Here is a 57,671-nt window from a genome sequence, read left to right as displayed (position 1 = left end):
AACAATGATGGAAGATGGAGCCAAGGTGAAAGAAGTAGAAGAAGATATATCTGCAAAAGACATCGCTGAAATACTTGCCCTTTCAATATGGGGTGAAAAACCAGCAACCGATAAGAAGGAGGAGGTCATTGAATGTTAAAACAGCGTATTCAGAAAGCTGCGGTAATTGGTTCAGGTGTCATGGGAGCGTCTATCGCTGCTCACTTAGCAGGGTGTGGAATTGATTGTTATTTATATGACATTGTCCCAAATGAACTGAATGAAAAAGAAAAAAAGGCCGGTCTTACACTTGAAGATGCAAAGGTAAGAAACCGCATTGTAATGCAAGGAATAGAGGGGCTCAAAACATTAAAACCGTCCCCATTGTTCACTAAATCTGTTTTGGATAGCATTACACCTTTGAACTTAGAAGATCATACCGATAAATTTTCAGAAGTAAATTGGATCATTGAAGTGGTCACAGAACGATTAGACATTAAACAAAAAGTAATGGAAAAAATAGAGAAGCACTGGAAACCAGGCATTATTGTAAGTTCTAATACTTCTGGAATTTCTATTAATGAAATCGCAAACAATTGCTCTGATGAATTAAAAAGCCATTTCCTTGGTACACATTTCTTCAATCCACCACGTTATATGAAATTGCTTGAAATTATTCCAAATAAATTAACGAAGCCCGAAATAATAGAGAACATGAAATGGGTTGGGGAAACGCAATTAGGTAAAGGTGTCGTTATCGCTAAAGATACGCCAAACTTTATCGCCAATAGAATTGGTACATTTGGTTCGACATCCGCACTTCACAGCATTTTAGAAAATGGATACACCGTCGAAGATGTGGATGCTGTTACTGGGCCACTAATGGGCCGCCCGAAGAGTGCAACATTCCGCACGATGGACATCGTTGGTTTGGATACATTCTTACATGTGATTAAAAATGTTCATGATAGCTTGCCTGATGAAAATGAAAAACAAAAATTTATGGAACCGCAATTGTTAGTGAATTTGGTTGAGCGAGGCTGGATTGGTCAAAAATCCGGTCAAGGTTTCTATAAAAAAGTAAAAACAGAAAAAGGAAAACAAATCCTTGCACTTCGCTTTGATACATTTGAATACGAAGAACAGAAAAAAGTAAATTCAGCTGTGATACAAGCAGCAAAACAAGAAAAAACAGTGGCTGGAAAAATTAGAACGATGGTAAACGGAAAAGACAAATATGCTGATTTGGCATGGAATGGTCTAAAAAATACGTTGCTTTATGCAGCAGAAAAGCTAGGCGAAATTGCGGATACCATCGAAGATATTGATAATGCGATGAAATGGGGTTTCAATTGGGAGTTAGGTCCATTTGAAGTTTGGGATGCAATAGGCTTGAAATCTTCTGTCTCAAGAATGGAAGAGGAAGGTTTAACCGTTCCAACTTGGGTAAAAGAGTGGATAGCTGCTGGAAATGAAACTTTTTATAAAAAAGACGCAGGCAAAACGTTCTATTTCAACAAAGGGGAGTACACACAAGCTCCTGAAAAAGAGAATGTGATTTCCCTGCAAGAAGCAAAAGCAAAACATGGCACGGTATTGTCCAATGCTGGAGCAAGCTTAGTTGACATTGGTGATGGTGTTGTATGTCTAGAGTTCCATTCACCAAACAATGCTATCGGCGGCGATATTTTAATGATGGTACAACAAAGTGTCAAAGAAATAGAAAAAAATTACAAAGGTATGGTTATCGCCAACGAAGCGAAAAACTTCTGTGTCGGTGCTAACTTAGTTGCACTTCTAATGGATGCACAAGAAGAAGAGTGGGATGACATCGATTATACGATTAATCTTTTCCAACAGTCCATGCTCACGCTCAAAAAATCCAAAAAACCAGTTGTAGCAGCACCACATCGCATGGCGCTTGGTGGCGGAGCAGAAATTTGCTTGCATTCACACCAAATAACAAGATCTTCAGAAACTTACATGGGTCTAGTGGAAGCCGGGGTTGGTCTCATACCTGCTGGTGGAGGAACAAAAGAAATGGCCGTTCGCATGGGTCAATTAGCGAATGTGAAGGATGTTGAATTACAACCTTATATCAACAAAGCATTTGAAACAATAGCGATGGCAAAAGTATCGACCAGCGGTGCAGAACTGAAAGAGCTAGGCTTCATTCGAAAGCAAGATACGTTGGTAATGAATCAAGATCAACTCATCTATCAAGCTAAGCAAAACGTATTGCACATGGATCAAGTTGGATTCATACCTGAAAAGGAAAGCCTACATCGTGTAGTAGGGGAAAATGGTAGAGCAGTGTTAGAAGCTGCTATCCATCAAATGTTAAATGGTAAGTATATTTCAGAGCATGATGCGTTAATTGCTCGTAAAACTGCTCATATCTTAAGCGGTGGAGATGCTCCTGAAAACGCTTTAGTAAGTGAGCAATATTTACTAGATCTAGAACGTGAAGCATTCCTCAGTCTGTGTGGAGAAGTGAAAACACAACAACGTATTGAGTACATGTTAAAAAATCGCAAGCCGCTAAGAAACTAATGGTGCTAAGGAGGTAGAAATATGCAAGAAGCAGTGATTGTCTCCATGGGGAGAACTCCCATGGGTAAAGCAAAAAAAGGTAGCTTTGCACAAACACGTATTGAAGATTTAGGGAAAGCAGTATTAGAAGGGGTTATGGAAAGAACTCCTGGGCTGAAGAAGGAAGATGTAGAAGATGTCATTCTTGGTTGTGCGATGCCAGAGGGAGAGCAAGGGTTAAATGTTGCTAGAAATATTGCACTTTATGCAGGCTTCCCTACCACAGTGCCAGGGATCACGATTAACCGATTTTGTTCGTCTGGATTGCAATCTATTGCCTTTGCAGCAGAAAGAATTATGGCAGGATTTGCAGATTGCATTATCGCAGGTGGTGTGGAAAGTATGTCACATGTCCCGATGACGGGATTCCATTTAGCTCCGCATCCTACGATGATCAGAGAAATGCCAGAAACGTATATCAGTATGGGTCATACTGCAGAGGAAGTTGCGAATAGATTTTATATATCAAGAGAAGACCAAGACGCTTATTCCGTTCGAAGTCATCAAAAAGCAGCAGCTGCTATAGAAGCTGGTAAATTTAATGAAGAGATTATTCCTGTTACTACGTTTAAAAAAGGTGTAGATGAAACAGGAAGACCATGGAAAAAAGAAGTGACGGTATCTACGGATGAAGGGGTACGACCTGATTCTTCCGTGGAATCACTATCAAAATTAAGACCAGCATTCACCCAAGGGGGAACGGTTACAGCAGCAAATGCTTCTCAGATGAATGATGGAGCAGCTGCAGTCGTCATGATGAGTCGTAAAAAAGCAGATGAGTTAGGTCTGAAACCACTTGCTATTTTCCGTTCGTTTGCTGTAAAAGGTGTAGACCCAGAAATTATGGGTGTAGGCCCAGTAGAAGCTATACCTAAAGCTGTTGAAATGGCAGGCATCAAGTTGGAAGATGTTGATCTTTTTGAAATTAACGAAGCGTTTGCATCTCAATGCTTGCATATTATGAGAGAACTTGAATTAGATGAAAACAAAGTGAATGTCAACGGTGGAGCAATTGCTCTAGGACATCCATTAGGCTGTACTGGCTCCAAATTAACGAGTACGTTAATCTCCGAATTACAAAAGCGTGGCGGAGGTTACGGTATTGTAAGCATGTGTATTGGCGGAGGAATGGGAGCAGCAGGCGTATTTGAAGTATTAGCATAGATAAAAAGAATGGAGAGGATCGAAATGGAAAAAACACTATTTAAAGGCGGCTCATTTATTATCGATAATTTAGAGCCACATGATATTGTAACACCTGAGGATTTTACCGACGAGCAGAAAATGTTCAAGAAAACAGCAGCAGACTTTTTAGAAGGTGAAATTTTAACTAGGGAAGAAGATATTGAAAAGTTAGATTACGAACTCACCGTTCAATTGATGCGTCAAGCGGGAGAACTAGGATTGTTAGGTGCGGATGTGCCGGAAGAATACGGTGGTCTTGCATTAGATAAAGTGAGTTCGGGCATTATTGCCGAAACGATGGCAAGAACAGCTTCCTTTTCTTTATCCGTAGGTGCTCATACAGGTATCGGTACGGGACCGATCATCTTCTTCGGTAACGATGACCAAAAAGCAAAATATTTACCGTTACTTGCTACAGGCGAAAAAATAGCTGCGTATTGTTTAACAGAACCAGGATCAGGATCTGATGCTATGGCAGCAAAAACAACAGCAACGCTTTCAGAGGATGGTCAGCACTACATTTTAAACGGTTCTAAAGTGTACATTACAAATGGTGCATTTGCTGATATTTTCATCGTTTATGCAAAAATCGATGGAGAGAAGTTCACTGGTTTTATTGTGGAAAAAGAATATGAAGGTTTTAAAATCGGTGCAGAAGAGAAGAAGATGGGGATTAAAGGTTCATCCACGGTCCCATTGTACTTTGAAGATATGAAAGTGCCAGTCGAAAATGTACTTGGTGAAATAGGCAAAGGTCATCTGATTGCATTTAATATTTTAAATTTAGGTCGTTATAAACTAGCAGCTGGATGTTTAGGTGCTTCCAAAGAAGCGATTTCCATTTCATCAGAATTTGCGAATACAAGAGAGCAGTTTAAAAGACCAATTTCTAAATTCCCATTAATACAAAGTAAGTTAGCAGAAATGAATATCAAAACGTTTGTAACTGAAAGTATGTTTTACCGCACTTCTGGTTTACTAGATGATGCACTAGAAGCGGTGGACCCTGCGGATACAGATAAAATGAAAAATGCTAAAGCGATTGGTGATTATGCTATCGAATGCTCGATCAATAAGGTGTTTAGTTCAGAAGCCTTGGATTTCATTGTAGATGAAGGCGTACAAATACACGGTGGTTCTGGGTTCATTCAAGAATACAAAATTGAAAGAATGTACCGCGATGCTCGCATTAATCGTATTTTTGAAGGAACAAACGAAATCAATCGTCTCATTATTCCAGGAACGTTAGTAAGAAAAGCATTAAAAGGTGAACTGCCTCTTATGAATAAATTACAAGCATTGCAAGGAGAGCTTGTATCATTCCGTTCACAACAAGTGTTTGATGGATTGTTAAGTAAAGAAACGTATTTACTAGACAATGTGAAGAAGCTCTTCTTAATGGTTGGTGGATTAGCCGTACAAAAATACGGTGAAAAACTAGATAAAGAGCAGGAAATACTAGCCGCAATAAGCGATCTTATGATTTCTGCTTTTGCAATGGAAAGTGTATTGCTTCGCACAAAGAAACAACTTGCAAAAGATGACAGTAAAGATTACTTATCTGTAGCGATGACACAAGTATATATACAAGAAACGTTCGAAGAAATGATGAAAGTTGGAAAGCACGCTTTAGCAGCGATGGAAGAAGGAGATAGTTTGCATACGCAAATGTCTATCGTTCGCAAAATGGCACGCTTTACACCAGACAATTTAGTAGAGTTAAAACGCAACATTGCAGCTCAGGTGATTACGAAACAGCAATACTGTGTATAGTAATTAGATGAAATTAGGGGGCGACAATGTGAAGTCTAATCTTTGGCTGGAACATTATCCAAAAGAAATTAGCAATGATTTTGATTTTCCCAAATATAATATTGCTAAGTTTCTCATTGACGCCGCCCATCAACATCCTAATAAAACAGCGCTACACTTTCTAGGTAAAAAAACTAGCTATCAAGAATTATTGCAAAAAGCGTATCAATTTGCACATGTTCTAAAAGAGTTAGGTTTAAAAAAAGGGGAGCGAGTGGCCATTATGCTCCCCAACTGTCCTCAAGTGGTAGCAGCTTATTATGGAACGCTTCTTGTTGGTGGAACGGTAGTCATGACAAGTCCATTATATAAAGAAAATGAAATGAAGCATCAATTCAATGATAGTCATACTCGGTTTGTGGTTACGCTAGATTTGCTCTCCAAAAGAGTGCAAAAAGTACGACCAGAAACAAATGTAGAAAAAGTCCTAATCACGTCTATGAAACATGCATTGCCTTTCCCAAAAAATAAGCTCTATCCCATAAAAGCGAAAAAAGACGGCTTTGACTTAACAGTAAATTACGACAGTCATACGTTTTCCTTAGAAAAATTATTGCTCAAAGCATCTTTTGCTCCTATTTATGAGGAAGTAGATATTGAGAAAGACCTTGCTTTGCTCCAATATACTGGAGGAACAACAGGTGTATCCAAAGGTGTCATGCTTTCCCATCGTAATATTTTGGCCAATGCCCAACAGACGACCAACTGGTGTTACAAATTGAAAAAAGGTGAAGAAACCTACGTTGGGGTCTTACCTTGTTTTCATGTGTTTGGCCTCACTATACTACTGAATCATGCGATACAACAGTGTAGTACCATCTTGCTTTTTCCAAAATTTGATCCATTAGAAGTGCTAAAAGCAATAAATAAACATAAAGCAACGACATTTCCAGGCGCTCCAACGATGTATAATGCTATCATTCATCATCCTAAAGTACAGCAGTATGACCTTTCATCTATTAAAGTGTGTATTAGTGGGTCCGCCGCTCTTCCTGAAAGTGTGCAAGAAAAATTTGAAGCGCTTACAGGCGGGAAACTAATAGAAGGATACGGACTATCCGAAGCTTCACCCATTACACACGCTAATTTATTTTGGGAGTATAGAAAAAGTGGTACCATTGGTATTCCTTTTCCTGCCACAAAGTCTAAGGTGGTTGATTCTGAAACAGGAGAAGAGTTGCCCGTAGGTTCGATTGGAGAATTAGTAATTAAAGGGCCACAGGTGATGCAAGGCTATTGGAATTTACAAGAAGAAACTAACGATGTACTAAAAGATGGATGGTTGTATACAGGCGATATGGCAACGATGGATGATGAAGGATTTTTTGCCATAGTGGATCGAAAAAAAGATATGATTATTTCTGGTGGGTTGAATGTTTATCCTCGTGAAGTTGAAGAAGTGCTATATAAGCATCCAAAAGTGAATGAAGCCGCAGTCATCGGTGTACCAGATGATCACTGGGGTGAAATAGTGAAAGCATACATTGTACCAGATGAGTCCGTGACCTCGAATGAACTCAAAGACTGGTGCCGTGATCAGCTTGCAAACTATAAAGTTCCTAAGCAATTTGAGATGCGAGAGGACTTGCCTAAGTCTCTTGTAGGAAAAGTGCTTCGAAGAGAATTGAGAGAAGAAGAAAAGATAGAAAAAAAAGATGAAGACAAAGTCTTCATCAAAGCATAAAAAACATATATAATAAAAAAGATACAAATTATATTCTACATGATAAGAGGTCACAGAAATGGTACAGAATAATGAACAATTCATCGAAGGCTTCAACGAACGCACTAGGAAAACATTCACAGGTAAAATTGGTCAGTACATTGAGAAAGCAGAAGACGACAAACTGTTAATGATCTTAGACATTACGCCAGATCATTACAATGGTCTAGGGATCGTGCATGGTGGTGTTATTTCTACACTAATCGACGATGCTATGGGTGCCGTAGCGATGCTAAAATCTCGTTATGTCGTTACCATTAATTTGGATGTGCGGTTTTTAGCCCCATTCAAAGAAGGTAAGATTTACGCTCGCTCCGAAGTCGTTCATCAAAGCAGAAGCATGATAACAACAGAATGTAAGCTATACGATGAGGAAGGTAATTTAGGAGCAACAGGAACAGGTACATTTAAAATCATCAACCCTAAAACAATGTAGGAAATGACTCCTTAAGGAGTCTTTCCCCTTTCATATAATTACAGTAAACATGGTATAACATGACTTTATGACCCCAGTCAATTTTTGAATTTTTAACCTCACAGATACACTCTCACCAGTGAACTACAACAAACAATTTTCAAGATGAGCAAGACTTTAAATCATATCATTTTTTTCAGAACAATCAGACAGCGATTTGAAATCTCATGCAGTAATTAAAATAACGATACAAAGAAAACGCTTACAATTATATTTTTAGCATACATTTGATAAAGAGGAGAGATGGAAATGGAAAAAGTAAAAGTACGTGGTGGAGAATTTATAGTATCCGATATTGAAGCATCTGAAATCATCACACCAGAGGATTTTACAGATGAGCAAAAAATGTTTGCTCAAACTGTAAAAGATTTTGTAAATGGTGAGATTGAACCACACTTAGAAGAATTGGAACAAATTAATTATGACCTTCTGAGAAAGCTGATTCAAAAAGCAGGGGAAGTAGGCTTGTTAGGAGCAGAAATTCCGGAAGCATACGGCGGATTAGGCTTAGATAAAGTAAGCTGTACGATCATTGGGGAAAACTTGGTCAAATCTTCTTCCTTCTCTACAGCGATGGGAGCACATAACGGTATTGGTACGCTTCCTATTGTTTATTTTGGTAACGAAGAACAAAAGAAAAAATACTTGCCTTCCTTAGTGACAGCAGAGAAAATTGCTGCTTACTGCTTAACAGAACCTGGATCAGGATCAGACTCATTAGCTGCAAAATCCACGGCAGTGTTATCCGATGATGGAGAACATTATATTTTAAATGGTTCTAAAGTATACATTACAAACGGTGGCTTTGCAGACATTTTCATCGTATACGCCAAAGTAGACGGCGAGCATTTCAGTGCTTTTATTGTAGAAAGAGACTGGGAAGGATTCTCTATTGGTGCTGAAGAGAAAAAAATGGGCATAAAAGGTTCCTCTACAGTTCCCATTTTCTTTGAAAATGTAAAAGTTCCAAAAGAAAATTTATTAGGTGAAGTAGGAAAAGGACATTTAATTGCATTTAATATTTTGAATATTGGAAGATACAAGTTAGCTGCTGGTTGTGTAGGTGGTGGTAAAGAAGTTATTTCACTGGCTACCAAGTTTGCGAATACAAGAGAGCAATTTAAACGACCAATTTCTAAATTCCCACTTATGCAAGGAAAACTAGCGGAAATGAACATTAAAACATACGTCATGGAAAGCATGCTTTATCGCACATCCGGGCTTATTGATGAATCGTTGTCTGCAGTAGATCAACATGCAGAGGACTTCCTAATGCAAAATGCAAAAGCTATTGGGGAGTATGCATTAGAATCTTCTATTAATAAAGTTTTTGCTTCTGAATCATTTGGAAACATCGTAGATGAAGGCGTACAAATTCATGGCGGAGCTGGATTCATTCAAGAATACGGTATTGAGCGCATTTACAGAGATTGCCGCATTAATCGTATTTTTGAAGGAACAAATGAGATTAATCGTCTGATTATTCCGGCAACGTTAATGAGAAAAGCATTAAAAGGTGAATTGCCTTTACTACAAAAAGCACAAGAGTTACAAGGTGAATTAATGAGTTTCCGTTCACAACAAATCTTTGAAGGAACATTAGAAAAAGAAACGTACTTAGTGGCGAACTTGAAAAAATTATTCCTCGTTGTAGGTGGATTAGCAGCACAAAAATACGGTGAAGATTTGAAAAAAGAACAAGAAGCTCTAGCTGCTTTAAGTGACTTGCTTATTGCTATCTATGCCATGGAGAGTACATTGTTGCGTACGCAAAAGAAACTAGCAAGCGATCCAAATAAATCAGACTTAGCGGTTGCCATGACACAATGCTTTATCCAAGAAAAATTTGAGTCAGCAGTCGTCATTGGTAAACATGCACTTAGTGCGATGGAAGCGGGAGATATGCTTCATACACAACTTTCTATCGTTAGAAAAATGGAGCGCTATACACCAGATAATTTGGTTGCAATGAAGAGAAAAATTGCAGAGCAAGTGATTGAAAAAGAACAGTATTGCGTGTAAGTGTGTTGACAATAAGAGGGGAGGCAAATGTATTGACTTCGAAATCTTGGTTACAACATTATCCAAAGGAAATAAAACCACAATATGAATTTCCTAAGCACAATATTGCATCTTTTATCGTGGATTCGGAAAAAAAGTTATCAGATAAAACTGCATTACACTTTTTAGGTAAAGACACGACGTATAAAAAAATATTGGAAGATTGCTACCGATTTGCTAATCTGATTAGAGATTTAGGTGTTAAAAAAGGGGAAAGGGTTGCTATTATGCTTCCCAACTGCCCACAACTGGTAGCAGCATACTATGGTACGTTAATGGCAGGTTCCGTGGTGGTCATGACCAATCCACTATATAAAGAAAAAGAGATGATTCATCAATTTAAAGATAGTGGAGCAAAAATATTAGTAACATTAGATATTTTAAGCAAAAAAGCACAGAAAGTATTGCCACATACGATGTTAGAAAAAGTGTTAGTTACATCCATGAAACATGCATTGCCATTTCCTAAAAATGTACTCTATCCGATCAAAGCGAAGAAAGATGGTTTCGATTTAAATGTGCAGTATGATGACAAGATCGTTTCATTTGAGAAGTTAATGAGTGCCTCTTCTACTAGTAAAATATTAGAAGAAGTAGATGCGGAAAATGAAATAGCATTATTGCAGTACACGGGCGGGACTACGGGAGTTTCTAAAGGCGTTATGCTCACCCATTATAATATTGTTGCGAATACGTACCAAGCACAAAAGTGGTCCATTTCGGAGGAGTATGGTGAAGAAATATACGTTGGCGTCCTACCATTTTTCCATGTATTTGGTTTAACTACGCTACTAAACAAAGCTTTTTTAGGTGGAGGGAAGCTTCTACTATTTCCGAAGTTTGATCCAGATGAAGTGTTAAAATATATTCATAAAATGAAAGCAACGATATTCCCAGGTGCACCAACGATGTATAATGCAATCGTGCATCATCCTAAAGTAAGTCAGTATGATTTATCTTCCATTAAAATATGCTTAAGTGGTTCCGCTGCCCTGCCGGTAGCTTTACAAGAAAAATTTGAAAGCATAACAAAAGGGAAATTAATCGAAGGGTACGGTCTTACAGAAACCTCTCCTATTGCGCACGGCAATTTAGTAGAAGGATATCGCAAAATTGGTAGCATTGGTATTCCTTTTCCAAATACGGATGCGAAGGTAGTAGACTCTGAAACGGGGGAGGAAGTACCTCTAGGTGAAATAGGGGAGCTGATTATTAAAGGGCCTCAAGTTATGAAGGGATACTGGAACCGAAAAGACGAAACAGACAAAGTACTGAAGGATGGCTGGCTTTATACAGGGGATATGGCAACGATGGATGAAGAAGGGTTCTTTGCTATCGTAGATCGGAAGAAAGATATGATTATTTCCGGTGGTATGAATATTTATCCTCGTGATATTGAGGAAGTATTGTATGAGCATCCTAAAGTAAATGAAGCTGCTGTCATCGGAGTGCCAGACGAATATTGGGGTGAAATGGTGAAAGCATATATCGTTCCAACTGAACCCCTTACATCTTCAGAACTGGATGAATGGTGTCGAGAAAAATTAGCTAATTTCAAAGTGCCAAAACAGTATGAAATTAAAGACGATTTACCAAAATCATTAGTAGGAAAAGTACTGCGGAGAGAGTTAAGGGAAGAAGAAGAAAAAAGTAACGAAAAAACAAAAATAAATGTGTGAACCATCATGTCACAGTAAAAAAATATTCACTTAGCCACGTTGTTGTTACTTTTGTTATTTGTTATGATCACTGTAACCACATTTCGTGAGATGCTATAATGGAAAAAGAAGAGTATATCATTGATGCTCTTCTTTTTTTCATCAAGATGTAAACGTTACATAGGTGACTTATAAAGCGCTAACAACAAATGTTCATTACAGGGAGGAGAGTCAGTATGCATCTGTTAAGTGAAAGAAAGGCAAATGACAAGTATGTTATCTTTAATGCAGATGATTTTGGAATGAGCTATGCTAATAATCAAGCAATTCAATCTTTATTTTTAAATCATCATATTTCCTCGTCAACGTTAATGGTACCGTGTCCATGGGCAAAACAAGCTGCTCAGTGGGCTGTTGAACATCCACAATATGATATAGGTGTACATTTAACATTAACTAATGAATGGGATAAATATAAATGGGGACCACTTCACAGTAACTTAACTTCTTTAACAACTCCAGACGGATATTTTCCTACAACAACAGAACAACTGGAAAACATGGCAAAAGAGGAAGAAGTAAAGCTGGAGTTAGTTGCTCAAGTGGAACGCGCTTTAGAATGGGGATTGGATATCACCCACCTAGATAACCACATGGGTTCCGTTTATGGACTACATACTGGTAAACATTTTATAGCTTCTATATTTGAAATTTGTTTGAAATTTCAACTTCCGTTTCGCTTCCCACGTCATTTTGAACATTTATTTGTCAGATCTCTCCCTCCTAAAGTTGAAGAGGAAATAAAGCAAATAACGACGATGGCGGATCAGTTAGGTATTGTCATCTTAGATTACTTGTACGGTGTTCAGTATCAACATAAACAAGAGGATACGTATGAGACAGTGAGAAATGAATTTATTCAACTCATAAAAAATGTCAAGCCAGGCATTACAGAATTTATTTTTCATCCTGCTATCATTACGGAAGAATGGAAAGAGGTAAACCCGCATTACAATAAAAGAGATTACGAAAGGCTAGTATTGGAAGATGAACAATTCAAACAAGTGTTAAGGGACGAAAATATTAAATTAATAAGCTGGAGACAACTTCGAGATACGATGAGAGCAGATAAATCATGATGAAATGGGAAAGAGAGAAGTAAGAGGGGGTATTTCCTTAAATCCCCGCTTGCTTCTCTCTTCGTTATGGATCTCATTACATGTTATATTTTCATGTGAAAAAGTTCAATGATCAGCTTTCTTCCATAGGGGTGAGCTGTTTTTTTAATGGCGTATTGTTGTTGACAGGTTCCTGCTCTTCTCTATTGGAAGTTCGTAGTGGAATTTCTTTGAGAAAGAATGTAATGACACCTGCAATAATGACAAACAGTGTACCAGCAATGAATACGTAAGCTAAGGCATCATTTAAAGATGCTTTCAACACCAACACAAGTTGATCAAATTGCGATACGAATGAGGAAGGCAATGTCGCACGAACATCAGCTAACTGTTCTGGATTCATCAACGCTTGAGGGCTGTTCAATACAGTAAACGCTGCTGGTAATTCCTCATTTGTTGTTGGCACATTACTCATGTTGCTCGATAATTGGCTGCTCATTTGATTAGCCATAATATTCCCTAAGATGGCGACACCAATAGTACCCCCAATTTGTCTAAATGTTTGCATAGCAGAAGTAGCAACACCAAGGTATTTATGACTGACCGCATTTTGGACCGTAATATTGAAAACGGGCATGTTCATCCCAATCCCAATCCCAATGACCGTCAATACGACAATGACTTGCCATAGCGGGGTCTGTAATTCAAAAGCGGAGGTGAAGTATAACCCTATTGCCATAATCAAAAATCCAATAATAGCAAAAGCTTTATATTTCCCTGTTTTTGAAATGAGAATACCGATGATGATACTCACGATAACCATTGAAATGGTCATGGTCATTTGAATAAAACCAGAAGTCGTTGCTGATTTACCTAGTACACCTTGAATGTAAAAAGGGACATAAATGATAGTGCCAAATAAACCCATCCCAAGAAAAAAACCTACTGTATTGGATACGGTAAACACGCTATTTTTGAATAAATACAATGGTAAAATAGGACTTTCAACTTTTTGTTCCACAATAATAAATGCTATTAAGGAAAACAAAGACATAGAGAATAGACCTATAATAGGAAAGGAAACCCAATCATATTGCTTTCCTGCCCAAGTAAATCCAAGTAATAACGATACAATCACCATACTGAGTAACAAGGAACCAACATAATCTACTTTTTCTTTTGCCCCTGTTCTTGTAAATGTTGGATAAAGAGAAAGAATCATAATAAAAGCAAGAATACCTAGTGGTAAGAAGACCCAGAAAACCCAGTACCAATCGAAATGATCCACGATGTAACCACCTAAAGTTGGTCCTATTAAACTAGATAAACCGAATACAGCTCCTAACATACCTTGCCAACGACCCCGTTCACGCGGTACGAATAAATCTCCTACCGTTGCAATAGCAGCTGACATAATCATTCCAGCTCCTAAGCCTTGAATACCTCGATATAAAATAAGTTCTACAATGGCAGAAGATGTTCCACATAAAAAAGAACCTACGGTAAAAATGCAAATACCAATAAGAATTAATATTTTTCTGCCGTATATATCTGACAATTTTCCAACAAGCATTGCAGCAATAGTAGATGTGAGCATATACGTTGTAAATACCCAGTCAAAATACTCGATGCCACCTATACTTTCTACGATTCTGGGTAGTGAAGTGCCAACAATTGTCATGTTCACCGTTGCAAAAAACATGGCGGACATGATAGCAATCATGATGGTAACTTTTTGTTTTTGATTTAACTGATCCATGCTTCCTCCTCATCAAAATGTTGTATTTATTATGATGTGGTTTTTTTTGTTAACCACTCATTCGTAACAGACTTGAAATGTTTCCATTCTTGAGCAATAGCAGGCTCTTGTTCCATATATGTAAGTAAAGCTTTGATGAGAAATGACCTTGGCTCTGCTTGTTGCATTTCTTCTTCTATAAGTTGAAATGAGTCTAAGTATTCTGTCTTATTTAATTTAAGAAGCTGTGATTTTAGTGACAATGTAGCCTTTGCTAATTGTTGTTCTAAAGTTAGTGTAGCTTCGTTATGATGATTAGTTCCAGAGTGAAATTGTTCCATGATGTCTTCTGAAATGAGTGGTGGTGAAGATTGTTGCTCTAACTGCTCAATGATATGATCTAGCTGTGCCACAATGAAAGCAGCAGCTTGTTCATATTTCCACGTTGATTCAGATTCGATGAGCACCATAATATACTCTTTTAGCATGCCTTGCAAAAAAATAATAGCATTCCAGCTAAATTTACTTAATGAGCTGCCATAGGCTTCACACAACATATCTTTTTGCCATAACGTAACTTCTTTTTTGATGTGCTGCATGAACGGTATAATCTCTTGCTTATCTTTCAATGACACCTCTTTTAACATTAACGAAACGAGAACTTTTCTTTCGACCATGCTCCCTATAATCATGCTGAGTTGTTCCACTAAAATTTCTTTGGGAGACAAGCTAGAGTCGGATTTGATAGCTAAAGCTTTTTCATACATGAGCTGATTAAAATATTGAAAACAGGTAACAAATAATGCTTCTTTGGAAGAGAACATATTGTATAACGAACCCTTGGATATGCCACAGGATGTAGCAATCTCGTTCATAGAAGTGTGCGTGTATCCTTTTGCAGCATAAAAACGAAGTGCTGTTTCAATGACTTGTATTTCTTTGTCATTCATGTATATCGCTCCTACAATGTAGTACTAACTAGTCAATATAAGTACTCATCGGTCATTTAGTCATATGGTAACTTTTTCATGCAAAGTTGTCAATAAAAAAAGATCAAAAACCATTGACTAATGATTTTGTTTTGTATATAATCCTAATCATTCATGAAAATGATTGATAGTTATTTCATTAAAAATTGCATACATGTGATTATCTTATCCAGAGTGGTGGAGGGACAGGCCCTATGAAACCCGGCAACCTATTCGCAGATGCGAATGTAAGGTGCCAATTCCTTCAGAGCGATGTTTGCTTTGAAAGATGAGATAGGCGGAGTTTATATACTAAACCTATTTCATTTGAAATGGGTTTTTTTATATTTCATGAATTTTATTGAAAAAAAGTACAATGTTTTGAGGTGTCAGCATGATTAATCTTACAAATGTATCTAAAGAATACATTGTTGTGAAGAAAAAAGTAAATGCGTTGTCTGAAATTAATTTATGTATAAAGAAAGGTGAAATTTTCGGTATTATCGGCTATTCAGGCGCAGGAAAAAGTACGTTGGTACGGTGTATGAATTTGTTAGAAAAACCTTCCACAGGGCAAGTGGAAATTGGAGGGGTAGATTTAACCGCATTACCTTCAGCAAAGCTACAGTCAGAAAGAAAAAAGATTGGGATGATCTTTCAGCATTTTAACCTACTTTCTTCTAAAACTATTTTTGAGAACGTTGCTTTTCCGTTACGATTAAATAAAGTTCCTAAGAAGATGATACAAAATAGAGTAGATGAATTGTTGCAACTAGTGGGATTAGAAGATCATCGTAATAAGTATCCTTCTCAATTGTCTGGTGGGCAAAAGCAGCGGGTGGGCATCGCACGAGCATTAGCAAACCAGCCAGATGTATTATTATGTGATGAAGCCACATCTGCATTAGATCCTCAGACGACACAGTCCATATTGGAGCTTTTGTTAGATATACAACGAAAGTTAAAACTTACGATCGTCATTATCACGCATGAGATGCAAGTGGTACAAGCGATATGCGATAGAGTTGCAGTTATGGACATGGGAAAAGTGGTAGAAGAGGAAAAAGTGATTGATATTATGTTGCAGCCAAAGCATGAGATCACGAAAAAGCTGATTGCCGAAACAACAGGGGATGACAAAATGAACACCATACTGCAACAGGCTGATCGCAAATTATTAAAAATCTCTTTTAGAGGCGAACAAACATACGAACCGATTCTTTTTGATGTCATCAAAGAAACGGGCGTATCGCTTAGTATTTTACAGGGATCTATATCTCGATTAAAAGAAACGCCGTATGGGCAGTTGATCGTAGAAATTTTTGGTGACCAAGCTTCATTTGAACGAACCATTCAATCACTGCAAGATCACCACGTACAATTGGAGGTGCTGTAAATGGATTGGATGCGAATGATACAGCTTTTTATTGATCCTGAAATCATACAGGCGACAAAAGACACCTTAGTCATGTTAGGCCTATCGACACTTTTTACGATTGTGATTGGTTTGCCGCTGGGCATCATTGTGTTTTTATGTTCAGAAGGGCAATTACTATCTAATAAATTGATGTACACCATTTTATCTACTGTCATTAATATTTTTCGTTCCATACCGTTCGTTATTTTAATGATTATGCTTATAGAGGTCACTAGGTTTATAGTCGGCACTTCCATTGGGGTGAGAGGTACAATTCCACCGCTTGTCATTGCGGCAGCACCTTTCTTTGCTCGATTAGTGGAAACCTCTTTACGAGAAGTAGATAAAGGTGTCATTGAAGCAGCTCAAGCGATGGGAGCTTCACCAAATCAGATTATATGGCGAGTGTTGTTGCCAGAGTCCAGACCTGGATTAATTGCTGGTATTACAATTACAGTGGTTACGTTAGTTTCGTACACCGCTATGTCAGGTATTATTGGTGGAGGCGGATTAGGCGATTTAGCCATTCGTTATGGTTATCAGCGTTTCGATACAGAAGTCATGCTAATCACGGTATTTATTATTATCGTACTTGTTCAAATCCTACAAATGTTAGGGGATCGATTAGTTTTACGATTTACTCGCAAATAGGATTTTTATATAAACAAGACATTTTCATACAAAGAAAAAGGGGAGAGAGAAAAATGAAAAAATATGTATTAACTTTACTTGCGGTGGTTTTCGCCTTTAGTTTAGCGGCTTGTGGACAAGAGGACAACGAAGAGGGCACTGCATCAAATAATGCAGGTAGTAATGAGGAAGAAGTAGTCACGTTAGTAGTTGGTGCGACACCTGTACCACATGCAGAAATTTTAGAAGTAGTAAAACCGATATTAGCAGAGCAAGGTGTTGAGTTGGATATTAAACAATTCAACGACTACGTATTGCCTAACACTCAATTAGTAGAACAACAGCTAGATGCAAACTTCTTTCAACATCGTCCATACTTAGCACAGTTCAATGAAGATCATAGTGAGACGTTAGTTGAAGTTGCAGGGGTGCATATTGAACCACTTGGTGCTTACTCTAATAACATTGAATCCATCGATGAATTAGAAGAAGGGGCAACGATTGCTATTCCGAACGATTTGACGAATCAAGGTCGTGCATTAGCATTGTTAGAGAAAAATGGTTTGATCACATTAGCTGAAGATGCTGGAGTAAGTGCAACACTGAAAGATATTGAAACGAATGAAAAAAATTATGATATAAAAGAATTAGAAGCTGCGATGTTACCAAGAACGTTGGCTGAGGTAGATTTGGCTATCATCAATACAAACTTTGTGGTTGAAATTGATTTGGCACCGATGGAAGATGCATTGTTTTTTGAAGAAGATGCAAATTCACCATACGTTAACATATTAGTAACGAGAGAAGATAACAAAGAGAATGAAGCAATCAAAAAATTAGCTGAAGCATTGAACTCTGATGAAGTGAAAAAATACTTTGAAGAGAACGGTGAAGGTAAGTTTGTACCTGTCTTTTAATAACCGTTATGACTCAACACATAGACCTGATGGTTTAAAACAAAAACGTCATGACTAAAAACATTAACGCTATCGATCAAAAAAAATATCAAAAAAACGAGTGCTGAATAAATATCAGTACTCGTTTTTCTTTTCATTTTAACTTCAATACAGAATATGGAGCTGTCTTTCACCTTATTTTTCACTTCATAATTAGGCTTTTTCGTTGTACATCGTTTCTTTTTTGTTGCGTGGTAAGATGTAGGAAGATGAAGCCATAAGCAATAAACTACCTAATCCAATACAAGATAGAATGATCATTGGTGTGCCGAAGGCAAATCCTTGTTCAAAATAAAAAGTTTCTATTAGTGCTTCCATACCGAAGCGAAGTGGGATCCAAGAATACAAGAAAGTTTGAGATAATTCTGGTAAAAATTCAGGTGGTAATTGCAAGATCGGGATAGCAGCTAAGAAGAGCAGTAAGTTTAAAGCAATGGCGCTCCATCCTAAATATTTGATCATCGTCGTGTGAAGGAGATAGTAGAAGAATACAATCATGCTCAATAAAAGACCCGTTTCCCAGGTGCTTGTTACGGCCAATCCTAGCATACCTTCTGTAAATAGAAGAATAGTAAAGCCAGTCAAAATAGAAGCTAACAGACCGCCTAACCATTCACTTACATTCACTTTAAGTCCGCTAAGATTAGATCGCTGTACTATCCCATCTTTAGATCTATAAAGAAAGTAAAACATAGTGCCAATCGATAATGCACCAAGCCATGCTAAATACGTAAGTGCAATTGGTGCGTGTCCTTTAGCACTGTTACTGCCTACAGGTGCTACCTTCTCTACATTCCATATAATTGGCTCAGCCAGTGCTTCTACATGTGCAAAAGATACAGATTCTAAGCCAAACTGCTGAAATCCTTGTAGCGTCGTGCCTCGAATGTTCATATTCACACCTTCAAATAGTTGTGAAAAAATGGTTTCGTTTACGGTAGCAGCCGTTGTATTCAACCCTTCGTTAATGTAAAAAGTAGCCTGTGCTTGTTGCGGCTGTTCTGTTTGCATCGTAAGCAATGTGGCGCTCAGTGAGTTAGGTAAAATAATGGCAGCGTAATATTCTTTGTTATCCATTGCTTCTAATGCTTCCGCTTCACTGTCTAACACCGTCCATGTGTAAGGGGACGACATTCCATTAGGTAGCATTTCTTGTGTCAAACCTTGTGTAATCATCTCTCCCATATGTACTGGCCCTAGTTGTGTTTCTACACTTTGATCCAGATTGACAATTGCAACAGGAACGTCTTTCGGTTTTGGATTGACAGTAGAACCTAACTCTCCAACGGAAAATACAAACAAAGCAGCAACTAAAAAAATAAGTCCAACCCAAAAAAATTTCTTCTTAAAAAGAATAAACAAACGTAACCCTCCTTTGTTAAGCGCTTACAAAAAAACATTGCTCTCCTGAGGCGGAAAACTAGTTTTTCTTTGGCTTATATACATAAAACTATGTCTGCAAAGCTGCATGTATGACAACTGTTATTTTGCTCTATTCATAGAAAGTGGAAGGCTGTTCGACTAATGAGATTTATTGCTAATATAAAAAAATTTCGATTATAAGATTATCTATGGCATTTGCACAGGAAAAATAATGTAATCTTTCATATAACATAACAGGAGGTGTATTGATGGGAAGAAGAGGTATTGAGATATGTAAGAGAACGATCACGTTAAAACAGGTTTCTGTAACCGATGACCCTTGTGGCGATAATTGTAATCCCATAACTGGCCGTCCATGTGGTGGTAACTGCACATTTTGTCAAATTGTTGCTATACTTGAAAATGCATGTGTAGGATTTTCTTATGTTACAAATGCAGATATAAGTGTCAGGCCTGAAGGTGGTTTGAGATATACACCAAGTAAAAATGTTCAGATGTCAATCATTAGTGTTCCGAAAAAAAATAAAATATCAATCAAAACATTTAAATTTACAAATCTTAAAAACAAAAATAAAAACAGCTTTCTTGTTCAGACTTTCGATGAAAATGGGAGAGTTGTTAATAAGAGAATCCCATTCTCCGTCTTAAGAAAGATGGAACGTAGAGCAAGAATGAAGTTAAAAAGAAAAAGATAGCATGCAGTATATAACCCTGTAACTTCCAAAAAAATGGGCTACAGGGTTATCGTTATATTGTCTATTCAAGCTTCCGATCTCATGCTTTTATTACTCTTTTCAGGAAAACTCAACCTTAGACTAACAACAGATGCAATCAAAAAGAAAATAGCTGCGGTGATAAATACAACAATTAAAGAAGTAGATTTCATGTAAATACCTGCTAACGAAGTTCCTAACAATAAAAAACCGCTATAAAGAGGTGTGATAATTCCGTTAACACGTCCAACATAAGATTGATCAATGCTGGTGATAAATAAGGTAGCAATGATGGTACTAGCGACGGCTAAGAAAAAAGATGTTAACCAACGCATACTTCCAGTTAATAATGGCCAAATAGATAATACTTCAATGATCGTTCCAATACATAGAATAAAAAAACTTGCAAAAATGAAGCGATGAAACTTTTCTTTACGTACTGGTTTTATGGCTGCATAAATCCCCCCAACTAGCATACCAAAACCTCCGATAGCCGCAAACCACTGCAAGTTTTCCTTTGGTAAAGATAATCGATCGATGATGATAAATACTTCGAGAGGAGTGGTTAGTCCTGCACCAATAGCTAAGATAGAGTACATTAACATTAGTGTTTTCAAATGTCGGTGCTGTTGAATATATTTAAATCCATCTTTCAAGTCTCCCCATATAGGTTGAGAAACCTTATGCTGTATAGGTTTAGACTTTGGTAAGAAAGTTAAAGTGATAGCAGACAAAGCAAAAATAACTAATAAAATTTGAAGTGAAAACATTAATCCAAATGTCTGATAAAATAATGTTCCAACAATAGGGCCAAGAATGAAAAATAGTGACATGTTCATTTGACTAATAGCAACCGCTGCTTGCGTATGTTCTTCAGGAACATGATCTTTAATTAACTTTAATGAAGAAGGTTGAGAAAATTGGGATACAATTGCTGATATGAACGTGGCTGCAAAAACGGCTTGCCATATATTCATCTCTAAAATAAATATAATAACTAAAATAGATAGAAAACTTAAAATATCCCCCCATATCATCGTACGTTTTGGGCGCCATCGATCTGCAAGTGCACCACCTATAATGGAAAAAATAAAAATGGGTGCGTATTCCATGACGAGTAACAATGAATTCGCAACAGGATCGGCATTTGTTTTTTCTAAAACAAAATAAAGTAGTGCCATATTTCTAATCCAGATGCCTATATTCTGTAATACATCCGATGCCATTAAAATGATAAACACTCTGTTTTTCATCAGCTGCTGCATACGTATCCTCTCCTATGTATAGATAAAATGATATCAAACTGGTAAAAGCCAAATGTATATAAAGATTTAAATCACATAAAATTTATATTATATTTAATATTTAATTTTACTTAAGTATTAAATAAAATAAAAGAAATGTTGTAAATAGATGCTTTAGATGCTTAAACATTTCTAATTCAAAATGAATAATATGATTCCTTTGTTGTATTACGCCTCATCTGTATTCTCTGTTTGTTGTATTTTCAAACCATACTCTAGTATTTTTTTATTCAAGCTTATGAGTAATTCTATATCCTTTTCAGATAGAACAGCATAATATTTATTATATATGCTTAAGTGAAAATCATCTAAATCGCGATTGAACTTCATTCCTTTATGATCTAGTGAAACGAAAATTTCTCGACGATTATTTAAATTAATTTCTCTTTTTAAGTAATGAGATTGTTCCATTTTTTTTACTAATTGACTCGCTGCACTTGCTGTTATTGAGAAGTTTTCTGCAATCTCACTAATGGTCATCTTTTTATGACGGTGTAATAAATCTAGTAATATAGATTCTCTAGAAGTCATTTCCGCGTAATCTTGTAATACATGTTCGAAATTTCTCGTAAATAAATCTCTTAGTCGGTTATCCAATTGTATCATTTGACTTAGCAAGTGATCACGATTATTCAACGTTATTTCCTTCCTTCCAAATATAACCTATAAAACAATAATAACAGACAGTTAATATTTAAGCAATGTTAAATGTTAAGTGTCTGTTTATTAAAGGGTCTCATTTATGCTTGTGCAATCATGAGACTCGGTATATAGGGATCAGAAAAGGTTCATGTACCCTTAACAAGGAACAGGAGGACCAATAACGACAGGTATTTGTTTCGAGTTGACAAGTGGTTGTATTAGTGTGTTATAGACATTAGGATCAAAGTCTAAGCTTTCGTTCCAGACGCTAGCATCTACGTTGAGGTATAAGGTGGAAGCGTTTTGTGTTTGGAACGTGTTGTTGAAGAAGAGTAACAATTGAGTATCTTTTTCCAAGCCATTTGTCCAGTGCAACCACCCCATGTTAACAAAGGCGGTCATGCCTGGTTTATCTAGCATACATTTAACGACTCGATTTGTAGTAGGGTCTAATATGGAAGTTTCTGCTTTTCCTTGCAAGAGATAAGTGAGTTGCCACGCATTAGGATGCCAATGTGGTTCACGAATACCGTCCCCCAGTTGAAATAGCGCGACAGCACCACCAACCATGGATGGTTGCTGCGTGTTTTCAATCGAAAAAATTGCTGTATTGGGATCATTTGCTTTTTGAAAAACGACGTTATCTTTTATAAAGTTACAAAAATTAGGTGTTCCTTTACCCAACTCAGGGATATCTGGAAGGGAATTTACTACGGTTTTGTTAGCCATGATACTACACCATCTTTCTTATATTTGGACTTTAATACCTTGATTTATAGAGTATAGTATGCTCCGGCATCATAAGTGATTGGGCAGTAGTCTAGATTTGGGCATTTTGTTTAAAAAATATATGGTAAAAGTAAAGTCATACATGAAAATCACATCTAAGTAATGTACGAGACGTCAGTGATGTTATATATAGATTATGATGATGACATAACATAACATAACGTAATGTGGAATTGACAATACGCTAAACACTGGCATATTATATATAAGTAAATTATTATATAATCTAATACTTATATGTTGATGTGAAAATTGGCTAATACGTGCATGTAGGAGGTGTTTTATGTTGATAGAAACGACAATGGAAATGGAGAACGCTGCGAGTATACTAAAACTCTTAGGGGATCAAACAAGATTGACAATGGTAAAAATGTTGGAATCGCATGATTATTGTGTTTGCGAGTTTGTTGCTGTGTTCCATGCAAGTCAACCAGCTATCAGCCAGCATCTGCGAAAACTAAAAGATGCAGGTATTGTGAAAGAAACGAGAAAAGGACAATGGATGATTTATGCTTTGAACCCAAATAGCCCATACTTCACATTAGTCCAACATATACTTCAGCACGTGCCAGATCAAGATTATCGCATAAAAGAATTAGAAGAACAGGGGCTACGAGTTTCTTGTGACTAAATGGAGGAATGATAAATGACATCAGTAATATTAGCGTCAGCTATCTTCATCCTCACACTCACCTTTGTTATTTGGCAGCCGAAAGGACTGTCGATTGGCTGGTCTGCATGTGGTGGCGCTATGTTAGCGCTTATTGTCGGTGTGGTGGATATGAGTGATGTATTGGATGTGACGATGATTGTTTGGAACGCGACGTTAGCGTTTATTGCAATCATTATAATTTCGCTTATTTTAGATGAAATAGGCTTTTTTGAATGGTCTGCATTGCATATGGCAAGAGCAGCCAAAGGGAACGGCTTGAAAATGTTTGTTTACGTCAGTATGCTTGGAGCAATAGTAGCGGCTTTTTTTGCTAACGATGGTGCAGCATTAATACTTACACCCATTGTTCTCGCCATGGTACGAAATTTAAACTTTAGTGAAAAAATGGTGTTTCCATTTATTATTGCTAGTGGTTTTATTGCTGATACAACTTCATTGCCTCTCGTTGTAAGTAACTTGGTCAACATTGTATCTGCTGATTTTTTTGGTATTGGATTTGTTGAGTTTGCATCTAGAATGATTATTCCTAACTTCTTCTCTTTAGGTGCAAGCATACTGGTTTTATTTTTATATTTTCGAAAACAAATTCCTAAAAACTACGACCTATCTCAATTAAAGAAACCCTCGGAAGCGATTCGGGATCAAAAGATGTTTCGATTATCATGGATCGTTCTCGGTATATTACTTATCGGATATTTTGCTAGTGAATTTGTTGGCGTTCCTGTTTCTCTTATCGCGGGTATCGTGGCTATTTTCTTTCTTTTTATGGCAAAAAGAAGTGCTGTAGTGAACACAAAAGCAGTAATAAAAGGAGCACCATGGGCTATTGTGTTTTTTTCCATCGGTATGTACGTGGTTGTGTACAGTTTGCGAAACGTAGGCTTAACGAGTGTGTTAACAGACGTGATACAGGGAGTAGCAGATCAAGGTTTGTTTGCTGCTACTTTAGGAATGGGCTTTATCGCCGCGATTTTATCTTCATTGATGAACAATATGCCAACCGTCATGATTGATGCGCTTGCGATTGCAGATACTAACACTAGTGGTGTGATAAAGGAAGCACTTGTTTATGCCAATGTCATTGGTTCTGACTTGGGCCCTAAAATTACACCGATTGGCTCCCTTGCTACTTTATTATGGCTGCACGTTTTATCTTCAAAAGGTGTAAAAATTTCTTGGGGTACTTACTTTAAAACGGGAATAATTTTAACTATTCCTACGCTCTTTATCACTTTACTTGGTCTATATATGTGGTTGCTGATTATTCATTAACAATACTTAAATGCTTAAAGGAGCAAATAACATGTCTAAAAAAACGATCTACTTTTTATGTACTGGGAATTCTTGTAGAAGTCAAATGGCGGAAGGATGGGCTAAGTATTTTTTGAATGAAGAGTGGGAAGTAAAAAGTGCGGGTTTGGAAGCACATGGTTTGAACCCCAACGCAGTGAAAGTCATGAAAGAAAACGGAGTCGATATTTCTAATCAAACATCCGACGTGATAGATCCAAACATTTTAAATCATGCGGATCTCATCGTTACCCTTTGCGGTCATGCTGCAGATCATTGCCCTGTTACACCATCGCATATTAAACGTGTGCATTGGGGGTTTGATGATCCTGCAAAAGCGGAGGGAACCGAAGAAGAAAAGTGGGCATTCTTCCAACGTGTTTGCCAAGAAATTCGTGACAGAATAAAAAGATTTGCGGAAACGGGAGAATAACAAGTAAATGACAAATAAAGCGAAAGTGGTGAAAAATGTTTGCTGCTTTCGCTTTTTTTTATAAACTGTTCTCTTATATGTTGTAATAATAAGGAAAATAATATAACAAAGACTAAATTTAGTTATCTCAGTGTGGTTTTAGCAAAAATATGATAGAGACTAAAATTATAAGTATGGATGTAAGGTAAAAAAGAAGTGGAGGGGATGCAAACATGCTAAGGAGTGAAATGAAAGACTTACGAGATGCGTTGTGCAACATTGCGGTAAATTCTCCAAACAGAATCGACCATACATTGCTCTATACAAGTAAGAAGCTGAATCGTGTTATTGAAAAGTCACAACAGAAGCAAAAAGACATGGCACAGTCAAACATTACAGCGAAACATTACGATATAGATACGGAAGATGCATATATGAATATGGCTATTTCAATGGAAGTACATCTTCATGGATCAAACATAGGTGAAAATCTAGATACATTAGCGATAAAAATAACAGGAAATGCAGAGAAATTCAAGAAAATGACGGAAGCTGTGATTTATCATGTCGATCATAAATAAACATTTGTCGATACGTACTACATAATGATTTATTTTATCATTTTATCTTTTTGTTTAATAAGCATGAGGTCTGTCATAAAATTTACAAAAAAATAAGGATAAGTTATTTACTATCCTCTTATCCTCCAATGTGTGACATTTCTATTTTTTTATTTGAGTTGTTCGTTTGTTGAGAGCGCAATGCAGAATACTCATCTTTTCGACCATTCCATATGTTCTTAATACATTTCATAAGCTCTTCGTCTGAAGCTCCATCCCGCAGTGGTGATCTTAAATCATGTCCGCTTGTTGCAAATAAACACGTGTACAAATAACCTTCTGCTGAAATTCTGGCACGTGTACAACTGTCACAGAACGTGTTGGTGACAGAAGAAATAAAACCTATTTCTGCACTACCATCGGTATAACGATACCGCTTTGCTACTTCGCCAAAATAATTTGCTTCTAAAGGTTCTAAAGGCATCTCTCCACTAATCATTTCTACAATTTGCTTACTGGATAAGACATGCTCCAACTTCCAATCATTATGATTACCGACATCCATAAATTCAATAAACCGAAGCGTATGCCCTTTTTGTTTAAAATAGGATGCCATCGGTAAAATGTCTTGTTCGTTCATTCCTTTTTTTACGACCATATTAATTTTTATTGGAAAGCCAGCAGCACTGGCATGATCTATCGCTTGCAAAACAGATTGTACATCAAAACCTACTCCATTCATCTTTTTGAAGCGCTCTGAATCCAAACTGTCTAAGCTAATGTTTAATCTATTTACGTTTGCTTCTTTTAGTTGCCCTACATATTTCGTTAGCAAGGAGGCGTTTGTTGTGAGAGCAATATCTTCAATTCCTTCGATCTGACTTATCTCTTTAATCCACATCGGCAGCTGTTTACGAAGCAGTGGTTCTCCGCCTGTAATTCGGATTTTATTGACACCTAACGCTGCAAAAATACGGGTCAGTCTACTCAATTCTTCAAAAGATAATATGTTGTCTTTTTCAAGAAAAGGGTAGTCCATCCCAAATTGTTCAATGGGCATGCAGTAAGGACATCGAAAATTACAACGATCTGTAACAGAGATACGAAGATCTTGTAAAGGTCTATTTTTTTTGTCTACTATTTGATGCTGTTGCATAAACGAGATCTCCTTTACAGTAATTTATCATCTCATAGCGTATTGTCTTGGGTAACATTGTACCATTGATCCATATAAAAGAATAGATGAATGACTTATCATGTACATCTGTGACGCGTATCACAGTTTCCTTCCCTTTTTTATTTTATGATAACAATAAAGATACGGTTTATAAGTCATATTTTTTGAGGGGGAATATGCATGTTTTGTTATCAATGTGAGCAAACACCTACTGGTGGTTGTAAGGTCGTAGGCGTTTGTGGCAAAGATGAAAATATAGCTAGTTTACAAGATACGATGATTTTTGCTTTAAAAGGGATAGCAGCCTATGCCACACATGCTAGACAACTTGGAGCTTCTGATCCCGAAGTGGATGCGATCACACACGAAGCACTGTATATGACATTGACGAACTCTAATTTTAATCTGGAAGAACACCTAGCGATGGCGATGAAAGTGGGCAGCGCAGCCGTTAAAATAATGGATGTATTGGATCAAGCTCATATTAAACATTTAGGGGTTCCAACTCCTGTCACTGTTTCCCAAAATAAAATAGAAGGCAAGTGCATCGTGGTGACAGGGCATAATTTATTTGCTTTAGAGCAGCTGCTTGAGCAAACTAAGGGGCTAGGTATTAATATTTATACACATTCAGAAATGTTACCAGCTCATGGCTATCCGCAATTGAAGAAGTATACTCATTTAAAAGGGAATATAGGGAAGGCCTGGTTCGATCAGCGAAGGTTGTTTGAAAAGTTTCCAGGGGCGATCTTAGCGACAACGAATTGTGTAATGCCGATAAAAGGAAGCTATAGTGATCGATTTTTCTCCTATGATGTAGCGGGCTTAGAAGGCGTGACTAAAATAGAGGACGACAATTTTCAGCCGCTCATTGATTGTGCGTTATCATTACCAGAAGCAAACATGCAATCAGAAGAAACATTGACGACGGGGTTTCATCATGAAACCGTGTTAGGTTTAGCGCCGGAAATTATCGATGCGGTTAAACAAGGAAAGATTAAGCGTTTTTTTGTCATTGCAGGTTGTGATGCCCCAGGTAGCGGGGGAGAGTATTACCGAGAGTTGGCTACTTCACTGCCACAAGAGACCGTGATTCTTACAACTTCTTGTGGAAAGTTTCGATTTAATGATGTAGATTATGGTACTGTTCCCGGTACGGATATTCCAAGATACATTGACCTAGGTCAATGTAATAACTCCGGTTCCACGGTAAAAATTGCGATGGCCCTAGCAGATGCGTTCGAATGTGACGTGAATGATCTCCCCGTCAGTATTGTACTCTCTTGGTTCGAACAAAAAGCAGTCGCTATTTTGCTAGGACTATTTAGTCTAGGGATTAAAGACATCCGTGTGGGACCAAAGCCTCCAGAATTCTTTACCCCAGGGGTGCTCGAAGTGCTGCAAAACCAATTTGGAGTCAAACTCATTGGCAATGCAAAAGAAGATATGAAGGATATGTTAAGTGTGGTTTAAATGTCTGACGTTAGCCGTGTTGATGCCATGATATGTGTTAATGCATATACGGGAAATAAGTAAACATGAAAAAAGGATAAGGTTTGAAGCAGAGTGTCCTGAAACATATCAGGGACACTCTGTTTTTTTGATTACACCGGTGTTTACTTTTCAGGGAATTTCCGCATGTATTTCAGGGAACTCCCTAACTGTCAATGTGTCATTTCTCTTCTATACTGAAATTAATCAGAAGAATGGAGGAATCACAATGCAGACAACAATACAAGATTGGCAACCGGAAAATCAAACTTATTGGGAAAAGAAAGGGAAGAAGGTTGCAACTCGAAATTTATGGATCTCTATCCCTGCATTATTGTTATCGTTCTGTGTATGGATGCTTTGGTCCGCGGTAGCTGTAAATTTAAACAGTGTTGGATTCAATTTTTCCACAAATCAATTATTTACGTTGGCAGCATTACCAGGCTTAACGGGCGCTACCCTTCGTATATTTTATTCCTTTATGGTTCCTGTGGTAGGTGGTAGGAATTGGACGGTTATTACGACGGCTTCTTTACTTATCCCTTCGATTGGAATTGGTATAGCAGTGCAAGATCCAAATACTTCGTTTACTGTGATGGCTTTACTTGCCGCGTTGTGTGGCTTTGGTGGAGGTAATTTTGCTTCATCGATGTCCAACATTAGCTTTTTCTATCCTACAAAAGTAAAAGGGATGGCATTAGGACTAAATGCAGGTCTAGGGAATTTAGGTGTTAGTGTGGTTCAATTTCTTGCTCCAATCGTGATAGGAGTTAGCTTATTTGGTGGAGACGGACAGTGGATGCAAGTAGATGAAGAAACGAAGCGGGTATGGATGCAAAACGCGGCCTATGTGTGGGTTATTCCTATCGTTATCACGAGCATTGCAGCATTTTTCGGCATGAACAATTTATCATCCGCAAAAGCTTCTTTTAGCGAGCAGGCGGTTATTTTTAAACGGAAGCATATGTGGCTAATGACATGGCTATATACGATGTGTTTTGGTTCATTTATCGGCTATTCGGCAGCTTTTCCACTTTTAATAAAGCATCAATTTCCAGAAGTGAATGCACTGCAGCTTGCATTTTTAGGACCGATGGTTGGCGCATTGCTTCGTCCAGTAGGAGGATGGATATCGGATAAATTCGGTGGTGCAAGAGTCACCTTTTGGGATGTCATCGTGATGATCATCGCTACATGTGGTGTCATTTACTTTATTAATGTAGATCATTTCGGTGGTTTCTTCATCATGTTTATGATTTTATTTGTTACAACAGGCATTGCGAATGGTTCTACCTTCCGTATGATACCGATTATATTCGAACCGAAAGAAGCTGCACCAGTACTCGGTTTTACTTCGGCGATTGCAGCCTACGGAGCGTTTTTCATTCCTAAAGCATTCGGTTCTTCTATTGAAGCGACAGGTAGTCCAGATGTAGCACTGTATGCTTTCGTTCTGTACTACGTGATTAGTTTAGGCATTACATGGTATTACTACGCTAGGAAAAATGCAGAAGTAAAGTGTTAGCAATGAAATGAAGTAGGCGAAGCGAGGTGATGGTAGTGGAAAAATTAAAAGCAGATATTATGTCTCATCTAGATTCATTACGAAACTTAACAGCAACTGATTTTTGTTCCCTTGCATTGATGGACGATCAAAATATCATTCGTTGGCGGTATGTTTCTGGCAATCGCAATGATCGCTACAAACGAATTGCTTTACGATTAGGTAGGGGGATTGCTGGTCAAGTTATTCGCTCTGGCCGTCCGATGTATTTGGATTCGTTTAAGATGAAAGCAGGAGATGATCCGAAAGAGTATCCCATTTTACTTGCAGAAAACTTGAAATCGGTGCTGGCTGCGCCTGTGACGATCAATCATAAAGTGCAAGGTGTATTAATGATTGGATATCGCTATCCTGCAACGTATACAGACCAGCAGTTATTGTTAGTAGAAGACGTAGCGGAACAACTTGGCTCTATGCTGCAAGCAAGGGAGAAAGAACGTGGCAATGTGATTTACTTATATCCTTTCAATGGAAGTGAACATTGATGGGGGAGGAAAAACGTTTGGAGGGTGAGAAAGATGCAGCCACAAAAAAATGAGCAAGAATGGGAACAAGTGAACGGGTTAGATCGTGCTTTTGCTTCTCGATTTGCGAAGAACATGTTTTTTACGTTGTTAACGATCGTGATGCTATCTTTTATTGGTTCCCGCTTTTTTACACATCTTGATTTAAACTTATACGGTTATATGGTTGGTACCATCATATTTTTGGCAGGTTTTTTTTATCGGTTTATGGCGTGGGCAGAGAGACCACCTACTAAGGTTTTTATTCAAAAAGGAAAGAAGTTATTGTTTCGAAAAAACACAGCTTCCACATCCGTAGATCACATGGTATCCCATAAATTTATATGGAATAGAGGGATATATCGATGGACACAGCATATGTTGATCGGATGGGGGTGTATATTATCTTGTTTTGTCACTTTTCCGTTAGTGTTTGGCTGGATGTACTTTACGATGGCGGAAAATGGTATGTATACCGTTGTTTTTATGAGTATAGATGTAATGGAAGTAAGGGCAGATGGCCTATTAGCTTGGTTGTTTTATAACGCATTAAATATTTCGGCTATCATGGTGATTGCAGGGGTATGTATGGCGCTATATCGTCGATTGAAAAATGAAAAACAATGTGCAGAGCAAACGTTTATCTACGATTTTATGCCCTTGTATTTACTTCTTTTTATTAGTGTGTCGGGGCTATTACTGACAGTTACGAACGTATTTTTTGCAGGTTTTATGCAACCTACGATCTCATTAATTCATCAATATGCTGTCATTGTAACGTTAATTTATTTGCCATTTGGGAAACTTGCTCATATACCTATTCGTCCACTCAGCGTGTTGGCGAAAAATTATAAATTACATTATGGCGAACAAGAAATGAAGAAGTGTCATCATTGTGGAAACGAGTTCATTGCTGCGGAACAATCGGCAGATGTCATAGATGTGCTTCGTCAGAATGGAATGGAATACAAGACAGAAGACGGTGTTCATTTAGCGGAACTTTGCTTGCCTTGTCGTAGAGAGACACGTTTGCAAATGTTCAAACATGCATCGGCTTCTATGCTGTCAGTTGGGAGGGGAGAACGAACATGACACAAAACATCAAACAAGCAGGAGAACAGCTTATTCCTACACATTGCAGTTATTGCGGCATGCAATGCGGGATGAATTTACGAGTAGATGTAAAACAAAATAAAATTATTGGCGTGGAGCCAAGGTACGACTGGCCTGTAACGTTAGGTAAAATGTGTCCCAAAGGGGTTACGGCGTATCAGCAGACGAATCATGAAGATCGATTGTTAACCCCATTAATACGAGATGATGCATCGCTAAAGGGAACAAAAAAAGGATTTAGAAAAGCGACGTGGGAAGAAGCATATGATCTTATCGTAAAAAACTTTCAAACATTGCAACAACAGTATGGAAAAGATACGTTATCTGTGTTTAGTGGCGTATCGATGACAAATGAAAAATGTTATTTAACAGGAAAATTTGCCAGAGTCGCACTACAAACGAAATACATTGACTATAACGGACGATTTTGTATGTCTAGTGCGGCCGGAGGTATGTTAGGTTCTTTTGGTGTAGATAGGGGATCGACCTTTCCTTGGACAGATATTAATGAAACGGATTGTGTATTTCTAGCTGGAAGTAATGCAGCGGAGTGCCATCCAACGATGATGTTTCGTATTTGGGAAATGTTAGAGCGCGGGGGATATTTAATCGTGGTGGATCCGCGTAAAACTCCAGTTGCTAGAAGAGCAGACGTTCATTTGGATTTAAAACCAGGTACGGATTTAGCCATTGCAAATTGTATGCTACATTTACTCATTCGAAATGGACATATAGATGAAGCATTTATAGAGAAACATACGAATGGATTTGCAGATGCGGCAGCATATGTGCAAGCCTTTACGCCAGAACATACGAGTAACGTGACGGGGGTTGCAGTAGAGAAGTTAGAAAGAGCGGCTGAAATATACGGAAAAGCACCGAATGCCCTCGTCATGTTTGCTAGAGGGATTGAGCAGCAACATAAAGGAGTAGACAACGTGCAAGGTTATATCAATATGGCCTTGGTGACGGGTAAAATTGGACGAAAAAAGTCTGGAGTAGCAACGTTAACAGGACAAGGGAACGGGCAAGGTGGAAGGGAACACGGGCAAAAATCAGATTTGCTTCCAGGATATAGAAAAATTACGAACCCTCAGCATGTGAAAGAGGTGTGCGAAGTATGGGGTATTACACCAGAAGAAATGCCTGACGCTGGTGTATCCGCTTATGAAATGTTTGAACTCATGGAGAAAAAAGAGATTCGGTCTATGTATTTGCTTTGTTCCAATCCTGCTGTTTCTGCACCGAATTTAAATATGGTGAGAAATGCAATGAAGAATTTGGATTTTATGGTATGCTGTGATTTTTATTTGTCGGAATCGGCGGAGTTTGCTGATGTCGTATTGCCAGCCGTGACGTGGTCAGAAGACGAAGGTACGGTGACGAATTTAGAAGGAAGAATTATTAAAATTAATCGTGCACAGCGTCCATTAGGGGACAGCAAACCAGATTGGAAAATACAAGTTGAAATTGCGGAACGACTAGGAAAAGGGAAGTACTTTTCTCACCTAAAAACAGCAGAAGATGTGTTTAATGAATTTAGATTAGCAACGAAAGGTGGGACAGCAGATTATTACGGTGCAACATGGGAAAAGATAGAAAGCCAAAAAGGCGTATTTTGGCCTTGTAAAAGTGAACATGACAAGGGAACGCCGTACTTATTTTTAGATAAAACATTTTATCACCCTGATGGAAAGGCGGTTATTCATTCGCCCGTTTATCGACCACCGGCAGAAGAACCTTGTGAACAATATCCCATTATTTTAACGACGGGGCGTGTAGTGTTTCACTATTTATCAGGAAACCAGACGAGAAGAATACCTTTTTTACAAGAGATGTGTTCAGAACCATTTGCAGAAATGCATCCAATGATGGCAAAACAATATGGGGTATGGGAAGGGAATAAAGTAAAATTGACGACGCGGCGCGGAGAAGGTGTGTTTAAGGTGAAAGTAACAGAGGCCATTCGCAAGGACACGGTGTTTGTACCGTATCATTTTGGAGATGAGCAGTCTGTCAACTTATTAACCATTGCTACACTAGATCCGAAGTCACGTATGCCAGAATTTAAAGCATGTGCAGCAAAAATGGAGGGATGGACATGACCAAAAGTGTGTTGTACTTAGAGTTAGATAACTGTATCGGCTGTCGTTCCTGTCTAGCTGCATGTACGCAGTGCGGAGGTCATGATGAAAAATATCGTAACTACGTAGTGGATGTGAATCCATTAGTAGATACACAAACGATGCCGCTCATGTGCTTGCATTGTGTCAACCCTGCGTGTGCACGCAGCTGTCCTGCACAAGCCATTCAAATACATGAGACGGGTGCCGTGTTGTCAGCACGAGTAGAAAAATGTATCGGTTGTCAAAACTGTACCATTGCTTGTCCGTACGGCATACCTAAATTTGATGTTGAACAAAATTTAATGTATAAATGTGATCTTTGTATTGAACGAACACAGCACGATATTCCACCAATGTGTGCGAGCGTTTGTCCCACTAATACGTTGCAATGGTTGACGAAAGAGCAGTTAGCGATGAAGAAAGAACAGAACGTGTTGGACAATGGAAAGTGGATTGCTAGTTCAGATCATTATCTTGAAAATGAGACGAATGTTCATATTAGCTTGCCAGGTATTTTGCAGAAAAAGCAAAAACTTTTTTAACACATCAAATAATACCTTGGGACTGGCAACGGAGGCGTAAACTTATATCTCATTATTTCTTCATCACTATACTATCAACATGGGGGGATAAGAATGGAACATGACCATCATAAAGACAAAACAAACGAAAATAAAACGATAAATAAAAATAATACGGTGCCATTTGCAGAAGATAATTTTACTCATAATATTAAACAGCTCCAAGAGCGTAAACTAGATCGCCGTGGTTTTATGAAAACGTTAGTAGGAGCTGCTGGTGTATTTGCTGTTTCTACTTTACCTTGGGGAGCTCTTGCTATGCGTGAACTATCAAGGGATGGGGAAAAGCAATATGCTGAGAAGGAAATTGTAAAGCTTGATGATGTAAAGGTAGGAGAAGCAGTTCAATTTACTTATCCATCAGAGCATCATACTGCATTACTCATACGAACAGGAGAACAAGATGTGGTCGCTTATCAAAATGCATGTACGCACCTTTTATGTCCTGTGTTTTGGGATAAAGGCAAAGAGAAGTTGGTCTGTCCATGCCATCATGGATTTTTCGATGTGACAACAGGTCAACCTACCGCTGGACCACCACAAAGACCGCTGCCTCAGATTACACTTACAGTGAAGCAAGGTACTGTTTATGCGACGGGAGTGAAGCGATATGAAACGTAGTTATTATGGGGTTCTATGCCTTTGCTTCGTTTTACTATTAAATATTTTTTTCACACAAAAAGCTATCCATGCATTTTACTATCAAAATTATGATGCAACGATCATTTTTGCTATATTAAATCTTGTTTTATTTCCTGCTGCAGTGATCATCTATCAACGTGAAAAGAAGGTGTAGTATGGGGTATGATATTTTAGTACAACTGTGCTTTATAAATAAAGTGGATGATACATTCCAAGGTAGAGTGGAGCATGAATTGTTTCAACTTTTCTCTGATAAATTTACATGGCTAGTGGAAGGGAAAGAAGAAGAGGGTCTTCATATCATTACGGTAGATGGCAGAGGTATTGGCGAATGGGCTAACGAAGAGCAATATATCGCATATATGGAGCAAAAGATGGATAACGGCATATTTAACTGTATTTATGGGTATAGACTTTCCTTTTACGCACAAAAAAACAAGTGTTGTGGTCGCTATGCATAGTCCATTATCCATTTTAAATGCATGGAAGCATAAGAAAATCAGTGTACAGCTACTTACAGGGGAAAGTACACCGTCGCCTGTGGTAAATATTATCGTGAATGATGTTGCCTATTGCCCAGACGGTACACATATTCGAGTCTATTTTGCTGACAAAAATTTTATCGGCATCCCAGTGTCAGCTAAATTTACATGCTATAATCATATGATACAAGCGAAAGATATAGATGCTGAAATCATGTATCTTCTTAAACAAGGTGTTGATCTGAGAGATGAGAATACGAACACAGTGCACAATAGACAGGGAGATGCAAACCTATGATTAAAATATTAATTGTAGACGATCATGCTATGGTGAGAACAGGACTGACGATGTTGTTAAATGATAAAGATCATTTAGAAGTCGTTGGCGAAGCGGCAGAAGGAAAAGAAGGGATACAAAAAGCACTTGATCTGGAACCAGATGTTGTTTTAATGGATTTAAGTATGCCGAATGGATTAGATGGGTTACCAGCAACATCTGAACTGAAAAAGTGTTTACCTCACACAGCGATTTTAATTTTGACGATGAATGATGATGATGAATATTTATTTCGCAGCATTCATGCTGGAGCCTCAGGCTTTATATTGAAAAATGCTCCACATGAAGAACTGTTGAATGCGATAGAATGTGTGGCTGCGGATAAAGCATATCTGTACCCGACGGCAACGAAACGGTTAATGGAGCAATATATAGACCAATTCAAGCGTGGAGAAAACATCGATACGTATGAGAAACTGTCTATTCGAGAAAAAGAAGTATTGTCTTGTGTGGCGAAAGGATACGCCAATAAAGAAATCGCGCAAATGCTAAACCTTAGTGTGAAGACAGTAGAGTCACACAAAGGGAAGTTAATGGAGAAGTTAAATATGAAGACGCGTCCAGAGCTAGTGAAGTACGCCGTAAAGAAAGGATTGCTTCAATATGAGTAGTCAGCAAGTAGATCAGTACGGTGCGCTACTCCCATCTGATGGTACAACGAAAGATAAAGCGCGATTGCTGAAACAGTGGAAGGATATGCAATTTGCTTTAGATGAATCTTCTATTGTTGCTATGACAGATAAAGAGGGAACAATACATTATGTGAATAACAATTTTTGTGAAATTTCTCAATATAGTAGAGAAGAACTGATAGGAAGCACGCATCGCATTGTAAACTCAGGTTACCATACGAAAGCGTTTATGAAGCATTTATGGGATACGATTACCTCAGGAGAAGTATGGAAAGGGGAGTTGAAAAACAGAAAAAAAGATGGTGAATATTACTGGGTGGATACGACCATTGTCCCTTTTCTCGATGAACATAAAGTTCCATATCAATATTTATCTATCCGTCATGAAGTGACAAAAAGAAAGCAGATGGAGGAAGAATTAAGACAGATGATGACGAGAGTCATGAATGTGCAGGAAGGAGAAAGAAAACGCATTTCCCGTGATCTACACGATACGATTGGACAGAGTCTCTTCTCCCTCCTCATCCAAGTGGATCGTCTTCATCAAGACATACAGCATGAAGGATTAAGTCAAATTCGCCTCAGTCTCAATCATGTGATGGAAGATGTAAGAAATATGGCTAGAGAGATGAGACCTTCTGTTCTGGATGATTTAGGCGTGGTGCCAGCAATTCGTTCTTACATACAAAATTATTCAAAGTATTTTGGTATCGATGTTCATTTTGAGTGTTCATTGAAATCCAGATTAGATAAGCAAGTGGAGACGGCAATGTTCCGTATCGTTCAAGAAGCGTTAACGAATGTAAGTAAGTATGCAGATGTAGAAGAAGTAAGCGTAGCTATTTTAGAATGTCGAGACAATATTACTGCACGTATAGAAGATAGTGGGGTCGGCTTTATTTTTGACCATCATGCTAAAGGGGTAGGTATTTTTAGTATGCAGGAGAGGACGAAAGCCATTGGTGGAAATTTAAAGATCGATACCGAACCGGGTGAAGGAACTAAAATTTATTTATCCATTCCGAAGGTTAGCGAAAAACAAGATAAATATATGAACGTAGACGATAAACGATAGAGCTAAAAAGATAGGGGGAAGCGTGATGAAATGGACGACCATTTTATTAGCAGGGGGACAGAGCAAGCGTATGGGAAGATCGAAAGCCTTGTTGCCGCTTGGTCAAATGACGATGATTGAACATATAGTAAATGAAATGCAACATCTATGTGAGCGTGTGGTCATCTGTACGAATGCTAAGGAATATCGCTCCATTCATGCTTTATTTGAACATGATGCTCATGTACACGTCATGGTGGATGATAGAAAATGGCGTGGCAAAGGTCCTTTAGCAGGCATAAGCAGTGGGATTAGCGCCTATGCTAGTGATTTGTATTATGTCGTTGCTTGTGATATGCCTCAATTACATGCGACATTCCATCAATCTTTTAAAGCCTATGTAGCAGACATAGTGGCAAAAGGTAGAGCGGACTATCATGCCTTTGTCCCAGTCGATCAACAGCGTCTACAACCGTTATGTGCAGTGTATCATCCATCTATAATGCCTTATGTAGAACGTGGTATGGTGGACAATCAATATAGCATGTATGCTTTACTAGAGAAAGTAAAGTTGTTGACCATAGAGGAGCAAATATGGAAAAACTGGTCTGACGATAAGCATATATTTATAAATACGAATACAATGGAACAGTTTCATACATGGCAGGCATTATCACATGTAAAGGGTAGCAGAAGGAGTACAACGCATGAGACATAGACATACAGTAGAAGTAACGACAGCAAGAAAAATGATATTAGAAGATGTGCAATCTGGCTTAAAAGAACGTATGTCATTAAAAGATGCAATAGGGCGTTACGTAGCGCAACCTATAGTTGCAACACACGATGTACCTTCATTCCATCGTTCTCCGTATGATGGATATGCTATTGTAGCAGAGGATACGGATGCAGCAAATGATAAAAACCCAGTCTATTTACCAGAGGTGGACATCATATATGCTGGAGATACGATGAAGAGAACGCTAAAGCGGGGGCACAGTATGAGAGTGATGACAGGGGCTGCTATACCAGATGGAGCCAATGCTGTCATTCCGCTTGAACTCGTGACGTGTTCACTACAAGATGGAAAGCCTACCATGCAAGTGAAACGTAAAATTAAAATGGGAACGAACATTTCTTATGCAGGAGAAGATATACAATCAGGGAGTCTTCTCATAGAGAAAGGGAAAAAAATAGATGCAGGGATGATGGCGATTTGTGCGACATTTGGTTACGATCAAGTTACAGTATATCGAAAGCCGAAAGTCGGCATCTTATGTAGTGGCAGTGAATTGTTGCCTATCGAAGCCCCTTTGCAGCACGGCATGATTCGTAATAGTAATGCGTATATGTTAATGGGTCAAATACAAAGAGTAGGAGCAGAGCCTGTTCTATTCCCTGTGGTACAAGATGATAGAGAGGAAACGTATCATCGTATTGCGAATGCGATAGAAGAAGTAGATATATTAATTACGACAGGCGGTGCCTCTATCGGTGATCGTGACTATATTCCAGCTATACTAAATGATTTAGAGTACACATGTTTATTTGATAAAGTTGCGATGCGACCAGGAAGTGTGACCACCGCAGCGAAAAAAGGATGCAAATATATTTTTGCCTTATCCGGTAACCCTTCCGCTTGTTACGTTGGCTTCGAACTGTTTGTTCAACCGCTCATTATGGCTTGTTATGGTATAAAGCAACAGGCAGAGCTTGCATTACAATCTGCTATATTGTCTCATGATATCGTTCAGAAACATCCATTTACGAGATTTATTCGTGCAAAAACATATATTGCTGATGCTACATGTATGATTCAAACCATCGGACTAGATAAATCAGGGAGTTTATCTTCTTTACTAGAGGCAAATGCGTTATTAGTTGTGGAGCGGGGGAGCCCTACTCTACTAGCAGGGGATAAGTTGAATTATATAGCGTTGACATAACAATTGGAGCAGGGGGAACGGTGGATCATATGAAAATCATCCAAGTCATAGGGTTTAAAAATAGTGGGAAAACAACATTAGTAGAGAAAATCATTACATATCTCACGCTTACGCACAATATGAAAATTTTTACAGTCAAGCATCATAAAGATGAATTTGATTTAGACACAAAAGGTAAAGACAGTGAACGTCATGCATCTGCTGGAGCAGTAGGAACGATCATGCAATCTCCTACCACTTTTGCTTTGAATATGAAACAACACAGTGAACTTAGCATGGAAAACATGCTTGCTGTCATCCACCAACTTGGCTCATTCGATATGGTTATCATAGAAGGATACAAATTAAAATGCTACCCTAAAATATTGATGGTAAGGGATGTGCAAGATTACGTTACTCTCCAGCAAGTACAAGACATACAATGCATTGTTGCTATGAATGAAATGGTGCGACAGGATATTCTAGAACAGCAAAAGAAACAAGAAGAAAGTGAAAGCAAAGAGAATAATGGGAAAGGAAAAAGTGTCCCTGTTTTTGTACGTCACCATGAGCACGAGATGCTACATTGGCTTGAAAATTGGCTACAAGAAGCATAAAAAACAACACCTCCAATTGAGTCGTGTCTAACAATTGGGGTGCAGTCCAAATATTTCCTTCTCTTTTAAGTTATCCTTTTGCTCTTTGTTTTTGAAAGGTCTTACAGTGGTTGCATCGTTGTTTTTTGTTGCCAAGATTGAAACGATGTCCAAGCTTCACCTGATTCTAGCGTTTGTTTCGCCATATAAATACCTTGTTCAATAGAGTTTGCTTTGTCCGCGATCCAAAGTCGAATGCCGCTATTCAGTATGACCATGTGATGAAATGCTAGATCCGCTTTTCCTTGCAAAACATGTAGCGTCTTTTCTGCTTGTAATGCCGCACTCCATTCATAAGCGGGTACTTCCATTTGTAATCCGTACGTTGCTGGATCGATAATGATAATATCGTGTTGTTGGTTGTCTACGAGGACAGCTCTTGTAGGCTTTTCAATGTTTACATCTTCCGAGCCTTCCATCCCCTGTGTAACCAATCCTTTTTTTATCCCATTTTGACTCATTAAATAAGCTACTCTCTCAAATATGGTGCCGTGAAACACACCTGCAGCCATGTAATCAGGTTTTGACACCAACATAAACTTTTCGATCGTATTGTATAACGTTCTTAGCCCTAACTCTGTTCTAATGTTACGAATGTCTTGAAGAGGAGGACACCATTCTTCTGTAGGGACAAATAAAAAACCTGTCTCTTTCGCACTCTGCATTAACTTTTGCTTGTCTAAAACAATGTTTAATTCTTGCATGACATCATACAACGTAATCCCCCACTTAGGTGGCATCGTTGGACTAGCATGCAACGTGACGGGAACATCATTGGCAGCAAGCACAAAAGCGGTAGGAAGGGTGGCGAAAAAAGATGTTTTACGTCCATCATAAGGACCCGCACAGTCAAAACTGTTCTCCATTTCAAATGAAGTGGTGTAACGACGATAAGTATGTATAAATGCTTGTAGTTCTTCCACTGTTTGCATCTTAATTCTTTCTGCAACGAGAAAAGCTCCAATTTGTGCTGGAGTTGCCTCATGATCGATAATGAGCTGTGCTGCAGTAGTGGCCTGTTCATAACTTAAATCTTTGGCTCCTCTTTTTCCTCGTCCCACTTCTTTTAGTAAGTTTCTCATCATTTTCTTTTACCTCCATAGTCTTGGTCTTGTAACAGTTCGTATACTTTTACGATGGAGATGGCCACATCCACGATTCGTTTTCTTTCATTCATCGCTTGCTTTCGTAATACATCATAAGCTTCTGCTTCTGAAATATTTTTGATCGTACAGAGTACACTTTTTGCTCTTTCTATCCACTTTCGATCTTCAATTTGTGATAAAAGTTGGCGTTTCTCTTGCTTCCATTGTACTCTTCTTAAATATTGATAGGATGTAGCAAGTAAAGCCCAGTGCATTTCTGTGGATGTCAAATTAGTATACAGCATCCCGTCTACTGTAAACTCTATATTACACGCTTCTTCGACAATTGTCTCCCTGTCACACCACCAAATGATAGGAATATCCTTCCATTTCATTATTCTATCACACCATGTTTTGGTTTGTATTACAGGGAGGTAAATAATGATGGCATCCATTTTAGGAGCACGGTCCATGATGTGCTGCATCGTTTGCACGGAGAAGCTGGTATAGCCTATGTTAGAAAGAATGTGGACTGGATGGTTTCTTTCCTCTTTATCTGTTTCTGGGTGATTTTCACTTAACACTGCAAAAGATGTATACATCTAACCCCTCCCGTTGAGCTTAATGTATGTTAGCATATATAACACAAGTATGAACATAATATAGCATAGTAAAGCGCTAAAAGTCTATGTATCATGTGATAAAAAGAAAATAAACTTAATGCGAAATATGCTCATTTTCAATATGTGATATACGCATTTTATTTTCGATGTTATATATATTGACATGTGAAAAAGGTGCAGTTATAATATAGCTAAGTTTTGGGAATTCAGGTGACACGATGGAGTGTCCCTTTATGTGAATACACTGATGCACAGCGTTGTGCATGTTGGCAATGAGGCCGAGTTTGATGCATTTTGTCATGCATTTAAATCGGTCTCTTTTTGATTGGATTTTTTATTAGAAATATTTTACTAGAAATTAGAAAAATTAGAGGAGTGAAAAAAATGAATGAAAGTAGAGAGAGTAATCCGTACAAAGGGAATATGAAAATATTATTTTTAACGACATTTGCTTTTTTTGTCAGTTTTGTAGTTTGGTTTAATATGGCTCCGTTTGCCTCCACGATTGAAAAAGCGCTAGATTTAACAACACAGGAAATGGGTGTGTTACTGACCATGAATGTAGCGTTAACGATCCCAGCTCGAGTAATTATCGGGATGTTGGTGGATCGATTTGGACCTCGAAAAGTATATTCCACATTGCTCGTTATCATGAGCATCCCTTGTTTTTTGTTTGCACTCGGCACAACTTTTACACAGCTTATGATTGCACGTATGTTTTTGGGTATTATCGGTGCTGGTTTTGTCGTTGGTATTCGCATGGTGTCAGAGTGGTTTCCTGCTAAAAAAATAGGATTAGCAGAAGGCTTTTACGGAGGATGGGGTAACTTTGGATCTGCCGCCGCGGCGTTTACTTTACCGCTTATCGCCATTGTTTTATTAGGGAACGTAGAAGATGGATGGCGTTACGCCATTGGTTTAACGGGATTACTCAGTTTGATTTATGGTTTTATCTATTATTTTTCCGTACAAGATGCTCCGAATGGAAGGGAGTACAAGAGACCACATCGCAACGGTGCGATGGAAGTCACAAGTTATCGCGATTTATTTTTTCTCGTCTTTATGACCATGCCGATGTTTTTTATTTTAGGTGTATTAACGTGGAAAGTACAGGGACTAGGGTTTTTGAGTAACACAGCGACGTATGCCATCTACGCTGGATTGACTGCTTTATTTTTGTTCAACAGTTTTAAAATATGGTCTGTGAACAAAAGTTCATTACAGCAAGGTGTAGCCAAAAAAGAAAAGTACGCTTTCAAACAAGTGGCGATATTAGATTTTGCTTACTTATGCACTTTCGGTTCGGAACTTGCTGTCGTGTCGATGCTTCCGCGCTTTTTCGAAGAGACCTTTACGCTTTCGGTTGCAGCAGCCGGTATGATTGCAGCGAGCTTTGCTTTTATGAACTTGATTGCTAGACCAGGTGGTGGCTGGATTAGTGATAAGTTCGGTCGTAAAAAGACACTCATCATTTTAATGGGAGGTCTCGCTATCGCCTACATGTTGATGGGCAATATCGATAGTAGTTGGTCGCTCATTGCCGCAGTAGCATTAACGATGTTATGTTCGTTCTTCGTGCAGGCAGGTGAAGGTTCGGTATTTTCGATGGTTCCCCTTGTCAAGAAACGACTAACAGGGCAAGTTGCTGGCATGGTAGGAGCTTATGGTAACGTAGGTGCTGTTACGTTTTTAACCATTTTAACTTTCGTTTCTCCACAAACATTTTTTGTTGTCATTGGTTTATTTGCCGTAGCTTGTTTTTTCACTTGTTTCTTTTTGAAAGAACCTGACACAGCAAAGATAGAACAACAAGCAATAGAGCAAGAAGAAGTGAAGCAAAACGAAACCCCACAAGAAGTTATTGCGGTTCGTGTATAGGAGGGAGAAAGAGATCATGAAGAAAAAATTAGTGTTGATTGGAAACGGCATGGCTGGCGTGAATGTGATCGAACATCTACTTAAATTGAATGCAGATAGATATGACATTACCATATTCGGGGAGGAGCCTCATCCTAATTATAATCGAGTGATGCTTTCCAAAGTGTTGGCTGGTGATGTAAGCATGGACACGATTATACTCAACAATGATGACTGGTATGTGGAAAATGATATTACGCTGTATAAAGGGGAAAAGGTTACGCAAATCGATAGTGAAGCCAAAACAGTAGTAAGTAGTACAGGGAAAGTCGTACCTTACGATGATCTTATTATTGCCACAGGTTCCAGTGCATTCATGTTGCCACTGCCCGGAGTAGAAAAAGATGGTGTCATTGGTTTTAGAGATATGCAAGATTGTGAAACGATGAAAAAAGCGGCTAAAACGTACAAAAAAGCAGCAGTCATCGGCGGAGGCTTACTTGGCTTAGAAGCAGCTAGGGGTATTTTAAATTTAGGAATGGAAGTGGATGTCATTCACCTCGGCCCTCACCTGATGGAAAGGCAACTAGATCCTACTGCGTCTCATATGCTGCAACAAGCATTGGAGCAACAAGGCATGAACTTTTTATTACAAAAACAAAGTAGTGAAATTTTAGGGGGTGAACGGGCAACGGGGTTACGCTTTCAAGATGGAACTTCCATCGATGCGGATTTGATTGTGATGGCAGTGGGGATTAAACCGAATGTGCAATTGGGTAGAGAGGCTGGTTTGCATGTTGGCAGAGGCATTGTCGTTAACGATGTTTTAGAAACCAGCATTCCTCACATTTACGCTGTAGGGGAATGTGCAGAACATCGCGGTATCAGCTATGGCCTCGTTGCACCACTGTTTGAACAAGGTGCGGTACTTGCCAAAAAGCTAGCGGGGACAGAGACAGCACCATATGAAGGTTCTTTGGTTTATTCGAAGTTGAAAGTTTCAGGCGTTGATGTATTCTCTATTGGGGAATTCATGGAACAGGATGATGTTCAGGGAATAACCATCCATGATGCATACTCCGGTGTGTACAAAAAAGTCATGATTCGGGATGAAAAAGTGGTAGGCGCGATTTTGTATGGTGACAGTAGTGACAGCACACGGTTACTTTCCTTCATTAAAAATGAAACGAATATTGCTGATTTGAAAAAAACAGATTTACTCACGAACGTGGATGGTGGGACCGAAAGTGTTGGAGTAGCTCACATGAGTGATGATGAGATTATCTGCGGTTGCAATGGGGTGAGTAAAGGAGACATTTGCCAAGCGATAAAAGAGCAGCAGCTGCAATCCGTAGAGGAAGTGAAAAAGGTGACAAGCGCTTCTGGATCTTGTGGTGGGTGTCGCCCGCAAGTTAGTGAACTGCTGACTTTGACTTTAGGAAACGATTACGATAGCAGCAAGGAAAAAACAAAAATGTGCAGCTGTACAGATTACAGCCGTGATGAAATACTGGAAGTCATCAAAGATAAACAGCTAACATACGTGCGAGAAGTGATGCACGTGTTAGAATGGAAAACCGAGGAAGGCTGTTCCAAATGTAGACCTGCTTTGAATTATTACTTAGGCATGATATATCCAAAACAATATGAAGACGATGCTACTTCTCGTTTCGTTAATGAACGTATGCATGCTAACATTCAAAAAGATGGTACGTTCTCCGTTGTGCCTCGTATTTACGGAGGTGTAACGACGCCTGCTGCATTGAAAAAAATAGCGGAAGTCGCTGAAAAATATCATATACCGACAGTGAAAGTAACAGGTGGACAGCGAATAGATTTGCTCGGTGTGAAAAAAGAAGATTTAACGAATGTGTGGGAAGAGCTGGATATGGCTTCTGGCTATGCTTATGGCAAAGCACTACGCACAGTAAAAACGTGTGTGGGAGATACGTATTGTCGTTTTGGCACAGCGGATGCAATGGGGTTAGGTATTCATTTAGAGAAATATTTCGAGCGATTAGAAACACCGGCGAAAGTGAAGATGGCCGTTTCTGGATGCCCGAGAAATTGCGCAGAAAGCGGGATTAAGGATGTAGGTGTCGTTGCTATCGATGGTGGCTTTGAACTGTATGTAGGCGGTAACGGAGGCGTTAACGTTAGGGCTGGTGATCACCTCGTCACAGTGAAAACAGAAGCCGAAGTAGTGGAAACTATCGCAGCATACTTACAACATTATCGGGAAACAGCACATTACGGTGAACGAACATCAACGTGGGTAGAAAGATTCGGATTAGCAGCTATACAGGAAGTGCTAGAAAATAAAGAAGAACGTGAACGACTTTTATTGGCTATGCAACAAGCTCTATCTCAGTACAAAGATCCTTGGAAAAAGGTAATAGAAAGCAAAGAGAAACAAAAACACTGGTATGAAGTCGTCAGCGTACCAGAATAAATAAAGGAAGTGAAAACCATGACATTAATGAATTCGGCACAATGGATCGATGTAATGAATGAGAAAGACTTGTTACAAGGAACGGGAAAAAAAGTCGTTTATAAAGGAAATGAAATTGCCGTGTTTAAGGCGATGAATGGAGACGTCTTTGCGATGGAGAATAAATGTCCGCATAAAGGATGGGGGATTGTCGACGGTATGATTTCAGGAAAACATGTGTATTGCCCTATGCATGATAGAAAGATTAATATGGATAGTGGATTAGTTGAAAAACCAGATACAGGATGTGTGCAAACATTTCAAACAGAAGTAAGCAATGGGAAAATACGCATTGCTTTTCCAATAACGTGAAGTATGCATATCGTTTGAGCTTAATAGAGAGATGAGGGGCAGTTATGGGTGAGGAGAAAAAGATATCACACTGTTGTTTTTGCAGCATGCAATGTCAGATGGAAATTACAAAAAAAGAGGGTCAATATGAAGTGAAACCGAGTTATTCCTTTCCAGTTGCTACAGGAAAACTGTGTCAAAAAGGACTGCAAGCGGTGGAACATACGATTAGTGAACAACGTATAAGAACCCCGTTTATGCGAAGCGATAGAAAGGATGCATGGAGTGAGTCCACTTGGGATGACGCTTTATCCTATGTAGCGGATAACATATTGTCGCTGCAACAAGCACACGGAAAAGATGCAGTAGCGGTGTATGGCGGCGGATCACTTACAAATGAAATGTCATATTTGTTAGGGAAATTTACACGCGTCGCTTTGCAATCCAAATATATCGATTACAATGGCCGTTACTGTATGTCTTCTGCGGCGACAGCAGCGACAAAAGCGTTTGGTATAGATCGTGGCATGACGTTTCCTTTACAAGATATTGCTAAGTCAAAATATATTATTCTAGCAGGAACAAATATAGCAGAATGCCAACCTACGATGATGCCATATCTTCTACAAGCAAAAAAAGCAGGCGCAACCATCGTTACGATTGACCCACGAAACACATTGACGTCTAAAATCGGGGATATACACGTACGTCTGGAACCGGGGCATGATTCTATTTTCGTGAATGGGCTGTTGCATGTTATCATCTCCGAACAATGGTGGGATCACACTTTTATAGAAGAAAGAACGTCAGGAATTGCCTCGCTGATGGAGACAGTAGCATCCTATACACCAGAGAGAGTAGAAGAAATGACAGGCATATTAGCTGCCAAAACGAGAACGATTGCGAGACAATTTGCACAGGCAGATAGTGGTATCGTTATGACGGCGAGGGGCGTGGAGCAACAAGCAGACGGAGTAGATAATACACTAAACTATATTAATTTATGTCTCGTAACAGGGAAAATAGGTAGAGAAGGTTGTGGCTTTGGGGCTGTAACGGGTCAAGCGAATGGGCAAGGCGGGAGAGAACATGGGCAGAAAGCAGATCAACTTCCAGGTTACCGTTCTATTGAAAATGAAAAAGATCGAAATGAAATTGCCAAAGTATGGGGCATAGAGGCCAAAGATCTTCCTCGCAAAGGGGTTTCTGCTTATGAACTGTTTGATAAAATTCATCAAGGAGAAATTAAAGCGATGATGGTGTTAGGTTCTAATCCTGTTGTGTCTAGTCCGAACAGTTCCTATGTAGAAGCTGCACTTCAAAAACTAGACTTGCTCATCGTCATTGATTTATTTGAGACGGAAACTGCACAATATGCAGACGTGTTTCTTCCCGGTTCTTCCTTTTTAGAAGCTGCAGGAACGTTAACGAATTTAGAAGGAAGAGTATTTTATCGACCGCAAGCAAGTGTACTGCCGAAAGATGCTAAATTAGATTCGGAAATCATCGTAGAGTTAGCAACACGCCTTGGAAAGGGAGCTTTTTTTCCGTATGAAACAGCAGAAGATATTTTCGATGAATTGTGCGTAGCTTCCAAGGGTGGGAAAGCAGACTATAGCGGGTTAACGATACGTAAATTAGTGGAGCATGATGGTGTGTTCTGGCCCTGTCCAACGACAGATCATGCAGGAACACCAACCATGTTTGAGCATACCTTTGCTCATCATGATGGTAGAGCGTATTTTCATGCCATTGTACCCAAATGGAGTGGTGAGGCAGTAGACGAACACTATCCTCATATTTTAACGACAGGAAGGTTGGGTATTCATTACTTGAGTGGCTCACAGACAAGAAGAACACCAAAGTTACAACAAAAAGCACCTGTACCTGTTGCTGAAATACACCCTTGGCTAGCCAAAAAAATAAAGCTTGCAGGGAAGCGAATGATTAAAATAACAAGTCGACGAGGATCTATTACATTGCAGGCTAAAATTACGGACAAAATTCAACCTAATACTATTTTTGTTCCCTTTCATTGGGGTAAGCAACTGTCCATTAATACATTGACAAGCGATCAGTTAGAAGCGACATGTCGCATGCCTGAGTTTAAACGATGTGCAGTCAAGGTAGAGGCCATGTAGTCATCACATGGCCCTATTTTCATTACACTTTTACAAAACTACAAGATCATGCAAGGTCATATTTATCATAAAAAGATAAAAAGTTAATTTCATCAGTGAAGCTGGTGATATCATTTAACTATGTTGTACAGCAAGTGTCACCTGATTGTGTTTCTTCATGTTTTACTGTGTCTACTTTAGTGTCTTCTTTTGTTAAAAAGAACTCCCACTCATGTCCATCTGGATCGACAAGCCAAAATTTATCTTGTTTGGCATAACAGCATGTCGTATCATTTTCTTCTCGATCTATAAGACCTGATTCAGTTAGCCGTTGTTTGTGTTGATTTAATTCATGGGAACTTCCAACTTGAAAACCGAAATGATTAATGTGATTCCCTTCTACCTTCGCTACAGGGCGTAAAGTGAAATGTAAAGCAGGGTTCTCTAATAAAAACTTAGTGTAGTTCGTCTTCACCTTGACTGGATCTACTCCAAATAATGTTGCGTAAAATGCAGTGGATGCTGCTAAGTTCGTGACATGTAAACCTACGTGCATATACATCGTTATTCCTTCTTTCTTAATGGGATTATAAAATATGAGCTAATCTTACTTGATATAAAAGGTGAGCTCGTATTTCAAAACTTTTCATATCAAATATTTTTGATATGTTGATCAAAAAAAATTAATCAGACGGACGAAATAGACAACATAGCTCAGATGATAACAAATGATTGACCTGTTTTTGGTTTAAAGCATAATAATTCCACTTTCCTTTTTTCTCTTGTATAATAAGGTTAGCGTCCAATAGTATTTTCAAGTGGTATGAAAGTTTAGACTGATTCATTTCCATGATCTCACACAGATCGCATACACAAACTTGACCACGTGCACATAGTTCATTCATCAACTTTAGTCGCTTAGGATCAGAAAGGGATTTAAAAGCTTCCGCATAATGTTCAAATGTTTTTTCATTTGCAAGTATTGGCTTCATGTATTGTATTCATCCTTCTATGCATCAATTTTTTTTGATATATACTACTATATGCTACATTGGACTATGATGCAAGTGAAAAATAAAAAATCATTAAATTGGAGAAATAATGATATACAAGTTTACGCTTCAGTAGTCAGGCGTAAAGGTTGATAGGAGATTTCTTCACCTTATGCATAGTGGTAATAAGTTGTATCAACAAGTTTCTTCAACTTATATCATTAAAATGTGATGCGTGTATGAGATGTTTATACAACAAACTGAAATTAAATCCATTTGTTTAGTGAGTTGTCGTGTTAAAGTTATACTATGTAAACTTGATTATCCATATATAATATGTAGACTAAGGTAAGAAGAGGTAAAACAGGTAAAAACATATTGCAGGAGGTTACTATATGTCTAGTGGAACACAAACAAGAACAGAAGCGATTTTGAAGACAACATCTCAATACGGTGCTAATAATTATCATCCATTACCTATTGTCATCTCAGAAGCGGAAGGGGTATGGGTTAAAGATCCAGAAGGAAATAAATATATGGATCTATTAAGTGCTTACTCTGCATTGAATCAAGGACATCGCCATCCTAAAATTATACAAGCCTTAAAAGAACAGGCAGACAAAGTAACGTTAACTTCCAGAGCTTTTCATAACGAGAGACTAGGTGAGTTTTATGAAAAGTTGGCAGCGTTTACTGGAAAAGAAATGTTCTTACCGATGAATACTGGAGCGGAAGCAGTGGAAACAGCGATTAAAGCGATTCGCCGCTGGTCACATCAGCATAAAGGGGTACCAGAAAATGAAGCGGAAATCATCGTGTTTGAAGACAACTTCCACGGTCGCACGATTACGATCACGTCATTTTCATCTGACGATAGTTACCGCAAAGGATTTGGGCCTTTTACACCTGGATTTAAAATTATACCTTACGGTAATATAGATGCGCTTAAAGCAGCGATTACGCCGAATACGGCAGCTATTCTCATTGAACCGATTCAAGGTGAGGCAGGCATTATTATTCCACCTGACGGTTATTTAAAACACATAGCCGATTTATGCAAACAGCATAATATGTTGTTCGTTGCTGATGAAATCCAAACTGGATTCGGAAGAACAGGAAAACCATTTGCTTCAGATTGGGATGAGGTTGTTCCAGACATGTACGTGATGGGTAAAGCGCTAGGTGGTGGCGTATTCCCAATATCCGCGATAGCAGCGGATAAAGAAATATTAGGGGTATTTGACCCTGGTTCCCACGGTTCCACATTTGGAGGAAATCCACTCGCTTGCGCAGTAGCGATAGCAGCACTGGATGTAATCGAAGAAGAAAAGTTAGTAGAGCGTTCATTAGAGCTAGGTCAATATTTTATGGATGAGCTAAATAAAATAAACCATGACGACATCAAAGAAGTTCGCGGCAAAGGGTTGTTTATTGGTGTAGAAATGCATACCCCAGCTAGACCTTACTGTGAACAATTAAAGCAAAAAGGGTTGTTATGTAAAGAAACACATGAGAACACCATCCGCTTTGCTCCGCCATTAACGATTACAAAAGAAGAAATTGATTGGGCTCTACAGCACATCAAACAAGTGTTGCAGCCGAACTCATAATTCTTCATCTTCAAGCTAATCATGTAAATAGTAAACCGCTTTTTGTGTCGTTCACTTTGAACTGGCATGAAAAGCGAATTTTTATTTATTCTAAGTGAGAGAGAATCAATGTTCCATTTTGTACGTGCAAGTTCACGAATGCTTGTTGTTGTAAATAGGAGACATAGGCATGAACGACAGTATGAGTAAACGTATATGGAGCAACATGATCTGGAATTTTATAATGTGTCATGCATTGTTGCAATAACTGATGAAATGGGATCGCACCAGCGATTTGAATTTCATTTTTAAAATATGCGATAGCGTCTTGAATTCCTTGTATGTGTTGTTGTATCAAGTCAGACATATGTTCTGTTACTCCACCGTGATACAAAACATAAGCAGTCATCGTTTCGGATTCATGTAAAGATTTTAATTTGTGCAGTGTTTGTATCGTTTTTTCAATATCAGTGAATAGCAATAGCCCAATTTTATCTACAATGGCTGGGCCGAATAGCGCATCTGCACCATACATGACTCCGTCTGGACTCATTACATTTATCATGGCATTACTGTGACCTGGTGTAGTAACAATGTGAAAAGGAACACCATCAATAAGACGAATATGATCTTCGAAAGGAATCACATCGGTTACGATCGATGGTTTAGCTTGTAATTGTTTTGTTTTAAGCTGTGCATAAGGTGCAGCACCACTTGTAAACATGAGCGGTTCTAAATAAGGTTGTTCGATAAATGACTTTTCAAATGCAGTCGCATAAATGCGCAAGTCATCATACTTGCGTTGTAAATAGTCATTGCCACCTATATGATCCGCATGTCCATGTGTGTTAATGATAGTGTTAATTTGATACCCGAGTTGAGAAACGGCTTTGTCTACTTTTTTAATGCCATCTTTATCATTCGTACTGTCGATAATGATTGCTGTTTTTTTATGTGGATGCAAATATACGCCTACTGATAATACACCATCTGCATAATAACTATTGCCATGTACGTGTATGAGTTCCAAGTAAGTTCTCCTCCTTATATGGGTGTTGGAATATGATATGAATGATATCATAAATATTTATTTTTTTGGAGGGTGGGTAACATCTTTATGACACAAAATAACGAATTGGTTTGACTTAACGTATTTGACTTCTTTACTGGAAAACAAATAAAAATTAATGAAAGGAGAAAAAAGATTAGACATGAAAGCTGTTCTATTTATTGTTGAGATAATGAGAATACTCGTTATATTATTTTTAGGCATGTTTATACTTACTAAGATTGAAATTGGAATATATGAGTTGATATGGAAAAAAGAATTTATAGATATTAATTATTATTTGATGTGGATTGGTAATGTTTTGGTGATATTTTTAGTCTACAGAAACAAATTGCAATTTTCAGGTTGGTATAAAAGTAATGTACATACTAAAATTTCTGGAAAATGGTTATGGATGAACATAGGTATAGTAACTATTTGTATAGGATTAGGACTATTTATACACTAAGGTGTGGGACATCTAAGTTTCTCAACATCAAAAAACAACTTTTTATAGTAGCTTAATATACTAATTAGAAAAAAAAGGGGGAGGAAACATTGATAAGAGGTTATATTCTGGTCATACTTTCTGGGCTAATGATTATTTTTATTCCTATTATAGTGATATATAACATTGTAAATGAAAACTATATCTATAATGCTACTCCTATTATACTTTTTCCATTTAGTGTAACGCATTTTATAATTGGATGGTTAAGAATAAAACAACTAAAGAAAGATCGACCAAAAGAACATGAATAGTTTTAAATAAAATTTAGTTTATTTTAAAAAAATGGAAGAGGAGATGCAAATGAAGCTGTACAGTCTAAATAAAGAACATGGGAAGCATATTACACAGTATGATTCTAACTTTGTCATGTCCAAAATTCTACAATCATCTCGTAACGTACATATGGGGTGTATGCACCTTGAACAATCTGGGGTCATTGGATGGCATCAAGCTAAAGTATCTCAACTCCTCATCGTTATTGCAGGAGATGGAAAAGTAAGAGGGGCAGAGGATAAATGGCATCGTGTTTGCAGTGGAGATGCTGTGTTTTGGCAAGAAGGCGAGTGGCATGAAACGATAGCAGAAAATAAAGGTATGACAGCGATCGTAATAGAAGGAGAACAATTAGAAGTGCAATGTTTAGAAAAGTAGAAAATAAGAGCAAGCTAAAAGCAAATTAGGCACTATACTCTAACATATCATATAACTTCCAAGCACCTTGAGCATCTTTTTTCATGTAATATATTTGTGTCCCCGTTGTATCTTTATCATCGTAGTAATTTACAGTTTCTCCATCTTTCGTTACATGCAGCTTACTATGAGCATCGGTGACTTCAATCATAGCAAATAGTTCCGATTTAAATAAAACTTCCACGGAAGGATCTGGGTTGTATGTTGCATATACATCGAATCCTTCTTTTTGTGCATAATCATAAAAGCTTGCATTCATGTTCATAACCGCTGCATAAAAACCAGTCGTATAGGAAGAAAGCCAGTCAGTAGAATAGTATGATTTTTTTGTTTCATACGTGTTTTTCCATGCTGTATAATAATTTGAAAATGATGTGATTAATGCTTCGTTAGATGGAAGTTGAACATTGGCAAGCATACTAGCTTTGTACAATGCAGAAAACACTTCTGCTCTCGTCGCAACTTGATACGGTCGAAATGTGAAATCGGTGTACCCTGTAGCTATAGTGAGATGTTGCGCTGTTTGAATATATGTAGTTGCCCAATATTGTTCTACATCTTTAAACAACGTCTCATGTTCGTTCGGCATGTTTATTTTTCCTGAAAATGCCCTCACTACCATCGTGATCATTTCATCTCGTGTAATGTGGCGATCGGGCTCAAAATGCTCAGCATCTGTACCACTAATGACATTCGCCTCATATGCAGCGGCTACACTTTCACTATACCAGTCGTTACGGTTCACATCTTCAAAATATGTATGCCCATTCTCTGTTGATTCATATCCTAATAATGCCGCTAATGTAGACACCATCTCGGCTCTTGTCATCGGTTGATCGGGATACACGTACGTTTCATAAGGGCTGACATGATATCCACTGACGATATCTGCTCTAATAAAAGTATTTGTCGCGCGATAAGCCCAATGGCTGGCATCTATATCTAACTGAAGATAGGGAGATAAAGTACGTAAAAATGTAATTGGTGAATCGTGAAAATAGGTGACATGTTGTGTATCAATATCCGCTTGAGATGCCGAATCCGTAGTGAATGAAATCGTAAATGATGAATCCAGTATAGCGTTATCATGTATAGAGGGAATAGGAGCTTTCATCGTATAGATCGAATTTTCATTCAGTTGCCCTTCCACCACAAAGTACATATCCGTAAAAAACTTTGTAACGACTTGATTGCGAAACGTGAGCGGGATGTTGGCTTTATTTTGATCTTGTAGGATGAAGTTACCGATGTCTTGATCATCTACTGATTTACTGACTCTCATTTTTATCATGTTAGTAATTGAGGGTATGATATCTCCGTCTTTAATATCTCTATATTTTTCGTCAACATCCATATACATGAGCTGTATAAACCGAGGATGCTCAAATTGTTCTTCTTTCTTTAATCTATCACTTGCGGTCGTTAACGTGATAGGTTGTACGATATCTTCTTGTATAACAGGAGTTTCGGGCGTTACATCCTCATGATCAAAAACATGCATATGTAAAATTGAACCGATAAACCATATAGTTACAGTCATTAGTGACAATAATAATAGATAGCGAATTTTTTTGTGCATTATCGATCCTCCTAGTTCCACAAAAAAGATTTTCATATTTTTAAATGTACATACTCTTCTAGTTGTCCTTTATAATATATATATAATGTATGGTAAAATTAGAACTGCAGTAACAACCTTTCCGATGGTAAAAAAGGGGAAAGATGTTTTAACTTGCTGAGGCGTGTCCTAAACACAAAAAATGAAGGATAACGTTGTCAATAACATTGTACATACATAAAAATAATATAGATTGAGGCGAAATGCAGTGGAAAACAGTCAAAAAAAGAAGCATATTTGTTTTACTGGTGGTGGAACTGCAGGGCATGTGATGGTGAATATCACGTTAATTCCAAAGTTTTTGCAAGCGGGTTGGAACGTGTCTTATATCGGTTCCAAAGATGGTATAGAGAAAAAATTAGTTGAAAAATTCCCGATTGATTACTATGAAGTGTCGACAGGTAAGTTAAGAAGATATTTTCATGTCGATAACTTTAAAGATCCTTTCAAAGTGATCAAAGGTATTTTTCAAGCTAATCGTATCATGAAGAAAATGAAACCAGATGTCATTTTTTCTAAAGGTGGTTTCGTCAGCGTGCCTGTCGTGATAGCAGGTCGCAAACAAAAACTACCTGTCATCATACATGAATCAGATTTAACTCCTGGACTTGCAAACAAAATCAGCATTCCTTTTGCAAGTAAAGTGTGTGTCACGTTTGCAGAGACGAAACAAAGCATACCATCGCAAAAGTTAGGTGCAGTTGGGGCTGTTGTTCGGGATGAGCTATTCGCAGGGGATAAAAACAAAGGATTGTCTTTATGTTCGTTCACGAAACAAAAACCAGTGCTGCTTGTGATGGGTGGAAGCTTAGGTGCACGTAAAATAAATGAAGTATTACGAGATCATTTAGATGAATGGATGCAGCATTTTCAAATCGTACATCTGTGTGGAAAAGGCAATATCGATCACAATTTACGTCGCCAAGGATATGAGCAATTAGAATATGCCGATGAAACGCTGCCTCATATTATGGCTGCCTCTGATATCGTCTTATCTAGAGCAGGAGCTAACTCCATTTTTGAACTACTAGCACTTCATAAGCCTATGTTTCTTATTCCGCTTTCCAAACATGCGAGCAGAGGAGACCAGATCTTCAATGCCAAACGCTTTGTGAAAAAAGGGTATGCGGAAATGATGGAAGAAGAACATATCGACGAGAACAACATCGTATCTTCCGTCGTAAACATGTATCAAAATAAAGTTGAATATATGGATAAAATGAGAAGAAATGACGATATAGTACATAGTGATGCATTGATGCAATACATTGTGGAACATGTGAAATAGGTTTGTCTATAGTATGAATGAAGAATGTATAGAAACATAATGGGGGAGGGGATTTTTCATGCATCATCATGAGAATGCCGTTGCTGGTGTTTTGCAGCGAAGTGGACTTGTACTCGAAGGTGGCGGTATGAAAGGCGTGTATACTGCTGGCGTCTTGGATTTTTTTATGGAGGAAGATTGGTACTTTCCTCATATATTTGGGGTGTCTGCCGGTGCATCTACTGCAGCATCTTATGTGAGTAAACAAATAGGTAGAAATAAAAGAATTATGATCGATTATGTAGACCATCCAGAATATATTGGGCCGAGAAACGTGATTAAGGAAAAAAGTTTCATCGGGTTAAATTTAATGTTTAATAAAATTCCTATGGAATACGATCCTTTTGATTTTCAGGTGTTCCATGATGCTAAGCAGAAGCTATGGATGGGTACGACAGATGCAATCACTGGAGAAGCGCACTACATTACGAACGAAGATTGTAAGGAAAACGGATGGAACATTCTAAAAGTGTTGCAGGCTTCTTGTAGTCTACCTTTTGTCTCGCCTGCAGTTCATTTGGGTGGAAGGATTTTATTTGACGGAGGGGTAGCAGACCCTATTCCGATTACTCCAGCTTTGCAACAAAATTTGGACAAGATCGTCGTCATATTGACAAAAGATGTGGATTATCAAATTAAACCGTTTAAGCGAAAATCTTTGCTCAAAATGAGATATCCAAAGTACGAGGGATTAAAAAAAGCAATGTTAAATAGAGCAAATGTGTACAATCAATCTTTAGCTACTATTAAGAAGTTGGAAGAGCAAAATAAAGCATTTGTTATTCGTCCTTCTAAAAAAGTAGAAGTCAGTCGATTAGATAAAGATAAACAAAAGTTAGAAGACTTATATGACTTAGGTTACGAAGACGCAAAACAGCAGGCCGTTGCCCTTAAGCAATGGATACAACAGAGTGACAACTGCGTGAACAAACATAGTAAAGATTGTATATCAACATAACAACATCATGCATGCAAGACATGGTAGTGCGATTCTAGTTTGGAGTACATTTTTATAGTGAAGGCGAGAGGTTTAGATGTTGCTTGTTCTTATTATTTTATGGTCGCTTA

General features: G+C 38.2%; 55 protein-coding genes and 1 riboswitch (2 of these 56 running past the window's edge). Of the genes, 42 read left to right on the top strand and 13 right to left on the bottom strand.

Annotated features, from left to right (window positions below):
- The 9 genes from D1Z92_RS02210 to D1Z92_RS02170 all read left to right on the top strand — a co-directional run.
- Nucleotides 1–139, top strand: partial view of a (Fe-S)-binding protein gene (locus D1Z92_RS02210; RefSeq protein WP_128894019.1) — the end only. Its footprint begins 2,030 nt before the window's first position; the window shows 139 of its 2,169 coding nt (coding positions 2,031–2,169); the start codon falls outside the window, past its left edge; its stop codon occupies nucleotides 137–139.
- Nucleotides 133–2,532: a 3-hydroxyacyl-CoA dehydrogenase/enoyl-CoA hydratase family protein gene (locus tag D1Z92_RS02205; RefSeq protein WP_128894018.1), complete on the top strand. Its 2,400-nt coding sequence runs from the start codon at nucleotides 133–135 to the stop codon at nucleotides 2,530–2,532. The genes D1Z92_RS02210 and D1Z92_RS02205 overlap by 7 nt, the downstream gene beginning before the upstream one ends.
- A 21-nt stretch (nucleotides 2,533–2,553) precedes the next feature.
- Nucleotides 2,554–3,735, top strand: coding sequence for an acetyl-CoA C-acyltransferase (locus tag D1Z92_RS02200; protein WP_128894017.1), 1,182 nt, complete (start codon nucleotides 2,554–2,556; stop codon nucleotides 3,733–3,735).
- A gap of 24 nt (nucleotides 3,736–3,759) precedes the next feature.
- Nucleotides 3,760–5,529 carry an acyl-CoA dehydrogenase FadE gene (locus D1Z92_RS02195; protein WP_128894016.1) on the top strand — a complete coding sequence of 590 codons (1,770 nt, stop codon included), beginning with the start codon at nucleotides 3,760–3,762 and terminating at the stop codon, nucleotides 5,527–5,529.
- 28 nt (nucleotides 5,530–5,557) lie between these two features.
- Nucleotides 5,558–7,252 (top strand): long-chain-fatty-acid--CoA ligase, encoded by a 1,695-nt coding sequence (locus tag D1Z92_RS02190; protein ID WP_206099700.1) that lies wholly within the window; start codon nucleotides 5,558–5,560, stop codon nucleotides 7,250–7,252.
- A gap of 58 nt (nucleotides 7,253–7,310) precedes the next feature.
- The gene (locus tag D1Z92_RS02185) at nucleotides 7,311–7,727 is read left to right on the top strand and encodes a PaaI family thioesterase (protein WP_128894014.1); all 417 of its coding nucleotides are present in this window, start codon (nucleotides 7,311–7,313) and stop codon (nucleotides 7,725–7,727) included.
- Nucleotides 7,728–8,009: 282 nt separating this feature from the next.
- The gene (locus D1Z92_RS02180; protein ID WP_370741194.1) at nucleotides 8,010–9,788 is read left to right on the top strand and encodes an acyl-CoA dehydrogenase FadE; all 1,779 of its coding nucleotides are present in this window, start codon (nucleotides 8,010–8,012) and stop codon (nucleotides 9,786–9,788) included.
- A gap of 32 nt (nucleotides 9,789–9,820) precedes the next feature.
- Nucleotides 9,821–11,506, top strand: coding sequence for a long-chain-fatty-acid--CoA ligase (locus tag D1Z92_RS02175; RefSeq protein ID WP_128894012.1), 1,686 nt, complete (start codon nucleotides 9,821–9,823; stop codon nucleotides 11,504–11,506).
- Between the two features lie 215 nt (nucleotides 11,507–11,721).
- Nucleotides 11,722–12,624 carry a polysaccharide deacetylase family protein gene (locus D1Z92_RS02170; RefSeq protein WP_164931408.1) on the top strand — a complete coding sequence of 301 codons (903 nt, stop codon included), beginning with the start codon at nucleotides 11,722–11,724 and terminating at the stop codon, nucleotides 12,622–12,624.
- 112 nt (nucleotides 12,625–12,736) lie between these two features.
- On the opposite strand, the gene D1Z92_RS02165 is transcribed toward D1Z92_RS02170, so the two are convergent.
- Complete coding sequence (locus tag D1Z92_RS02165; RefSeq protein ID WP_128894010.1) at nucleotides 12,737–14,362, bottom strand: MDR family MFS transporter; 1,626 nt, start codon at nucleotides 14,360–14,362, stop codon at nucleotides 12,737–12,739.
- Between the two features lie 29 nt (nucleotides 14,363–14,391).
- The gene (locus D1Z92_RS02160; RefSeq protein ID WP_128894009.1) at nucleotides 14,392–15,291 is read right to left on the bottom strand and encodes a TetR/AcrR family transcriptional regulator; all 900 of its coding nucleotides are present in this window, start codon (nucleotides 15,289–15,291) and stop codon (nucleotides 14,392–14,394) included.
- A 201-nt stretch (nucleotides 15,292–15,492) separates the two neighbouring features.
- A riboswitch (SAM riboswitch) is annotated at nucleotides 15,493–15,605 on the top strand.
- A gap of 98 nt (nucleotides 15,606–15,703) precedes the next feature.
- On the opposite strand from D1Z92_RS02160, the gene D1Z92_RS02155 reads away from it, so the two are divergent.
- From D1Z92_RS02155 to D1Z92_RS02145, 3 genes are read left to right on the top strand one after another with little or no spacing between them, the layout of a single operon-like run.
- The gene (locus D1Z92_RS02155; RefSeq protein WP_128894008.1) at nucleotides 15,704–16,705 is read left to right on the top strand and encodes a methionine ABC transporter ATP-binding protein; all 1,002 of its coding nucleotides are present in this window, start codon (nucleotides 15,704–15,706) and stop codon (nucleotides 16,703–16,705) included.
- Nucleotides 16,706–17,377: a methionine ABC transporter permease gene (locus D1Z92_RS02150; RefSeq protein WP_128894007.1), complete on the top strand. Its 672-nt coding sequence runs from the start codon at nucleotides 16,706–16,708 to the stop codon at nucleotides 17,375–17,377.
- A 53-nt stretch (nucleotides 17,378–17,430) separates the two neighbouring features.
- Nucleotides 17,431–18,273, top strand: a complete 843-nt coding sequence (locus tag D1Z92_RS02145) for a MetQ/NlpA family ABC transporter substrate-binding protein (protein ID WP_128894006.1) — start codon at nucleotides 17,431–17,433, stop codon at nucleotides 18,271–18,273.
- Nucleotides 18,274–18,465: 192 nt separating this feature from the next.
- On the opposite strand, the gene D1Z92_RS02140 is transcribed toward D1Z92_RS02145, so the two are convergent.
- Nucleotides 18,466–19,674 carry a YhgE/Pip domain-containing protein gene (locus tag D1Z92_RS02140; protein WP_128894005.1) on the bottom strand — a complete coding sequence of 403 codons (1,209 nt, stop codon included), beginning with the start codon at nucleotides 19,672–19,674 and terminating at the stop codon, nucleotides 18,466–18,468.
- 269 nt (nucleotides 19,675–19,943) lie between these two features.
- Between D1Z92_RS02140 and D1Z92_RS02135 the strand changes: the two genes are divergently transcribed.
- Entirely contained in the window at nucleotides 19,944–20,390 is a 447-nt protein-coding gene (locus D1Z92_RS02135) for a hypothetical protein (RefSeq protein WP_128894004.1), read from the top strand.
- A gap of 65 nt (nucleotides 20,391–20,455) precedes the next feature.
- Here D1Z92_RS02135 and D1Z92_RS02130 read toward each other — a convergent pair whose 3' ends face one another.
- From D1Z92_RS02130 to D1Z92_RS02120, 3 genes are all read right to left on the bottom strand, one after another.
- The gene (locus tag D1Z92_RS02130; protein ID WP_128894003.1) at nucleotides 20,456–21,673 is read right to left on the bottom strand and encodes an MFS transporter; all 1,218 of its coding nucleotides are present in this window, start codon (nucleotides 21,671–21,673) and stop codon (nucleotides 20,456–20,458) included.
- Between the two features lie 207 nt (nucleotides 21,674–21,880).
- Nucleotides 21,881–22,348: a MarR family winged helix-turn-helix transcriptional regulator gene (locus D1Z92_RS02125; RefSeq protein ID WP_128894002.1), complete on the bottom strand. Its 468-nt coding sequence runs from the start codon at nucleotides 22,346–22,348 to the stop codon at nucleotides 21,881–21,883.
- Nucleotides 22,349–22,510: 162 nt separating this feature from the next.
- Nucleotides 22,511–23,083, bottom strand: coding sequence for a cupin domain-containing protein (locus tag D1Z92_RS02120; protein ID WP_128894001.1), 573 nt, complete (start codon nucleotides 23,081–23,083; stop codon nucleotides 22,511–22,513).
- A 343-nt stretch (nucleotides 23,084–23,426) separates the two neighbouring features.
- On the opposite strand from D1Z92_RS02120, the gene D1Z92_RS02115 reads away from it, so the two are divergent.
- The 4 genes from D1Z92_RS02115 (at nucleotide 23,427) to D1Z92_RS02100 (ending at nucleotide 26,099) form a co-directional block, all read left to right on the top strand.
- Complete coding sequence (locus D1Z92_RS02115) at nucleotides 23,427–23,774, top strand: ArsR/SmtB family transcription factor (protein WP_370741193.1); 348 nt, start codon at nucleotides 23,427–23,429, stop codon at nucleotides 23,772–23,774.
- Nucleotides 23,775–23,789: 15 nt separating this feature from the next.
- Nucleotides 23,790–25,088: an arsenic transporter gene (locus tag D1Z92_RS02110; protein WP_128894000.1), complete on the top strand. Its 1,299-nt coding sequence runs from the start codon at nucleotides 23,790–23,792 to the stop codon at nucleotides 25,086–25,088.
- Between the two features lie 31 nt (nucleotides 25,089–25,119).
- On the top strand, nucleotides 25,120–25,539 hold the full coding sequence (arsC, locus tag D1Z92_RS02105) for an arsenate reductase (thioredoxin) (RefSeq protein ID WP_128893999.1): 420 nt from the start codon (nucleotides 25,120–25,122) through the stop codon (nucleotides 25,537–25,539).
- 212 nt (nucleotides 25,540–25,751) lie between these two features.
- Nucleotides 25,752–26,099, top strand: a complete 348-nt coding sequence (locus D1Z92_RS02100; protein WP_128893998.1) for a hypothetical protein — start codon at nucleotides 25,752–25,754, stop codon at nucleotides 26,097–26,099.
- A 118-nt stretch (nucleotides 26,100–26,217) separates the two neighbouring features.
- Here the strand turns inward: D1Z92_RS02100 and moaA are convergent, their stop codons facing one another.
- Nucleotides 26,218–27,234, bottom strand: a complete 1,017-nt coding sequence (gene moaA / locus D1Z92_RS02095) for a GTP 3',8-cyclase MoaA (RefSeq protein ID WP_128893997.1) — start codon at nucleotides 27,232–27,234, stop codon at nucleotides 26,218–26,220.
- 201 nt (nucleotides 27,235–27,435) lie between these two features.
- Between moaA and hcp the strand changes: the two genes are divergently transcribed.
- The 15 genes from hcp to mobB all read left to right on the top strand — a co-directional run bounded on the left by hcp (nucleotide 27,436) and on the right by mobB (nucleotide 40,322).
- Complete coding sequence (gene hcp / locus D1Z92_RS02090) at nucleotides 27,436–28,728, top strand: hydroxylamine reductase (protein WP_128893996.1); 1,293 nt, start codon at nucleotides 27,436–27,438, stop codon at nucleotides 28,726–28,728.
- A gap of 247 nt (nucleotides 28,729–28,975) precedes the next feature.
- Entirely contained in the window at nucleotides 28,976–30,271 is a 1,296-nt protein-coding gene (locus D1Z92_RS02085; RefSeq protein WP_164931407.1) for a NarK family nitrate/nitrite MFS transporter, read from the top strand.
- Nucleotides 30,272–30,306: 35 nt separating this feature from the next.
- A complete protein-coding gene (locus D1Z92_RS02080; RefSeq protein ID WP_164931406.1) occupies nucleotides 30,307–30,795 on the top strand; it encodes a cofactor assembly of complex C subunit B in 489 nt (162 codons plus the stop codon).
- Between the two features lie 33 nt (nucleotides 30,796–30,828).
- On the top strand, nucleotides 30,829–31,905 hold the full coding sequence (locus D1Z92_RS02075) for a hypothetical protein (protein WP_128893993.1): 1,077 nt from the start codon (nucleotides 30,829–30,831) through the stop codon (nucleotides 31,903–31,905).
- A complete protein-coding gene (locus D1Z92_RS02070) occupies nucleotides 31,902–34,031 on the top strand; it encodes a molybdopterin oxidoreductase family protein (RefSeq protein WP_128893992.1) in 2,130 nt (709 codons plus the stop codon). The genes D1Z92_RS02075 and D1Z92_RS02070 overlap by 4 nt, the downstream gene beginning before the upstream one ends.
- A complete protein-coding gene (locus D1Z92_RS02065; protein ID WP_128893991.1) occupies nucleotides 34,028–34,594 on the top strand; it encodes a 4Fe-4S dicluster domain-containing protein in 567 nt (188 codons plus the stop codon). Before D1Z92_RS02070 ends, D1Z92_RS02065 begins: the two co-directional genes overlap by 4 nt.
- Nucleotides 34,595–34,687: 93 nt before the next feature.
- On the top strand, nucleotides 34,688–35,254 hold the full coding sequence (locus D1Z92_RS02060) for a Rieske 2Fe-2S domain-containing protein (RefSeq protein ID WP_128893990.1): 567 nt from the start codon (nucleotides 34,688–34,690) through the stop codon (nucleotides 35,252–35,254).
- Nucleotides 35,244–35,429 carry a hypothetical protein gene (locus tag D1Z92_RS02055; protein WP_128893989.1) on the top strand — a complete coding sequence of 62 codons (186 nt, stop codon included), beginning with the start codon at nucleotides 35,244–35,246 and terminating at the stop codon, nucleotides 35,427–35,429. Before D1Z92_RS02060 ends, D1Z92_RS02055 begins: the two co-directional genes overlap by 11 nt.
- Before the next feature lies 1 nt (nucleotide 35,430).
- The gene (locus D1Z92_RS02050; RefSeq protein ID WP_128893988.1) at nucleotides 35,431–35,736 is read left to right on the top strand and encodes a hypothetical protein; all 306 of its coding nucleotides are present in this window, start codon (nucleotides 35,431–35,433) and stop codon (nucleotides 35,734–35,736) included.
- Entirely contained in the window at nucleotides 35,729–36,055 is a 327-nt protein-coding gene (locus D1Z92_RS02045) for a hypothetical protein (RefSeq protein WP_128893987.1), read from the top strand. Before D1Z92_RS02050 ends, D1Z92_RS02045 begins: the two co-directional genes overlap by 8 nt.
- Nucleotides 36,052–36,705, top strand: a complete 654-nt coding sequence (locus D1Z92_RS02040; protein ID WP_128893986.1) for a response regulator transcription factor — start codon at nucleotides 36,052–36,054, stop codon at nucleotides 36,703–36,705. Before D1Z92_RS02045 ends, D1Z92_RS02040 begins: the two co-directional genes overlap by 4 nt.
- Entirely contained in the window at nucleotides 36,698–37,801 is a 1,104-nt protein-coding gene (locus tag D1Z92_RS02035) for a PAS domain-containing sensor histidine kinase (protein WP_128893985.1), read from the top strand. Before D1Z92_RS02040 ends, D1Z92_RS02035 begins: the two co-directional genes overlap by 8 nt.
- A 25-nt stretch (nucleotides 37,802–37,826) precedes the next feature.
- A complete protein-coding gene (mobA, locus tag D1Z92_RS02030; RefSeq protein WP_128893984.1) occupies nucleotides 37,827–38,498 on the top strand; it encodes a molybdenum cofactor guanylyltransferase in 672 nt (223 codons plus the stop codon).
- On the top strand, nucleotides 38,488–39,726 hold the full coding sequence (locus D1Z92_RS02025; protein WP_128893983.1) for a molybdopterin molybdotransferase MoeA: 1,239 nt from the start codon (nucleotides 38,488–38,490) through the stop codon (nucleotides 39,724–39,726). Before mobA ends, D1Z92_RS02025 begins: the two co-directional genes overlap by 11 nt.
- A gap of 29 nt (nucleotides 39,727–39,755) precedes the next feature.
- Nucleotides 39,756–40,322, top strand: coding sequence for a molybdopterin-guanine dinucleotide biosynthesis protein B (gene mobB, locus D1Z92_RS02020; protein WP_240666541.1), 567 nt, complete (start codon nucleotides 39,756–39,758; stop codon nucleotides 40,320–40,322).
- Nucleotides 40,323–40,423: 101 nt separating this feature from the next.
- Here mobB and D1Z92_RS02015 read toward each other — a convergent pair whose 3' ends face one another.
- Together D1Z92_RS02015 and D1Z92_RS02010 are read right to left on the bottom strand one after the other, a co-directional pair.
- Nucleotides 40,424–41,446 carry an anthranilate phosphoribosyltransferase gene (locus D1Z92_RS02015; RefSeq protein WP_128893981.1) on the bottom strand — a complete coding sequence of 341 codons (1,023 nt, stop codon included), beginning with the start codon at nucleotides 41,444–41,446 and terminating at the stop codon, nucleotides 40,424–40,426.
- Nucleotides 41,443–42,048 (bottom strand): ANTAR domain-containing response regulator, encoded by a 606-nt coding sequence (locus D1Z92_RS02010; protein WP_128893980.1) that lies wholly within the window; start codon nucleotides 42,046–42,048, stop codon nucleotides 41,443–41,445. Before D1Z92_RS02010 ends, D1Z92_RS02015 begins: the two co-directional genes overlap by 4 nt.
- A gap of 405 nt (nucleotides 42,049–42,453) precedes the next feature.
- On the opposite strand from D1Z92_RS02010, the gene D1Z92_RS02005 reads away from it, so the two are divergent.
- Genes D1Z92_RS02005 through D1Z92_RS01990 form a run of 4 tightly spaced genes read left to right on the top strand, consistent with a single transcriptional unit; the run spans nucleotide 42,454 to nucleotide 48,849 of the window.
- Nucleotides 42,454–43,947: a NarK family nitrate/nitrite MFS transporter gene (locus tag D1Z92_RS02005; RefSeq protein WP_128893979.1), complete on the top strand. Its 1,494-nt coding sequence runs from the start codon at nucleotides 42,454–42,456 to the stop codon at nucleotides 43,945–43,947.
- Between the two features lie 16 nt (nucleotides 43,948–43,963).
- On the top strand, nucleotides 43,964–46,378 hold the full coding sequence (nirB, locus tag D1Z92_RS02000; protein ID WP_128893978.1) for a nitrite reductase large subunit NirB: 2,415 nt from the start codon (nucleotides 43,964–43,966) through the stop codon (nucleotides 46,376–46,378).
- Nucleotides 46,379–46,396: 18 nt separating this feature from the next.
- Nucleotides 46,397–46,729: a nitrite reductase small subunit NirD gene (nirD, locus tag D1Z92_RS01995; RefSeq protein WP_240666535.1), complete on the top strand. Its 333-nt coding sequence runs from the start codon at nucleotides 46,397–46,399 to the stop codon at nucleotides 46,727–46,729.
- Between the two features lie 44 nt (nucleotides 46,730–46,773).
- Nucleotides 46,774–48,849 (top strand): molybdopterin oxidoreductase family protein, encoded by a 2,076-nt coding sequence (locus D1Z92_RS01990; protein WP_128893977.1) that lies wholly within the window; start codon nucleotides 46,774–46,776, stop codon nucleotides 48,847–48,849.
- Between the two features lie 118 nt (nucleotides 48,850–48,967).
- Here D1Z92_RS01990 and D1Z92_RS01985 read toward each other — a convergent pair whose 3' ends face one another.
- Together D1Z92_RS01985 and D1Z92_RS01980 are read right to left on the bottom strand one after the other, a co-directional pair.
- Nucleotides 48,968–49,390: an ArsI/CadI family heavy metal resistance metalloenzyme gene (locus tag D1Z92_RS01985; RefSeq protein ID WP_128893976.1), complete on the bottom strand. Its 423-nt coding sequence runs from the start codon at nucleotides 49,388–49,390 to the stop codon at nucleotides 48,968–48,970.
- A gap of 121 nt (nucleotides 49,391–49,511) precedes the next feature.
- On the bottom strand, nucleotides 49,512–49,820 hold the full coding sequence (locus tag D1Z92_RS01980; protein WP_128893975.1) for an ArsR/SmtB family transcription factor: 309 nt from the start codon (nucleotides 49,818–49,820) through the stop codon (nucleotides 49,512–49,514).
- Nucleotides 49,821–50,215: 395 nt separating this feature from the next.
- Here D1Z92_RS01980 and D1Z92_RS01975 point away from each other — a divergent pair, with 395 nt between their 5' ends.
- Entirely contained in the window at nucleotides 50,216–51,430 is a 1,215-nt protein-coding gene (locus D1Z92_RS01975) for an ornithine--oxo-acid transaminase (protein ID WP_128893974.1), read from the top strand.
- Nucleotides 51,431–51,515: 85 nt separating this feature from the next.
- Here D1Z92_RS01975 and D1Z92_RS01970 read toward each other — a convergent pair whose 3' ends face one another.
- A complete protein-coding gene (locus tag D1Z92_RS01970; RefSeq protein WP_164931405.1) occupies nucleotides 51,516–52,439 on the bottom strand; it encodes an MBL fold metallo-hydrolase in 924 nt (307 codons plus the stop codon).
- A gap of 181 nt (nucleotides 52,440–52,620) precedes the next feature.
- Between D1Z92_RS01970 and D1Z92_RS01965 the strand changes: the two genes are divergently transcribed.
- On the top strand, nucleotides 52,621–52,926 hold the full coding sequence (locus D1Z92_RS01965; protein WP_206099699.1) for a hypothetical protein: 306 nt from the start codon (nucleotides 52,621–52,623) through the stop codon (nucleotides 52,924–52,926).
- A gap of 342 nt (nucleotides 52,927–53,268) precedes the next feature.
- Nucleotides 53,269–53,619, top strand: coding sequence for a cupin domain-containing protein (locus tag D1Z92_RS01960; protein WP_128893972.1), 351 nt, complete (start codon nucleotides 53,269–53,271; stop codon nucleotides 53,617–53,619).
- A 25-nt stretch (nucleotides 53,620–53,644) separates the two neighbouring features.
- Here the strand turns inward: D1Z92_RS01960 and D1Z92_RS01955 are convergent, their stop codons facing one another.
- Nucleotides 53,645–55,237 carry an S-layer homology domain-containing protein gene (locus D1Z92_RS01955; RefSeq protein WP_164931404.1) on the bottom strand — a complete coding sequence of 531 codons (1,593 nt, stop codon included), beginning with the start codon at nucleotides 55,235–55,237 and terminating at the stop codon, nucleotides 53,645–53,647.
- A 247-nt stretch (nucleotides 55,238–55,484) separates the two neighbouring features.
- Here D1Z92_RS01955 and murG point away from each other — a divergent pair, with 247 nt between their 5' ends.
- The 3 genes from murG to D1Z92_RS01940 form a co-directional block, all read left to right on the top strand.
- The gene (gene murG, locus D1Z92_RS01950) at nucleotides 55,485–56,564 is read left to right on the top strand and encodes an undecaprenyldiphospho-muramoylpentapeptide beta-N-acetylglucosaminyltransferase (RefSeq protein WP_128893970.1); all 1,080 of its coding nucleotides are present in this window, start codon (nucleotides 55,485–55,487) and stop codon (nucleotides 56,562–56,564) included.
- A 58-nt stretch (nucleotides 56,565–56,622) separates the two neighbouring features.
- Nucleotides 56,623–57,561, top strand: coding sequence for a patatin-like phospholipase family protein (locus D1Z92_RS01945; protein ID WP_128893969.1), 939 nt, complete (start codon nucleotides 56,623–56,625; stop codon nucleotides 57,559–57,561).
- A gap of 76 nt (nucleotides 57,562–57,637) precedes the next feature.
- Nucleotides 57,638–57,671: the start of a sensor histidine kinase gene (locus D1Z92_RS01940; protein WP_128893968.1), read on the top strand. The gene runs 1,409 nt beyond the window's last position; 34 of the gene's 1,443 nt are visible here — the first part of the coding sequence; it begins with the start codon at nucleotides 57,638–57,640; the stop codon falls past the right edge of the window.

Source organism: Longirhabdus pacifica, assembly GCF_004115085.1.
Taxonomy (GTDB): domain Bacteria; phylum Bacillota; class Bacilli; order Paenibacillales; family DSM-105158; genus Longirhabdus; species Longirhabdus pacifica.
The sequence above is the reverse complement of the archived record's forward strand: the minus strand, read 5'-3'. Positions and strand labels throughout refer to the sequence as shown.

Bases quoted from the DNA above. Each gene is read 5' to 3' on its own strand.
- D1Z92_RS02040 (WP_128893986.1), top strand. From the start codon at position 36,052: ATGATTAAAATATTAATTGTAGACGATCATGCTATGGTGAGAACAGGA.
- moaA (WP_128893997.1), bottom strand. From the start codon at position 27,234: ATGCAACAGCATCAAATAGTAGACAAAAAAAATAGACCTTTACAAGAT.
- D1Z92_RS02160 (WP_128894009.1), bottom strand. From the start codon at position 15,291: ATGAATGACAAAGAAATACAAGTCATTGAAACAGCACTTCGTTTTTAT.
- D1Z92_RS02200 (WP_128894017.1), top strand. From the start codon at position 2,554: ATGCAAGAAGCAGTGATTGTCTCCATGGGGAGAACTCCCATGGGTAAA.
- D1Z92_RS02055 (WP_128893989.1), top strand. From the start codon at position 35,244: ATGAAACGTAGTTATTATGGGGTTCTATGCCTTTGCTTCGTTTTACTA.
- D1Z92_RS02050 (WP_128893988.1), top strand. From the start codon at position 35,431: ATGGGGTATGATATTTTAGTACAACTGTGCTTTATAAATAAAGTGGAT.
- D1Z92_RS02065 (WP_128893991.1), top strand. From the start codon at position 34,028: ATGACCAAAAGTGTGTTGTACTTAGAGTTAGATAACTGTATCGGCTGT.
- arsC (WP_128893999.1), top strand. From the start codon at position 25,120: ATGTCTAAAAAAACGATCTACTTTTTATGTACTGGGAATTCTTGTAGA.
- D1Z92_RS01985 (WP_128893976.1), bottom strand. From the start codon at position 49,390: ATGTATATGCACGTAGGTTTACATGTCACGAACTTAGCAGCATCCACT.
- D1Z92_RS02130 (WP_128894003.1), bottom strand. From the start codon at position 21,673: ATGCAGCAGCTGATGAAAAACAGAGTGTTTATCATTTTAATGGCATCG.
- D1Z92_RS02170 (WP_164931408.1), top strand. From the start codon at position 11,722: ATGCATCTGTTAAGTGAAAGAAAGGCAAATGACAAGTATGTTATCTTT.
- D1Z92_RS02115 (WP_370741193.1), top strand. From the start codon at position 23,427: ATGTTGATAGAAACGACAATGGAAATGGAGAACGCTGCGAGTATACTA.
- D1Z92_RS02110 (WP_128894000.1), top strand. From the start codon at position 23,790: ATGACATCAGTAATATTAGCGTCAGCTATCTTCATCCTCACACTCACC.
- D1Z92_RS02085 (WP_164931407.1), top strand. From the start codon at position 28,976: ATGCAGACAACAATACAAGATTGGCAACCGGAAAATCAAACTTATTGG.
- D1Z92_RS02070 (WP_128893992.1), top strand. From the start codon at position 31,902: ATGACACAAAACATCAAACAAGCAGGAGAACAGCTTATTCCTACACAT.
- D1Z92_RS02100 (WP_128893998.1), top strand. From the start codon at position 25,752: ATGCTAAGGAGTGAAATGAAAGACTTACGAGATGCGTTGTGCAACATT.
- D1Z92_RS01960 (WP_128893972.1), top strand. From the start codon at position 53,269: ATGAAGCTGTACAGTCTAAATAAAGAACATGGGAAGCATATTACACAG.
- D1Z92_RS02145 (WP_128894006.1), top strand. From the start codon at position 17,431: ATGAAAAAATATGTATTAACTTTACTTGCGGTGGTTTTCGCCTTTAGT.
- D1Z92_RS02165 (WP_128894010.1), bottom strand. From the start codon at position 14,362: ATGGATCAGTTAAATCAAAAACAAAAAGTTACCATCATGATTGCTATC.
- nirD (WP_240666535.1), top strand. From the start codon at position 46,397: ATGACATTAATGAATTCGGCACAATGGATCGATGTAATGAATGAGAAA.
- D1Z92_RS02045 (WP_128893987.1), top strand. From the start codon at position 35,729: ATGCATAGTCCATTATCCATTTTAAATGCATGGAAGCATAAGAAAATC.
- D1Z92_RS02010 (WP_128893980.1), bottom strand. From the start codon at position 42,048: ATGTATACATCTTTTGCAGTGTTAAGTGAAAATCACCCAGAAACAGAT.
- D1Z92_RS02120 (WP_128894001.1), bottom strand. From the start codon at position 23,083: ATGGCTAACAAAACCGTAGTAAATTCCCTTCCAGATATCCCTGAGTTG.
- D1Z92_RS02075 (WP_128893993.1), top strand. From the start codon at position 30,829: ATGCAGCCACAAAAAAATGAGCAAGAATGGGAACAAGTGAACGGGTTA.
- mobB (WP_240666541.1), top strand. From the start codon at position 39,756: ATGAAAATCATCCAAGTCATAGGGTTTAAAAATAGTGGGAAAACAACA.
- D1Z92_RS02150 (WP_128894007.1), top strand. From the start codon at position 16,706: ATGGATTGGATGCGAATGATACAGCTTTTTATTGATCCTGAAATCATA.
- D1Z92_RS02025 (WP_128893983.1), top strand. From the start codon at position 38,488: ATGAGACATAGACATACAGTAGAAGTAACGACAGCAAGAAAAATGATA.
- D1Z92_RS01980 (WP_128893975.1), bottom strand. From the start codon at position 49,820: ATGAAGCCAATACTTGCAAATGAAAAAACATTTGAACATTATGCGGAA.
- D1Z92_RS02060 (WP_128893990.1), top strand. From the start codon at position 34,688: ATGGAACATGACCATCATAAAGACAAAACAAACGAAAATAAAACGATA.
- D1Z92_RS02205 (WP_128894018.1), top strand. From the start codon at position 133: ATGTTAAAACAGCGTATTCAGAAAGCTGCGGTAATTGGTTCAGGTGTC.
- mobA (WP_128893984.1), top strand. From the start codon at position 37,827: ATGAAATGGACGACCATTTTATTAGCAGGGGGACAGAGCAAGCGTATG.
- D1Z92_RS01955 (WP_164931404.1), bottom strand. From the start codon at position 55,237: ATGCACAAAAAAATTCGCTATCTATTATTATTGTCACTAATGACTGTA.
- D1Z92_RS01965 (WP_206099699.1), top strand. From the start codon at position 52,621: ATGAAAGCTGTTCTATTTATTGTTGAGATAATGAGAATACTCGTTATA.
- D1Z92_RS02135 (WP_128894004.1), top strand. From the start codon at position 19,944: ATGGGAAGAAGAGGTATTGAGATATGTAAGAGAACGATCACGTTAAAA.
- D1Z92_RS02035 (WP_128893985.1), top strand. From the start codon at position 36,698: ATGAGTAGTCAGCAAGTAGATCAGTACGGTGCGCTACTCCCATCTGAT.
- nirB (WP_128893978.1), top strand. From the start codon at position 43,964: ATGAAGAAAAAATTAGTGTTGATTGGAAACGGCATGGCTGGCGTGAAT.
- D1Z92_RS01990 (WP_128893977.1), top strand. From the start codon at position 46,774: ATGGGTGAGGAGAAAAAGATATCACACTGTTGTTTTTGCAGCATGCAA.
- D1Z92_RS02005 (WP_128893979.1), top strand. From the start codon at position 42,454: ATGAATGAAAGTAGAGAGAGTAATCCGTACAAAGGGAATATGAAAATA.
- D1Z92_RS02185 (WP_128894014.1), top strand. From the start codon at position 7,311: ATGGTACAGAATAATGAACAATTCATCGAAGGCTTCAACGAACGCACT.
- D1Z92_RS02180 (WP_370741194.1), top strand. From the start codon at position 8,010: ATGGAAATGGAAAAAGTAAAAGTACGTGGTGGAGAATTTATAGTATCC.
- D1Z92_RS02195 (WP_128894016.1), top strand. From the start codon at position 3,760: ATGGAAAAAACACTATTTAAAGGCGGCTCATTTATTATCGATAATTTA.
- hcp (WP_128893996.1), top strand. From the start codon at position 27,436: ATGTTTTGTTATCAATGTGAGCAAACACCTACTGGTGGTTGTAAGGTC.
- D1Z92_RS02015 (WP_128893981.1), bottom strand. From the start codon at position 41,446: ATGATGAGAAACTTACTAAAAGAAGTGGGACGAGGAAAAAGAGGAGCC.
- D1Z92_RS01975 (WP_128893974.1), top strand. From the start codon at position 50,216: ATGTCTAGTGGAACACAAACAAGAACAGAAGCGATTTTGAAGACAACA.
- D1Z92_RS01945 (WP_128893969.1), top strand. From the start codon at position 56,623: ATGCATCATCATGAGAATGCCGTTGCTGGTGTTTTGCAGCGAAGTGGA.
- D1Z92_RS02155 (WP_128894008.1), top strand. From the start codon at position 15,704: ATGATTAATCTTACAAATGTATCTAAAGAATACATTGTTGTGAAGAAA.